The organism is Micromonospora zingiberis (assembly GCF_004331455.1).
GTDB lineage: Bacteria > Actinomycetota > Actinomycetes > Mycobacteriales > Micromonosporaceae > Micromonospora > Micromonospora zingiberis.
On the sequence record NZ_SJJR01000032.1, the window covers coordinates 1 to 40,392 of the forward strand.

Sequence of the window (40,392 nt, forward strand, 5' to 3'; positions counted from 1 at the left end):
GTTTGTCGTTTGGGTTGCCGGGGGTTTCGGCGGTGTCGACGGTGACGGGTGAGTTGGTGACGTCGGAGTGGTCGGATCCGGAGTATTGGGTGGGGCAGGTCCGTTCCACCGTCCGATTCCACGACGCCGCCCAGCGGCTCCTCGCCGACGACGTCACCACCCTCATCGAGGTCGGGCCTGACGCGATCCTCACCGGAATGCTCGCCGCCGACCTACCCGACGGCGTGGTCGCCCTGCCCACACTGCGCCGCGACCGCCCCGAACCGCAGGCCGCCGCCGAACTCTTCGGCCACCTGTACGCCTACGGCCAACCCGTCGACCCCGGCACGTACCCGCCGGTGGCCGCCGGCGCCCGCACCACCCTGCCCAGCTACCCGTTCCAACGCGAGCGGTACTGGCTCCTCCGCGGGACCACCACCACCGCCGCCGCACCGGAACCGAAGCCCACACCAGCACCGGTCATGGTGGACCTGACCGGCCTGGACGACGACACCCGCGCCGACCGGCTGCTCCACCTGGTCCGCAGCGAAGCCGCCACCGTCCTCGGCCTCGACGACCCCTCCCGGCTCGGCGCCGACCGCGCCTTCACCGATCTCGGCTTCGACTCGATGACCGCCGTGGAACTGCGTAACCGGCTCGGCACAGCCCTCGGCATCCCGCTGCCCGCCACCGCCGTATTCGACCACCCGACGCCACGATCGCTGACCGGGTTGCTACTCGACCAGTACGCCACCGCCGCACCCGCCGAAACTGACGAAACTGACGAAACCGACGACCTCGACCTACTGGCCGAGGTGGACCGGCTCGACGCCGCGCTGGCCCGCGGCACGCTGACCGCAGACCGGCGCACCGCCGTGCTGGCCCGACTCGGAGAAGTACTGGCCCGCCGGTCACCGACCGAACCCGGCACCGAACCGGATCTCCTGCACTCGGCCGACGCCGACGAACTGTTCGCGTTCATCGACGACCAGCTCGGCCGCGCCGCCCGGACCACCGGCGCCTGACCCACCCCCGGCCGCACCCACCCGACCCGAGGAGACGCCGTGTCCGACAAGGACCGCATGCTGGAATACCTGCAGTGGGTGACCGCCGAACTGAAACGGTCACGCGAACGCGTCGCCGAACTGGAGACCGGCACCCCCGAACCAGTCGCGGTGGTGGCCACCGCCTGCCGCTACCCGGGCAGCGCCGACACCCCCGAACAGCTGTGGCGACTGGTCGCCGACGGCGTCGATGCCATCACCCCATGGCCGGACGACCGCGGCTGGGATGTCGACCGGCTCTACCACCCAGACGGTCCACCCGGCACCTCGTACACCCGCCACGGCGGCTTCATCGACGCGGCCACCGACTTCGACGCAGAGTTCTTCGGCATCTCCGCCCGCGAAGCTCTCGGCATGGACCCCCAGCAGCGAGTGCTCCTGGAAACCACGTGGGAACTGTTCGAACGCGCCGGCCTGGACACCGGGCCGCTCCGTGGCAGCCGCACCGGCGTGTTCGTCGGCGTCGGCGAACAGTCCTACCTCGGCCTGGACGGCCCACCCGAACTCGACGGCTTCATGATGACCAGCCGGCTCAGCAGCATCGCCTCCGGCCGCATCGCCTACAGCTTCGGCCTCGAAGGACCCGTGCTGTCCGTCGACACCGCCTGCTCCTCATCCCTGGTCGCCCTGCACCTGGCCGCTCGCGCCCTGCGCGCCGGGGAGGCCGACCTCGCCGTCGCCGGCGGATGCACCGTCTACGGCCACCCCGGCGGGTTCGTCGACTTCTCCCGGCAGCGCGGCCTCGCCCGCGACGGCCGCTGCAAGTCCTTCGACGCCACCGCCGACGGCACCGGCTGGGCCGAAGGCACCGGCCTGCTGCTGCTGGAACGCCTGGCCGACGCCCGCCGCCACGGCCACCGCGTCCTCGCCGTACTCCGCGGCTCCGCCATCAACTCCGACGGCGCCTCCAACGGCCTCACCGCGCCCAGCGGCCCGGCGCAGCAACGCGTCATCCGGCAAGCCCTGGCCGACGCCCGGCTCACCCCAGCCGACATCGACGTCGTCGAGGCCCACGGCACCGGCACCCGGCTCGGTGATCCGATCGAAGCCCAGGCCCTGCTGGCCACCTACGGGCAGGACCGGGCCACCCCGGTTCTCCTCGGCTCGCTGAAGTCCAACATCGGCCACAGTGTCGCCGCCGCCGGAGCCGGCGGCGTGATCAAAATGATCGAGGCCATGCGCCACGGCACCGCCCCCCGCTCCCTGCACCTCGACACACCCAACCCGGCCGTCGACTGGACCCAGGGCAAGCTGGACCTGCTCACCGAGGCCCGCCCGTGGCCGGACACCGGACGCCCCCGCCGCGCCGCGGTGTCGTCCTTCGGGGTCAGCGGCACCAACGCCCACGTCATCCTCGAACACGTCCCCGAGCCACCGGAACCGGACACGCCCCGGCAGCCCGGCCCATACCCGTTCCTGCTCTCGGCCCGCACCGCAGACGCCCTGCGCGCCCAGGCCACCCGGCTACACGCGCACCTGAGCGCCCGGCCCGACGTCGAACCGGCCGACGCGGCGTACACCCTCGCCCTGCACCGCACCCCGCTGGAACACCGCGCGCACGTGGTCGCCGCCGACCGTACCGAGCTGCTCGACGGCCTCGCCGCGCTGGCCGCCGCACCGGACACCACCCCGACCGGCGAACCTGGGCGCCTCGCCGTGATCTTCTCCGGGCAGGGCGCCCAACGCCCCGGCATGGGCGCCGCCCTGCACACCCGCTTCCCCGCCTTCGCCGCTGCCCTCGACGAGGTCTGCGCCGCCTTCGACCCACACCTCGACGAGCCGCTCCGCGACGTTTTGTTCGCCGCCGACGGCACCGAGCGGGCCGGGAAGCTGGCGCACACCGGCTGGACCCAACCAGCGCTGTTCGCGTGGGAGGTGGCGCTGTTCCGGCTGGCCGAGTCCCTCGGCGTGCGCGTCGACCTGGTCGGCGGGCACTCCCTCGGCGAAATCACCGCCGCGCACGTCGCCGGGGTGTTCGATCTGACCGACGCAGTGACCCTCGTCGCCGCCCGCGCCCGACTGCTCCAGAGCCTTCCGTCCGGTGGCGCCATGGTCGCCGTCGCCGCTCCGGCGGACCAGGTGCGGACGCTGCTCGACGAGTACGGCGACGACGTGGTGATCGCGGCCGTCAACGCCCCCGCCGCGGTGACCCTCGCCGGCCAGGAACCCGCCGTGCTCGCGGTCGCGCAACGACTCTCCGCCCAAGGGATCGCCACCCACCGGCTCGCGGTCAGCCACGCGTTCCACTCGCCGCTGACCACCCCCGTCCTCGACCCGCTGCATCAGGTCGCCGCCAACCTCGCCTACCGGGAACCCGCTCTGCCGGTCGTGTCCAACGTGACCGGCGCCCTGGCCACCCCCGGCCTGCTGACCGACCCCGGCTACTGGGTACGGCAGGTCCGTGCCACAGTCCGCTTCCAGGACTGCGTACGCGCGCTGGCCGACGCCGGCGCCACCACATTCCTCGAAGCCGGCCCCGCGGCCGTACTCACCCCGGCGATCGCCGCCACCCTCACCGGCCACACCGGCGTGGTGGTGCCCGCACAAACCGGCCACGACCAGGTGGGCTCTCTGGCCGGCGCGCTGGCCACCCTGCACCGGCACGGTCACCACATCGACTGGCCGAAAGTGCTCGACGGCACCGGGGCACGGCCGGTGGACCTGCCCAGCTATCCATTCCAACGGCGCCGGTTCTGGGTGACCCCGCCCCCCGCCGACTCGGCCGCCCTCGGCCTCGCCCCCGCCGACCACCCGGTACTGGCCGGAACCGTCACCCTGCCAGACACCGGCGAGGTGGTCCTCACCGGCCGGTTCGCCCCGGCCACGCAACGCTGGCTGAACCGCCACCGGGTGGACGGCGCCGTACTGGTGCCACCGTCCGCCCTGGTGGAACTGGCCATCCGGGCCGGCGACGAGTGCACCCGGCCGGTGCTGCGCCGCCTCGACGTGACCGGACCGGTCAGCTGCCCCGACCGGGGCCTGCGCGTGCAGATCCGGGTCGGCGCGCCCACCGGGGACACCCGGCCGGTGACACTGCACGGCCGCCCGGACGGCGCCGACGTGCCGTGGACACTGCTCGCCACCGGCGACCTGGCCGCCGATGCTCTGCCCGCCGTCCCGGCGGCCGAGGGTGAGCCGGTGCCCGTGCGGCTGCCCGACGGCGAAGCGGCCGGCGGCTACGTCCTGCACCCCGAACTCCTGCACGCCGCGCTGGCCGCGACCGGTCACGACGGCGACGCGTACCACTGGCGCGACGTGGCCGTGCACCGCAGCGCCGCCACCACGGCCGGCGTACGCACCGTCGCCACCGACCCGGCCGGCAACGGCACCGCCCCCCGTGGCCTGCTGCTCACCACCGGCGACGGCGATCCGCTGGCCACCGTGGCCACCGTCCGCACCCGGCCGGTCGACGCCGACACGCTGTCCCACGCCCGGCACCGGCCGGGTGACGCCCTGTTCCGCATCACCTGGCAGCCGACCACCGTGCCGTCCGCCACCGGCCCCACTCCCTCCATCATCGACGGTCGCGCCGCCGGATCCGGCGACCTGGCCGCCGACCTGCACCGGCGTACCACCGCCCTGCTCAATGCCTTGCATCGCCACCTGGCCGCCCCGTCCGGTCCGCCGGCTGTGCTGCTCACCCGCGGCGCGACCGGCCCGGGCCCGGTCACCGACCCCGCCGCAGCAGCCCTGCACGGCCTGGCCCGCACCGCCATCACCGAACAGCCCGGCCGTCTCGTCATCGTCGACCTCGACGGCGACGAACCCGCCCCGGAACTGCTGACCGGCCTGGCCGCCACCGGTGAACCGGAGATCGCGCTACGGGCCGGAATCCCGTACGTGCCCCGCGTCGAACGGGTCACCACATCACCCGGACCCGGCCCTCGCCTCGGCGCCGGAACCGTGCTCGTCACCGGGCTCGGCACACTCGGCACCCTGGTAGCCAAACACCTCGCCACCCGGCACGGCGTCCGGAACCTGCTCGTGCTCAGCCGAAGCGGCCCGGACACCCCACCCGCCCGCCAGTTGATCGCCGATCTCGCCGCCGCGGGCGCCACCGCCCGGGTCGTCGCCTGCGACGTGGCCGACCGGGACGCGCTGCGCGACGCGCTGACCGCCGCACCGCCGATCAGCGCGGTCTTCCACACCGCCGGGACCATCGACGACGGCCTGATCGGCGACCTCGACCCGGACCGGCTGGCCCGGGTGCTGCGTCCCAAAGCCGACGCCGCCGCCCACCTGCACGAACTCACCCACCACCACGACCTGGCCGCGTTCGTGCTGTTCTCCTCGCTCGCCGCGACGATCGGCGGCGCCGGGCAGGGCAACTACGCGGCCGCGAACGCCTTCCTCGACGGGCTCGCCGCACACCGCCGCGCAACCGGCCTGCCGGCCACCTCGATCGCCTGGGGCCTCTGGGCCGGCCGCAGCGGCATCACCGGCGACCTCACCGACGCCGACCGGTCCCGCATCGCCCGCGCCGGCTATCAGCCGATCGACCCCGCCACCGGACTGGCCATGCTGGATACGGCGCTGCGGCAACCGGACCCGGTGCTGATCGGCGTACCGATCGACTTGGACGCCCTGCGCGCCCGCCCGGACACCGTGCCAGCCGTGCTGCGTACCCTGCTACCGCCCACGACCCGACGTGAGCCGGCCGACGCGCGCCAGTCCGCCGACAACCTCGCCGACCTGGCCGGGCTCACCGGCGACGAACGCCGCGACGCCCTCACCACCCTGGTCCGCACGGTCACCGCCGACGTGCTCGGCCGCACCGGGCCGGACAGCCTGCCCGCCGACCGGACCTTCACCGACCTCGGCATCGACTCGCTGCTCGCCGTCGAACTGCGCAACCGGCTGGCCCAACGCACCGACCTGGCCCTACCCGCCACCACCGTCTTCGACCATCCCACCCCGCAGGCCCTGGCCGACTACCTCGACACCAGCCTGCTCGACACCGGCCCGGATCAGCCGGCCGGCGTCGACCTGACCGCCGACGTCACGCTGCCCGACGACATCCGCCCGGCGCCCGGCCCCACTTCCCACGGCGCACCCCGGCACGTCCTGCTCACCGGCGCCACCGGGTTCGTGGGCGCGTTCCTGCTCCGTGAACTACTGGCCACGACCACCGCCACGGTGCACTGCCTGGTGCGGGCAAACGACCCGGACGACGCGTGGAAGCGGCTACGCGCGACCGCCCGCTGGTACCGCATCGAGGACCAGTTGGACCCCGGCCGGGTCGTACCCGTGGTGGGCGACCTCGCCGCCGACCGCCTCGGCCTCACCCCGGGCGTCTTCGACACGCTGGCCCGCGACATCGACGTGGTCTATCACGCCGGGGCGACGGTGAACTGGCTCCAGCCGTACGCCGCACTGCGCGCTCCGAACGTGGACGGCACCCGCGAGGTGCTGCGCCTGGCCGCCGCGCATCGCACCGTACCGGTCCACCACGTCTCCACCACCGGAGTGTTCGCCGGCACCGCCCCCGACGGCCACGGCCACGGCCCGCACGACCCGACCGGCCCGGCCGAACTGCTGCCCAGCGGCTACCTGCAGTCCAAGTGGGTGGCCGAGCAGATCATCGGGCTGGCCCGCGATCGCGGCCTGCCGGTCTCGGTGTACCGGGTGGACCTGGTGTCCGGCGACCGCCGCCACGGCGCCTGCCAGACCCGCGACTACCTGTGGCTGAGCATCAAGGGACTGATCCAGACCGGGCGGGTACCGGACCGCCTGGGTGGCAGCGTCGCCCTGGTGCCGGTCGACCACGTGGCCGCGTCGATCATCGCGCTGTCCGCCGACTCGGCGCGCATCGGTGGCACCTATCACCTCTACAACCGCGAGCGGGTCGCCTGGAGCGACATCCTGGACCGGCTCCGCGCCCACGGGCACCTGCTGCCCGTCACCAGTTGGGCCGAGTGGCACGCCGCGGTGCTCGCCGACCGGGACAACGCGCTCTACCCGCTGCTCGACGCGTTCGAGTTGATGGTCGCCGACACCGACGCCTTCTACCCGGTGATCGACACGTCCGACACCGACGTCGCGCTGGCCGCCGCGGGCCTGCCACCGGCCCCGGTCACCGCGGACGTACTCGACACCTACCTGCGATTCTTCACCGAGGTCGGGTATCTGCCACCGGCCCTCGCCACCAGCCCGGCGCGCTGACCCGGACCGGCGGGCCGGTCACCCCCAGCGGGGTGACCGGCCTTCATGGCATCGGGACCAGGCCCTGACCGATGGCCGTGGCCACCTCCGGCCGATGTTCGTCGAGGTAGAAGTGACCGCCGGAGAAGACGCGCAGGTCGAACCCGGCCGAGGTGTGTGCGGACCAGGCGCGCACTGCCGCGACGGAGGCCTGTGGGTCGGCGTCACCGGTGAGTGCGGTGATCGGACAGTCCACCGGCGGACGCGGATTCCACGCGTACGCGTCGATGGCCTGATAGTCGGCACGCATGACCCGCAGCAACTCGGCGCGGAGTTCGGCATCCTCCAGAAACAGGGGATGGGTGCCACCCGCCGCGCGTAGATCCGCCAGGATCCCGACGTCCGTGCGCGGCGGATCCGGACGGCACGGCGGCTGATCCGGGGCGCGTCGGCCCGAGACGAACAGCCGTTGCGGCAGCCGGGCGCCAGCCCCGGCGCGCCGCTGGGTGACCTCGTGTGCGATCACCGCACCCATGCTGTGCCCGAAGAACGCGTACGGCCCGGCGAGCCGGGCCCGCAGCACCGCGTCGGCCTCGTCGACCAGCTCCGCGATGGAGGTACGGCTGGGCTCGGCGCGCCGGTCCTGCCGGCCCGGGTACTGGACCGCCAACACCTCCACCTCCGGTGGCAGCGTCCGGGCCAGCGGCAGGAAGTAGTTGGCCGTCCCACCGGCGTGCGGGAAGCAGACCAGCTGGATCCGGTAGGCACTGCGGGCGGTGAGTGACCGTATCCACCGATCCGCCACTGCGGGGGTCCCGTGCACCGAACTCATCCCCCGACGTTACGCAGTCCGGCAGCCTGCCCGGTCACCGCACACTCTCGGCACGGTCACGGCCGACCCGACGGTCGGGCATCGCGGATCGGTGCGGCGCGCGGCCTCGGCTGGTCGCCTGGGTTTGTTTGTTTCGTTACGGCTGGAGCACCCCGGCAACAGAAGCCTAAAGCAACGGCAACCATCGATCGGCTACTTCTTCCTAGCCTTGGTGACGCACCGAATCCGGTGCATCACAAGGGTTTCCGCGCCTGGTGACAGAACCGCGCGGAGCGCGCCGGCCGCTGCCACGGCCGGCTCAGGAAGGAGCAGCCACGTGAGGCTCACCCACCTCGTCACCCGCCGCCGGCTCGGTACTTTGGGCGCCGCCACGCTCGCGGGTGCGCTACTCGCCACCGCCGGGGTCAACCCGGCGGCGGCGACGCCCACCGGCATCGTCCTCGGCGCTGACCTGCCGACCGCCGTCGCGGGTAGCTACATTGTCGTGCTCAAGGATGGTCAGCAACTCACCCGTTCCCGTGCCGAGGGCTTCACCGCCCGGCACGGTGGCGGCCAGGTCGACCGGGTCTACGGGCGGACGGTCAACGGCTACTCCGCCACGCTCACCGAACGGGCGGCCCGCCGGCTGGCCGCCGACCCGGCCGTCGCCTATGTCGAGCAGGACCAGCGGGTGCGGGCCCTGGCCACGCAGCCGAACCCGCCGTCCTGGGGACTCGACCGGATCGACCAGCGGAACCTGCCGCTGAACCAGTCGTTCACCTACGGGCCGAGCAACGGCGTGCGGATCTACGTGGTCGACACCGGGGTCCGGATCACCCACCGGGACTTCGGCGGCCGGGCGGTGCACGGCTATGACGCGGTCGACAACGACTTCAACACCGACGACGGCAACGGACACGGCACCTTCGTCGCGTCGGTCGCCGCCGGTAGCGCCTACGGGGTGGCCAAGAACGCCACCGTGGTCGGCGTACGGGTGCTCAACAACAGCGGCTCCGGCACCACTGCCGGCGTCATCGCCGGCGTCGACTGGGTGACCGCGAACGCGACGCGTCCGGCCGTGGCCAATCTGAGCCTGGGTGGTGGTGCCAGCGCCACCCTCGACGCCGCGGTCCGCCGATCGATCAACGCCGGCATCACCTACACCATCGCCGCCGGCAACTCGGGCGTCCCGGCCACCGGAACCTCGCCGGCCCGCGTCACCGAAGCACTGACCGTGGGCGCCACCGACCGCACCGACACCCGACCGACCTGGTCCAACTACGGCACCGCGCTGGACCTGTTCGCCCCGGGTGTGTCGATCACCGCCGGGTGGCGGACCAGCGACACCGCCACGTACACCGGCAGTGGCACCTCGTTCGCCGCTCCGCACGTGGCCGGCGCCGCCGCGATCTACCTGCGGAACAACCCCGCGGCGTCACCCGCAACCGTGAACGCGGCGATCATCTCGGCGGCGACCCCGAACGTGGTCGTCAACCCCGGAGCCGGATCACCGAACCGCCTGCTCTATATCGGCACCTTCGGGAGTTGATCGCAGAGCGACCGGCAGTACGACCGTCCGCGCCGACAACCGGCGCGGACGGTTCGCCGTTCGGCACGGGGCGGCTTGCGGTGCGGCAACCCATAAAGTCTATAGTTTCTGTAGGGAATGCTGCTGCGATCTCAGCGGCCAGCGGGTGACTCGACCCACGAACCGCGAGGAGGTGCCAATGAGCGACCGAATCCTGGTCACGAAGGACCGCTGGGTCGTCGCGCACGGAACCGCCGAGGACGTCGTCGAGACGCCTCGGCATCCGTACCCGCATCCGCCCCGTACCGCTGTGCCGTCGGGGTTGGCATGACGAACGTTGCCGTACTTTCCTCGGCCGAGGCCGTCACACTCGCCGCCGAGTTTGCCACCGCCTTCGCCCGGGACGCGGCCGACCGCGACGCGCGGCGCATCCTGCCGGTGGCCGAGGTCGACCGACTCAGCGGATCCGGGCTGCTGGCGATCACCGTCCCCGCCCGGCACGGCGGGGCCGACCTGCCGGTGGAGACCGTCGTGGAGGTGTTCCGGCTGCTGTCGACCGGCGATCCCAACATCGGTCAGATTCCGCAGAGCCACTTCGTCTACGTCAACCAGTTACGCCTGCGGGGCACCGAGGGCCAACAGAAGCTCCTCTTCGGCGAGGTGCTGACCGGTCGCCGGTTCGGCAACGCGCAGTCGGAGGCCAACACCCGACACGTACGCGACATCAAAACCACGCTGACCGCCGAAGCTCCCGGGCGGTGGCGGCTCAACGGCCGCAAGTTCTACGCCACCGGCGCCCTGCTGGCGCACCGGATACCGGTCCTCGCCCACCTCGGGCCGGACGGTCCACTGCACGTCGCGTGGGTGAGCCGGCACGCCGAGGGCGTCGAGGTCATCGACGACTGGAACGCGCTGGGCCAGCGCACCACCGCCAGCGGGTCCGTGGTGCTGCGGGACGTGGCGGTGCCCGACGACCTGATCACACCGTTCGCGCTCACCTTCGAGGAGCCGCAGACCTACGGCGCGTTCGCGCAGGTGCTGCACGCGGCGATCGACGCCGGCATCGCCCGGGCGGCACTGCACGACGCGGCGTGGTTCGTCCGGGAGAAGAGCCGACCCTATCCGGACGCGAACGTCGATCGGGCCGCCGACGATCCCCTCGTGGTACACGCCTTCGGGGAGGTCGAGCTGGCCGTGCGCGGGAGCGAGGCGCTGCTGGCCGAGGCGGCCCGGGCCATCGACCGGGCCAACGCCGACCTGACCGCGCAGTCCGCAGCGGCCGCGTCCCTCGCCGTCGCTGCGGCGCGGGCGGCCACCACGCACGCGGCCCTGGAGGCGAGTAGCCGGCTTTTCGAGGTGGCCGGCACCAGGTCCGCCAGCGCCACGCACCACCTCGACCGGCACTGGCGCAACGCGCGTACCCACACACTGCACGATCCCGCGGCATGGAAGCTCCAGCATCTCGGTCGCTGGGCCGTCGACGGCACCCCACCCCCCAACCACGGACAGGTGTGAGCTGATGACCGAACTCAAGTTCCATTGGTTCCTGCCGACCAACGGCGGCGACGGTCGGCAGATCGTCGGCGGCGGCCACGGCACCCCGGCCGACGTGGGCGGCCGGGCCGCCTCCGTCGCCTACCTCGGGCAGATCGCCCGCTCGGCCGAGCAGTTGGGCTTCGAGGCCGCCCTGACCCCCACCGGCGCGTGGTGCGAGGACGCCTGGATCACCACCGCGATGCTGAGCAGCGTATCTACCCGGCTGAAATTCCTCGTCGCGTTCCGGCCCGGCCTCACGTCGCCGTTCCTCGCCGCGCAGATGGCCGGCACCTTCCAGAACCTCTCCGGCGGCCGGCTGCTGCTCAACGTGGTCACCGGAGGCGAGAGCCACGAACAGCAGATGTACGGCGACTTCCTCGACAAGGACGCCCGCTACCAGCGCACCGGGGAGTTCCTTGAGATCGTCCGCACGCTGTGGTCGGGCAAGCCCGTCGACGTCCACGGCAGTCACTTCCAGCTCTCCGACGCGGTCCTGACCCAGATCCCCGACCCCGTGCCACGCATCTACTTCGGCGGATCGTCACCGGCGGCGCTGGACGTGGCGGCCCGGCACGTCGATGTCTACCTGACCTGGGGTGAACCACCGGCCGCCGTCGCCGAGAAGGTCCGCCGAGTGCGCGAGCTCGCCGAGCGGCAGGGCCGGACCCTCGCCTTCGGTCTGCGGGTGCACACCATCGCCCGGGACACCGAAGAGGAGGCCTGGGCGGAGGCCGACCGGCTGCTGTCCGGCATCTCCGAGCAGCAGATCCGCCAGGTTCAGGCGGGCCTGCGCCGCAGCGAGTCCGAGGGCCAGCGGCGGATGCTCGCCCTCAACGGCGGTACCAAGGACGGGCTGGAGATCCATCCCCACTTGTGGGCCGGTGTCGGGCTGGTGCGCGGCGGCGCCGGCACCGCGTTCGTCGGCAACCATCAGCAGGTCGCCGACCTTATCGAGCAGTACGTCGAGGTGGGGATCAGCGAGTTCGTGCTCTCCGGCTACCCGCATCTGGAGGAGGCGTACCAGTTCGGCGAGGGCGTGTTGCCCGAGCTGTCCCGCCGTGGCCTCTGGCAGCACCCCGCGCCCGTCCGGCAGTCGGCACCGGTCGTACCCTTCGGCGCGGCACCGGCCGCCGACAGGTCGGTGGCGCGGTGAGCGCCCGGGTCGCGGTCGTGGTCGGTAACCCGCGACCGGCCAGCCGCACCCTCACGGCGGCGACGTACGTCGCACGGCAGCTCGCCGGCCGCGAGCCGGATCTGACCGTCGATCTCGCCACCCTGGGCCCGGCCCTGCTGGACTGGGACGATCCGGGCGTGGCCGCGCTGGTGGCCGAGGTCGGTGCGGCCGACCTCGCCGTGGTGGCGAGCCCGACCTACAAGGGCACCTACACCGGGCTGCTCAAGCTCTTCCTCGACCGGTTCGCTGGCGGGAGCGGGCTGCGCGGGCTCGCCGTCCCGCTGCTGGTCGGCGCGGCACCGCAGCATCACCTGGCCGCGGAACTCACCCTGCGGCCGGTGCTCACCGAGATCGGCGCGACCGTCCCTGGTCGTGGCCTGTTCGTCATCGACCGCCAGCACGACGACCCTGCGGCCTACGCTGACTGGCTCGCGGCCACGCGCCCGGTCGTCGCGGCTTTCCTGAGGGCCCGGCAGGAGGCAGCCACGTGATCACGTCGCACGCCGGTCAGGACCTCGCCGGTCGCGCGAGAGGTCCGGCGCTGTTCAGTTTTCCCAACCCGGTAAACGAGGTGTCCGCCCGACTCGTCGCCGGTGGGGTGGTCATCCTGTGCACGGTGACGATCGTGCTGGACCAGCCCTGGCTAACCGCGCTGATCGCGTACGGGTTCGTCGCGCGGGTGCTCACCGGCCCCAAACTCAGCCCGCTTGGCCTGCTCGTCACGCGGGTGATCACACCACGGCTGCCGGTGCGGGCCAAACTCGTCGCCGGGCCACCCAAGCGGTTCGCGCAAGGGATCGGCGCGGTCCTGACCCTGACCGCCGCTGTGCTGGCGCTCGGGTTCGGGCAGCACCTGGCGGCATACCTCGTCCTCGGCGCGGTGATCGTGGCGGCGACGCTCGAATCCGTGTTCGCGTTCTGCGTGGGCTGCGCGATCTTCGCGGGGCTGATGCGAATCGGATGGATCCCCGAGGCGGTCTGCGCCGAATGCGACGACATCTGGAGCCGGTCGGCGGCGGGCCGGTAATGCGTACCGCCGCCGACGGCGGCTCAGCGGTTCGAGGTCGAGCTGCGGGTCGACCGTGCTCGTGCGGATGTTCCCTCGTCTCGGACAGCGTGTCCGATCTCGGCCCGCAGGGCGGCGTACTCGGGCAGGCCCCGCAGGTCGTCCGGGGTGATGCCGGTGCGCGGTAGGTGGATGGGCAGGTCCAGGACGATCCGGCCGGGGCGGGGGCTGAGCACCACGACCCGGCTGCCGAGGAAGACGGCCTCGTCCACGCTGTGTGTGACGAAGATCGAGGTGCGGCCGGTCGCGGTGCTGACTGAGCGCAGGTCTTCCTGGAGGCGCTCGCGGGTGAGTGCGTCGAGCGCGGCGAACGGTTCGTCGAGTAGCAGTAGTGGACGGTCGGCGGCGAGGGCCCGGGCGATGGAGACTCGCTGCTGCTGGCCGCCGGAGATCTGCCAGGTGCGGCGCTTCGCCACATCGTGTAGTCCGACCCGGTCGAGGAGCGCGTCGACGCCATCGGTGGGCTGCCCGGCGTACCGTAGGGCCAGCTCGATGTTGCCGCCGACGGTCTTCCATGGGAACAGCCGGGGCTGCTGGAAGACCAGGCCGGCGCCGCGCCCTGGGATCGGTGGCACACCGCCGGTCAGGACGGTGCCGGTGGTGGGCCGCTCGAACCCGGCGATCAGCCGCAGCAGTGTGCTCTTACCGCACCCGGACGCGCCGACCAGGACGAGGAACTCGCCCGGTGGCACCGTCAGGTCGATGGGACCGAGCGCGACGACGTCGCCGTAGCTGTGCTCGACGGCGGTGACGGCGATCGCCGGGGTGCCGCCGGATTCAGCCGAGGGCACCGGGTAGTCCTTCGGTGTAGATCGCGGCCTGCACGGTTGCCAGGTCCGGGACGGCGTCGATCTTCTGCTGGTCCTTGAGGAACTGCGCCGCGCTGACGAGGTTGTCGGCGAGCTTGCCCTTGGCCGTGGAGGTGCCGAGCCATTCGGGGCTGGCCAGGTCCGCGGGCCTGAGGAAGACACCCTGCGAGAGTTGCCGCTGCGCGTCCTCCGGGCTGAGGTTGAGTTCGGCGCCGACCGACTTCGCTGCCGCGGCAGGGTCGTCGTGGATCAGGTTCAGTGCCTGGGACTGAGCTTTGCGCCAGGCGTCCACTGCCGCCGGGTGCGCCTGGACGAAGGCCGTGGCGACGACGCCGAGGTCCAGAGTGGGCTTGCCGGCGGTGGCGAGCTCGCGACTGGTGACCAGCACGGTACCGGTCTTCCTGAGTTCGTCCAGCGACGGCAACCAGGAGTAGGCCGCGTCCAGGTCGCCCCGGGTCCAGGCGGCCAGGATGTCCTGAGGCTCCAGGTCGACGATGGTGACCTCTGATTCCTTGACGCCGGCACGATCCAGGGCGGCCAGCAGGCTGTAGTGGGCGGTGGAGGCGAAGGGAGTCGCGACCTTCTTGCCGCGCAGGCCGGTCACGTCGGTTACTCCGGAACCGTTGCGGGCGACCAGTGCCTCGTTGTCGCCGGCCACGTCGAGGACGAAGGCGACCTGATACGGAATGTTCAGTGGTGCGGAGAGCCCGCGAGCCACCGGGCTCGATCCGATCGCCGCGATGTCGACGCTACCGGCGACGAAGGCGGTGTTGATGCTCGCTCCGGAGTCGAACTTGGTCCAGGTGATCTGGTAGTCGGGTAGGGCGTCCTCCAGCAGTCCCTGGTTCTTCACGACGAGGTCGCCGCTCGGGAATGCCTGGTAGGCAATTCGGATGGTCTTGCGGGCCGGGTCGCCGCCGCTGGCGGCGCCGTCTCCGCAGGCGGTCAGCAGCAGGGCCACGGCCGCCAGCAGGCCGACAATCTTGCGCATGTGTTGTTCTCCTAGCTCTGGCCCCGCCACGGAATGAGCCGGTTTTCGGCGGTCCGTAGCAGGGCGTCGATGATGAGGCCGGACAGGCCAATGGCGAAGAGGCCGAGGATGACGACGTCGGTCTGGGAGTAGCGCTGGGCGTCGCGGACCATGCCGCCGATGCCGGGCACGCCGTTGATCGTCTCGGCGGCGACCACCGAGGAGTACGCCACCCCGACCGCGATCCGGATGCCGGTGAAGATCTCCGGCAGCGCGTTGGGTAGCACCACGTCACGGATCACTTGAGCACGACTGGCACCGAGCGCCCGCGCGGCCTCCACCAGACCGGTCGGCGCGGCGTAGACGGCTGCCGCGGTCGCGACCGCGACCGGCGGCAGCGCGGCGATGGAGAGCAACCAGAGCTTGGGCGTCTCGTCGATGCCGAACCAGATGATGAAGAGGCTGAAGTACGCAAGTGGCGGAAGGGCGCGGACGAAGGTGACGGCCGGTTCGATGACCACCCGGATCCAGCTGACGGTTCCCATCACCACACCGAGGAACACCCCACCGGCGACGCCGATCATGGATCCGATCAGGATGCGCCGCAGGCTGACGCCGAGATGCTCGATGAGCAGGTGTCCGCTGTAGCCGCGGATGCCGTCGTGGGTGGTCGAGGTCTGGACCAGTTGGTGCCACACCGCACCGGGCGTGGGGATGAAGGTCGGATTGCCGGTGGCCCGGGCGGCGACTTCCCAGAGCCCGTAGAGCACGACGAGGGCGAGTAGCCGGAGCAGGATCCGGCGGCGTCGTCCGCCACGAGGTGCCAGTGACCCTCGGGCGGCCGTCGACGCACCAATCGAGGTTTCCGCAGCGGGTGGTGCGGGGACTGTGGTGGTCACCCACTTTTCCTATAGTACAAGTAGGTAATGGGCAAGCGGAGATCGAAGGGCGGGACAGCGACAGGTGGCAGCGGGGTGGCCGCCGACTGCTTGCCCGATCGATGCCCTGCGACAGGCGGAGACACGTTTGCCCGGTGCACACGGAGCGGGTGCCGGGGCCAGGTGGTGGCGCCTTGTTCCGCTGGCAGGCATCCGCATCGTCCTGGAAAACGAACCAATCACCGCCAACATCGTCGATCGTCAACCATTGCGTCGGAGATCCGTGATGATTCGGCGAGCGGGGTGGTCTATCGGCCGAGGCTAGCGGGGCCCCGTGCCAACTTTTCCCGTCGAGTGGTCCACAGCTGTTGTCCGGTCGGGGCTCTGATCCACTTATGGCGGACGCTGAGATCACCTGTACCCCGCAATGATCCATCATGGACCCGGCACCGAGTTGCGAGACGTCGCTTTGCCTCGGCCGCATTTCGAAGATCTTGTGGCGAGGCGCACATCAGCGATGTTCCTCGTCGGCTCACCTCCCGGATGTGCGCTGGTAGATGCTGCTGTCCATGTCGCAAGGTCGGGTACTGGTCGCCTTTGCGGGTCTGGCCGCCGGGTCGCGGGGCACACCGGATTCGCCTCGCGTTGTAATCTCCATTTCAGACGCTTCCACGCCGGCATTTGGCCAACGTCGGGGAGGTGGCGCTCCGGACGCATCCGGGATTGATTCGTGCGTTCATCCATTGTCGTCTGTCGTGGTTCGGACAGATCGCCCGGGCGTACGCACAGATCGTAAGTCCTAGGGCTCATTGGGCGTGCTTGACGACCTGAGCCACCGTCGAGCATGCGATGTGCCGATGTCCGTAAAAGACAAACGGGGAGGAAGACTGTGCGTGAATCCGGCGGGCGAAAGCTCGCGACAGTACTGATGTTGACGGGTGCCCTCGCCATTCCGGGCGGGCTCCCGGCCCAGGCCGCTGCGGCGGCTCTGGTTTGTCCGACGCCGGCCACCCTGCTGGCCGGTCTGCGGGCCGATCCGCTCACCGACGAGGCGGCCGGGAATCCGGCCGTGCTGGAGAGCGTGAGCTGTGCCCTGCCCTGGGCCACCGCGGTCGTGCCCGCGGAAGGCGAGTACGACGCGTCGTTCGTGCTGTTCCGCTACGAGGATGTGGCGCAGCGGTGGAAGCCGCTCAACGTCGGTTCGGGTGGGGTCTGCGACGAGTCGATGCCGGCCGAGATTGCGGCCCAGCTCGACGGATGCCAGCTGAACGACCCCGGCGACGAGCTGCCCGACGACGATCCGGTTGACGAGACCGAGGAAGCCCCGGCGAGCCAGGCACCCCAGGGCTCCGACGGTGGCGCCGTATCCGCGTTGGCGGCCTCCGCGATCGGCGGGCCGATCACGCGAGCCGAGATCATGCAACGCGCCCAGGGTTGGGTGGACCATCAGCCCGGCCCGTACAGCCAGCGGGCGTTCTCCTGGGACCCCCCGCACACCCGCAAGTACCGGCGTGACTGCTCAGGACTCGTGGGCATGGCCTGGCATCTGAATGCCGACCCCAGCACGCGGACGCTGCACCAGTTCTCCAACCAGATCAACAAGGCGGACCTGCAGCCGGGCGACATCCTCAACATCGCCGCGAAGCACGTCGTCCTCTTCAAGAGCTGGAAGACCGACCGTCGGCACTTCACCTACTACACCTTCGGGTCGACGCCGGTGAAGATCCGGACGGCGGCGATCGACACCGGGACCATCGACAGCCACCGGGCCACCAGCTACGTGGCGCGGCGATACACGAAGATCGCGCAGCCCGCCACGCCGCCTGCCCCGCCGAAGCCAGTTGGGCGCGACGCCCCGACCGTCGCATACGACCAGGGTGACGGCACGATGCGGATGTACCGCTGGCTGTCCGGTGGCAGTTCCTTCAACCGCACCACCGACTACGACTCCGGTTCCTTCCGGCTCACTGCGGTCGGCGACCGGATGGCCTCCGGTGACGTGGACGGTGATGGCAAGGACGACATCGTGATGGCCTACCAGCACTCCGACGGCACCTTCTCCTTCTATGTCTGGCGCAACGGCAACTCCGCTGCCCGTGTCTGGTACACCAGCGGGTCGTTCAACCTCAACAACGTCGCCGGCCGCCTCGTCCTCGGCGACTTCAACGGCGACCGCAAGGCCGAACCGGCGGTGGCCTACGACCAGGGCGACGGCACGATGCGGGTCTACCGCTGGCTGTCCGACGGCAATTCGTTCAACCGCACCAGTGACTACGACTCCGGAGCCTTCCGGCTCAGCGCTGTCGGCGACCGCATGGCCGCAGGAGATGTGAACGGTGATGGCAAGGACGACATCGTGATGGCCTACCAGCACTCCGACGGCACCTTCTCCTTCTATGTCTGGCGCAACGGCAACTCCGCTGCCAGCGTCTGGTACACCAGCGGGTCGTTCGGCCTCAGCCGGGTCGGCGGTCGCCTCGTACTGGGCGATTTCAACGGCGACCGCAAGGCCGAACCGGCGGTGGCCTACGACCAGGGCGACGGCACGATGCGGGTCTACCGCTGGCTGTCCGACGGCAGCTCCTTCAACCGCACCAGCGACTACGACTCCGGAGCCTTCCGGCTCAGCGCTGTCGGCGACCGCATGGCCGCAGGCGACGTGGACGGTGATGGCAAGGACGACATCGTGATGGCCTACCAGCACGCCGACGGCACCTTCTCGTACTACGTCTGGCGCAACGGCAACTTCGCCGCCCGTGTCTGGTACACCAGCGGGTCGTTCAACCTCAACAACGTCGCCGGCCGCCTCGTACTCGGCAACTGGTAGACACAGGCCCGGGCATGCCCACGGTACGGCCTCCGCAACGCTAGCGGAGGCCGTACCGCTGTCCGACTGCTGTTTAGCGCAGGACGCTGACGATGTTGCCGCCGGCCTGGATGTTGGGGGCCTGGAACGAGTAGACGGCAGCGTTCCATGGCTCGGGATAAGGACCTGCCGGGGGGATCGGCTTCGGGATGCGCAACTGCCACGCCAGGCTGTTGCCGCACCAGTCGCCGTGCAGGTGGTCGCCGTGGACGGTGGTGGCGATCGGCTTTCCGGGGATGGCGACGCCGGCTGCGGTGGCCGGGGTCGGTTCGTGCCAGGTTCCGGCGGCGTTGGAGGTGGCCCGGACGGCACCGTCGTGGCCGGCGAACACGACGACGGTCGGGCCACCCGGAAACTGAGCTGCGGCGAGGTGTGCCCCGGCCGGTGCTGCCCCGGTGCCGGCGACGGCGACCGGTTGCCACGGGTCGGGCAGCGGGCCGCCGGTCATCCTCACCTGCCAGATCCGTCCGTCGAGACCGGTGACGAACCCGGCTAGGGCGGAGACCACGGCGACCCCGCCACCGGGTGTGGCGAAGTTCGGCGGGCTGGCCAGGGCGGTCGTCCAGGTGCCGGCGCTGTTTCGATGGACCACGCGCAGTGCGCCGTCGGTGCCGACGAACGCTACGCCGGTGGTGGTTGCGGGGATGGCGGCGACGACCGCGCCGCGTGGGGCGATGCCGGCGACGGTGATCGGCTGCGGCACAGATGGCGCGCTGCTCAGGTATGACCTGTTGACGATGGCGCCGTTGTGGCCGACGAAGAAGACGTCCGAGCCCGCAGCGGCTATTGGGGTCCCGGGCGGGGCGATGCCGGAAGGACCGTCGAAGGTGGTGGCGGGACCAGCGCCGAGCGGCATGGTCCGCGACACGACGAGACCGGCGTTCAGGCCGATCGTGAACGCGGTGCTGGTGCCGGATTGGGACCGGATGATGGCGATACCGCCCCCGGGCGGCCCGACCGGTTCACTGTGAACGATGGCTGGCGCGCGGCCGGTGGACTTGTAGAGGCGGTAGTTCGTGCCGATCGTGAACGCGTCGACCTGGTCGTCGGCGTACGCCGGTGGGGTGGCTATCGGCGCGACCGTGAGGATCAGCGCGGCGCCCATCGCGACTGCGGCGCGCCGGTATCCGGCGCGGATCTGAATCATGCGTGCCCCCTTCGGGTGGTGGAACCGGTGGGGACAGAATCGCCGCACGGCCGTCAATCTCATAGGGTGTTTACCCCACGCTTTTCACCACAAGCCGCTATCTGACGGATTCATGTGAACGTCAGTCGGCCTGTCGGAACTCGTGGGGAATTACGTCGTCGTGGTGTTTGTTCTCTCGGGATTCCCATTCGTCCCGGATAGTGCGCCGACAGGAGTCGGTAGTGTGGGGTTCTGCGCGGATGCCCGGGAGACGCGCGCTGGGGCTGCTCACGATGAGCCGGGCCGCCTATTCTGTTGCTGATGAACGTCCGACAGCGCAAGAAGCTCACTGCCCGCCTGATGGCGTCGTTGTTGCATGACGATCTTCTGGCCGTACGTGCGTTGTTGCGGGCGGGGGCGGATCCGAACGCGGCGGACCGGGAGGGCACCAGGCCCCTCTATCTGGCCGCGGTTCAGGACCTGCGTGCGGCGGTGCGGATTCTCCTGGCCGCCGGTGCGGACCCGAACGTCGAGAGCGGTCGCGGTCAGGAGGGGACACCCTTGACGGCAGCCGCGGCGTGGGGGAACGCCGATGTCGTCCGCGAACTGCTTGTCCAGGGCGCCGATCCGAACCTACGTGAGGACCACGGCAGCGGGCTGTCGCCCCTCGAATGGGCCGTCCGGAACGGTCACTCCGAAACGGCGGCGCTACTCAAAGCCGCAGAGACCAGATGAGCTACGAGGGCACTGCGAAACCCAGGTGATCGCACGTCCCGGGGGCCGGGTGCTCTGGTGGCTCGCTTCTCGCGTTTCGAGAACAGTTTGGACGCCGCTGGCGGGCGTCGGGCACAGTCGGACTGTGGCAGACTCCATCACCGTACGTCATCGCACCATGGACGAAATCATGGAAGGGCTGCACCTCGTGCGGCGCTCCCCGCAGGGTGTCGGCACCCTCGCGTTGGCCGTACGCCGGCCGGCCGTCGACGCCCGGGAGGTGCTCTCCCGGGCCGAACTGGACCCTGACGCCGGGCTGATCGGCGACAGTTGGAGTCAACGGCCCAGCTCACGAACTCCCGACCGGTCACCGCACCCCGACATGCAGCTGAACGTCATCAACTCCCGGTTCGTCGAACTGATCGCAGGTGCCGATCGTGACGCCTGGGCGCTCGCCGGGGACCAGCTCTACTTCGATCTCGATCTGAGCGTCGACGCCCTGCCAGCCGGTTCACGCCTGGCGATCGGAGAGCGGGCCGTCATCGAAGTGACCGCCGAGCCACACAATGGCTGTGCCAAATTCGCCGCCCGGTTCGGACGCGATGCCCACAAGACGGTCTGGAGCGACGAGGGGCAGCGGCTGCGACTGCGGGGCCTCAACGCCCGGGTGCTCGTGGGCGGAACGATCAAGGCAGGCGACACGGTACGGCAACTGCCCACCGACGTCGGCCAAGCCTGACACGCACGTCTCGGCACGGCCGAATAGCTGATCAAGCGAGCATCCGATCAGGAGGCTTCGCCGGAGGTCGGGCGGCACGTCGCGCTACCCTCCCGAGGGTGACGCGTTACCTTGTCGTGCCCGGCCGAGGAGTTCCCTCCCCCGACCACTGGTCGCGCAGTTGGGTAAGGGACCACCCGGAGTACCAGTGGGCGCCGGAACCGCCCGGGCCACCGTACGTCGCCGCCGAACGGGTCGCCGCGCTGCACGCCGCGATAAGTGCCGACAGTGAGCCGGCGATTCTCGTGGCGCACAGCGCGGGATGCCTGACCGTCGCCGTCTGGGCCAGCCAACACGTTGGTCCCGTTCAGGCCGCCCTGCTGGTCACGTCGCCGTACGTGGATCCGGATTGGACGCCCGCTCCGCACGAGACCGTCGATGTCTTCATCGGCCACGTGCCCCGCGAGCCACTGCCCTTCCGTTCGATCGTGGTCGCCAGTCACAACGACCCGCATGCCACGTTCGCGCAGTGCGAGGCGTACGCGCGAGACTGGGGCTCGGAACTGTTCGACGCGGGCGCGGTCGGGCACCTAGACTCCAAGACCGGGTTCGGCCCGTGGCCCGACGGTGAACGCCTAGTTCGTTCATTGGCCCAGCGGCCTCCCGCGTCCACGAATGCCTAGTCTGGGGCGATGCGACCCTTCGGTGAGCCATCGCGGGCCACGGGCCGACGTTGCTCGCGGGTCTGTCGAAGCATGTTGATCTGAAGCTGGTGAGCCGGGTGGAACTCGGCTCGGGGGCAGTGGCGATGCGGTACGAGCCGAGACGGTAGCCAGCAGGCCGGTAGCCCGAGTCGGCCGCCTCAAGGGCGGGTGGTTCCGGGCCGGCGGGTCACCACGTACGGTGCGGGGATGCGAGTCGTACCCGGGTGGGCGCTGGTCTCCGCGGTGGCGGCGCCGATCCTCCTGATCGGTGGCTGGACCCTCGGCGCGGCCCGTCAGCCCGGCGGGTTCGACCAGGTCACGGGGACGATCAGCGCGCTGGCCGCGATCGGCGCGACCGACCGATGGATCATGACGCTCGGCCTGGCCGGCCTCGGGCTGTGCCACTGCGTGACCGCCGCCGGGCTGCGGCCGCTCGCGCCCGCCGGCCGGACGATGCTCGCCGTCGGCGGGTTGGGCACCCTGGCGGTGGCGGCGTTCCCGCTGCCGGCCGGCGGTGAGGGCTCGGTGCCACACACGCTCGCCGCAGCGGTGGCCTTCGGTGCGCTGGCGCTCTGGCCGGCTCTCGCGCCGCCGCCCGCCGAGCCGACGACGGGGCATCCACGTCGGCGGGCACCCTGGGTGGCGCTGACAGTCGGGTTGCTGCTGCCGGTGGCGTGGTTCGTGGTCGAGATGGCCGCCGGAGGCGAGCGGGTCGGCCTGGCCGAGCGGGTCGCGGCTGGCGCAGAGGCCCTTACGCCCCTGCTGGTGGTTGCCGGGCTGCGCCGAGAGGGCCGGCCCGCCGCCGAGGCCGGCGCGCCGACGGGCTGACCGCCGCGCACCTGACACCACTGGCGAACATCGGGCCGATGTGCGGAAAGTCGTGCCCCGGACAAGGGGTCGCTTCGAACTCAGCCGGCGACGGGGTCAACCAGGCCGGATCCCCTCACTATCGCGGCTGATGGGTGGGTGGTTCCGGCAACTCCTGCTGCCAGGTTGGGGTACGACTGCTGGGTGCGGGAGGTGCTGTCCCGCGGACGGGTGGGCCATGTTGCCGCGGGATCCGGCGAGGTTGCTGCACAAGGGTGAGGCTTCGCAGCGAGCGTCGTTTCTGGAGCTCTTCTTCGACCTGGTGTTCGTGTTCGCGTTGACCCGGGTGGTGGCCCGCGCGGCGGAGGATCTCACTGGCCGGGCCGCCATCGATCAGCCGGCGGCCGTGCTGGTCGGCGCGACCAAGGTCCTGTTCCTCCTGCTCGCCCTCTGGTCGGTCTGGCATGGCACTGCCTGGACCACCAGCCGCTACGACCCCTACCAGCCGATGGTGCAGGCCACTGTCCTGATCGCGCTGGTTGCCGGCATGGTCATGGGGGTAGCCATTCCACGCGCCTTCAGCATCAATGCCGAAGCGTTCGTTGCCGGCTACCTGGTCGCACAACTCGGGAGATCGTTGCTGCTCGCCATCGCGCTGCGTGGCCACGTACAGCAGCGGCTCGAGGTGAGGATGCTGATCACGTACGCGGCAACGGCTGTGCTGTGGATACTCGGACTCATTTTCGCCTGGGTCGGCACCCGACTACTGTTCTGGCTTCCGGCCCTCGTCATCGAGTATCTGGCCAATCGATTCGGTTGGCCGGTGCCCGGTCTCGGCCGTTCCGCTCCGCACACCTGGTCTATCGCCGGTGAGCATCTGGCGGAGCGCTACCAGCAGTTCTTTCTCGTGGCCCTCGGCGAGGCCATTCTTGTTACGGGCCTGACCTACGCCGCAGGCGGTCGGAGCCCGGCGTCGACGTTCGCCTTCGCCCTCACCCTGACCATCTCGATCGTGATCTGGCGGATCTACTTCTACCGCGCGGGTCAGATCTTCGCCGACGCCCTCGCGAGGAGTCGCCGACCAGCTCACATCGGTACCTCGGCGGCCGACTCGCACCTGCTGATCATCATCGGCGTGATCACCACCGCGATCGGCTTCGAACTGGCGATCACCCACCCCACAGAACACGCGCCACTGCCCTGGCTCGCGGTGATCCTCGGCGGTCCGGCGCTGTTCATGGTGGGCCGCTCCCGATTCGAGTACGAAGTGTTCAACCGGGTCTCCCCGTCGCGACTCGTCGCCATCGGGCTCCTCCTGGTACTCGTACCCGCCCTGCTGCGGACACCGACCCTGGTCGCCCTGGCCGCGTCCGCCACCGTCCTGACCGGCGTCGCGCTCGCCGACGCGCGACGCGCCTGGGGCAAGCCACCCGAACCACCAGCACCACCGATCTGAATCCCACCAGAGCGTCGATCCGCACCCGCCTGGCGAGCCAAATCCGGCGGGCAGGATCACCCCTCGCGGGTGCCGCGATGGTGCCGTACCCCGGCCGCAGCAGGGGCCCGGCCGGGGATCGGGTTCAGCGCTGCGCTGGGCGAAGGCGCAGGGTGACGACCTGGAACGGTCCCAGAGCGAGATCCACCCCATTGCCCTCGACCGAGACGGGGGCGAGCGCGCCGATCTCGGCGTTGTCCCGTTCGAGCAGGTCACAGACCCGCACCTCGGCGAGATCGAACGACGCGGTGAGGCGGGTGCGGGCACGGCCGCCGAGCGCCTCGTAGAGCCGGACGACCACGTCGCCGGATCGGTCGTCGGCCAGCTTCACGGCCTCCACCACCACGGCGGGGTCGGTCACCTCGATCAGCGGAGCGACCGGTCGGGCGCCCAGGTGTCGGCGGATCGGCAGGTTCGCCCGGTAGCCCTCGCGTACCGCGTCGACGATCTCTGCGCCGCAGACCAGCGCGTACCCGAATCGGTGCGAGCCCTGGTCGGTGTTCGGGTCGGGGTAGCGGGGACCGCGCAGCAGGGAGAGCCGTACCGTGGTCGGCTGCGCCCCCAACGTGTCACCGGGTGGTTGGCGGGTCACGTCGTGGCCGTACGTGCCGTCGTTGACCAGTGCCACGCCGTATCCGGGCTCGCCGACGTGCAGCCACCGGTGGGCGCAGATCTCGAATCTGGCCGCGTCCCATGATGTGTTCGTGTGGGTTGGTCGCTGCACGTGGCCGAACTGGATTTCCGCGCTGGACTGCGCGGCCTGGACGTCGATCGGGAAGGCGACCTTGAGCAGAGTGTCCCGTTCGTGCCAGTCCACCTCGGTGGTGAACCGCAGCACGCGTTCGCCGGCCGCGAGCGACACGGTCTGGACGTACGCGGAGTTGCCGTCGTCGCGGGTCACCCGGACCCGGGCCTGTCGGGGGTCGTCCGCCTCGACCACGATCTTGGTGACCTCGGTCAGGTCGCGGCGCCGGTGGCGATAGAAGTCCTCGATGTCCCACGCGTCGAACTTGTTGGGCGTGTCCGGGTGCAGTTGCAGGACGTTGGCGGCGGTGCCGGGCCGAAGCACGTCGCGGTCGGCGACCAGGTCGCGGATCGCGGACACCGTCCCGTCGGGGCCGAGTTGCACCCGGAGCAGGCCGTTCTCCAGCACGGTGCCATCGGCTGCGGACCGTACCGACACCTGCGGGGCGTCGCTGTCGGGGCCCGCGCAGACCCCGAGCGCCGGTACGCCGGCCCACTCGTGTGGTGCGGCGTTCGCGGTCAACGGCGTCGACCCGGGGCCGGTCAGCGCGGTCAGCGCCGAGTCGATCAACCCTTCCAGCCGGTCCGCCAGCCTCGCGTACGTCTGCCGCGCCTCGCGGTGCACCCAGGCGATCGAACTGCCGGGCAGGATGTCGTGGAACTGGAGCAGCAGCGTCTCCTGCCAGATGGCGTCGAGTTCGGCGTACGGATAGGAATGGCCGGCCCGCAGCGCCGCGACGGTCGACCACAACTCGGCCTCCCGTAGCAGGTGCTCGGTGCGCCGGTTGCCGCGTTTCATCGCCGACTGGCTGGTGTACGTGCCCCGGTGGTGTTCGAGGTACATCTCGCCGCTCCACACCGGGGCGTCCGGGTATTCCCGCTGCGCCTCGGCGAAGAACTCGGCAGGGGGGCGGATGACGACCCTGGGCGAACCTTCGAGGTCGGCCACGCGCCGGGCCGTTTCGAGCATCTCCCTGGTCGGGCCGCCCCCGCCGTTGCCGTAGCCGAACGGCAGCAGCGACACGGTGGACCGCCCGTGCTCGGCGAAGTTGCGCACCCCGTACGCCAGATCCTTCCCGGACAGCTCTGAGCTGTAGGTCTCGGCGGGTGGGAAGTGGGTGAAGACCCGGCTCCCGTCGATGCCCTCCCACCAGAAGGTGTGGTGCGGGAAGCGGTTGGTCTGGTTCCACGACATCTTCTGGCTGAGGAACCAGCGGAACCCGGCCAACCGGGCGAGTTGAGGCAGCGCCGCCGAGTAGCCGAACGAGTCGGGGAGCCAGACCTCCCGGGGCTCGATGCCGAACTCGGCGGCGAAGAACCGCTTGCCCTGGGTGAACTGGCGCACCATCGCCTCGCCGCCCGGCATGTTGGTGTCGGACTCCACCCACATGCCGCCGACCGGGAGGAACTGTCCGGTGGCCACCTTCTCCGCGACGCGGCGGTACACCTTCGGATGGTGCTCCTTCAGCCATGCGTACTGCTGGGCGGAGGAGCAGGCGAAGACCAGTTCCGGGTACTCGTCGGCGAGCGCCACGACGTTGGAGAAGGTCCGAGAGCCTTTGCGGATGGTCTCGCGTACCGGCCAGAGCCAGGCCGAGTCGATGTGGGCGTGCCCGACAGCGGTGATCCGGTGGGCGCTGGGCACGGCGGGCGAGGCCAGTACGCCGGCCACGCAGGCGCGGGCGGCGGCGGCCCCGCCGGAGACGTCGGCGACGGCGAGTCCGTCGAGCATCAGTTCCAGGGCTCGGCGGATCTCGTGGTGCCGGGGGTCCGTGTCGGGCAGTTCCAGCGCCAGCTGGTGCAACACCTGTACGTCCAGGACGAGCGCGTGCACCTGCTCGTCCAGCACCGCGAGTTCCGCCCGGTCCAGCCGATAGAGCGGGCGGTCGGGCAGCGTCTCAGGGTCGCCGAGCGGGGAGACGGTGCCGTCGAACCGGGGGTTGGCGGCCGCCTCGACGTACACCTCGACCCGCTCGCCACCGGCGGCGGGCCGGGCGATCGGCACGTACGCCGTCCGTGGCTCGATGCCCTTGATCGGCGTGCCGTCGGCCGTGTACGCGAGGCCCTCGGAGCGGAATCCCGGCCCGGCCCGCTCGAAGCCGAGATCGACGAGGAGTTCGACCCGACCGCCGCGCATCCGCGCCGGCACCTCTGCGGTGAACCGGAACCACGTGGTGCTCCAGGCCCGCCCCCATGGTTGGCCCACCGCGAAGGGCCGGTACGCCATCGCGAGCCCCTCGCTCGCCGGCACCGGCTCGCCGGGCACGTGCGCCGCCTCGACACGTACGGGTTCGGCGTCGCGGTACAGCGCCGGGATGAGCCGTTCGTGGAGCGCGCGTTCGATCCGTTCGGTCAGGCTGGACAACGACCGGTGCATCCGGAACTCCGGGGGGTGGGGATTCGGTGGGGGTGGGAGCGCCACCATATCCGCGCGTCACGCTACGTTGCCATTCCGAGGCGCTCGGAAATGGATTTCCTGCCGCGTCGCTCGCCGATCCGGTGGCCTTTGCGGCCCGTATTTCTGGTATCAGTCCCAGCGGGCGATTCCCCGCGTAATCGCTCTCGGCGGAAACGGATTCGAGTCGCAGTCGCAGCAATGCCGGTACGAACGTGCAGGCGTCGGCGTCGACCAGCCCGCGCGGCGCCGCGGAGGCTGCGGCCCCGGCGCAGCGGCTAGCCTACGCTCATGGCGAGCACCGAACTGGACGAGTTGATCGTTGCCGACGCCGAGGCGCTGCGCGGGTGGATGTCGGCCAACCACGCCACGTCGCCCGGCGTCTGGCTCGCCCTGACCAAGAAGGGCGGCACAGTCACCACGCTGACCTGGCAGCAGGCGGTCGACGAGGCCCTCTGCTTCGGCTGGATCGACGGGCAGGCCCGTAAACGGGATCTGGAGAGCTCCTGGATCCGGTTCACCCCGCGCCGGCCCCGCAGTTCCTGGTCACAACGCAACGTCGCCCACGTGGCCCGGCTGGAGGAGCAGGGGCGGATGCTGCCCGCGGGTCGTGCCGCGGTGGAAGCCGCGAAGGCGGACGGGCGGTGGGACGCCGCCTACGCCCCGCCGTCGGAAGCCGAGGTGCCGGCCGACCTGCTCGCCGCCATCGCCGCCGACCCCGCCGCCCAGGCCATGTTCGACGTCCTCACCAAAACCAACCGGTTCGCGCTCATCCACCGCATCAATGCCGTCAAACGGGCGCAGACCCGCGAGCGGAAGATCGGCGAGTTCGTGGCCATGCTGGCCCGTCAGGAGACGGTCTACCCGCAGAAGGCCAAGCCGACGAACTCCTCGTAATCCGCCCCCACGGCCTCGCCGGGGATGCCCATAAAATGTGACGGTGATCAACTTTCGCTATCACATCGTCTCGCTCGCTGCGGTGTTCGTCGCCTTGGCGGTCGGTGCGGTATTCGGCACCGCCGCAGCAAACGGCGTTGCTACCGACGTCCTCAGCGACTCGATCAGTGCGGCCCACAAGACGAACGATCAGCTTCGTCAGACGACCGAGGACCTGCAGGTGGAGGCGAGCCGCAAGGACGACTACATCAACGACACGGCACCCGCCGTGCTCGGCGGGACGCTGGACAACCGCCGGATCGTGGTGCTGACGACGCCGTCCGGACGCGACCACGCCCAGGGCGTGATCGACAAGCTCCGGGTGGCCGGCGCCGCGGTAACCGGACCCGTCGACGTCCGGGAGGCGTTCTTCGACCCGAGGAACAACCTGGGTCTGCTTGAGCTGGCCCGGGGCAGTGCCGCGTCGAGCGCTCTCCCGGGTAACAGCAATGGCGCCGAGACCGCCAGCGCACTGCTCGCCGCGGTGCTGCTCGCAGCGCCGTCCGACGTCGACGCCTCGGCGGTGGTTTCCGCCTACGCCAGGGCCGGATACCTCACCGCACCTGAGCGACTCGACGGTCCCGCGGACGGGGCGGTCCTGGTGACCGGGGCGCCCTACGTGACTCAAGAGCCGACGAAGCGAAACGCCGCGATCGTGACCATGGCCGCGCAGTTCGCCATGGTCGGTTCCACCGTGGTGGCCGGCACCGGTGCCGGTGACGGCAGCGCGCTGGGGACGGTGCGCGGGGACGAGGCACTCACCGCGAGGATCTCGACGACCGACGGGGTGGCCGGCGCACAAGGTCAGGTGGTGACCGCGCTCGCGCTGGTCGAGCGGATCACCGCCAATCGAGGAGGTCATTACGGCACGGCCGACGGCGCCGACGCACTGACGCCACGGCGGCCGTGACACCGGGGCCGGACCGGTGCGGGGCCAGGTTGGTCGGCATCGCCACCAGGTGCGGTAAAGCGCCGGTCAGCCCCGAGTTTCAGCTACGGCAACCGCCGGTCGCAGTGGCGGCAACCTTCATGTCGCAGGGTCGCTGCCGTGACGTACACATTGAACGCCGCCATGACGGTGGGCGCCGTCGTCGCCGCGCTGCTCGCCCCGCCCCACGCCGGCGCCGCCCCCACACCGCACGCGGTCGTGACCACCGACAACGAAACCCCGGTCCTGTACGACGACGAGGCTGGTGGGAACGCCTCCGGTGACGACCCGGCGATCTGGGTCCACCCGGCGGACTCCCGACAGTCGATCGTGATCGTGACCGCCAAGGAGGGCGGTCTCCGCGTCTACGACATGGGCTCGCGCTTCGTCATCGACCCGGCCGGCGCGGCGGCGCGGATCCCGCTGACCGAGGTCACCGCAGCGGACCAGAGGTTCCTGTTCAACCCCGACCGGCCGGCCGTCGACGAGGAGCACACGGCCTACGGCCTCGCCGTCTGGCAGCCGCGGCCCGGCGAGACGTACGCCGTCGTCACCCAGGAGGGCGCGACGACGATCGCCACCGTGCGCATCGTCGAGGTCGGCGGCAAGCTCGGCTACACGAACGTCCAGCAGCTCGCCATGCCGAGCAGCTTCCGGCTGCCCGACGGGACGACCTGGGTGCCCTGCGCGGAGCCCGGCGTGTTGCCGCAGCTCGAAGGAGTCGCCGTGGACCAGGCATCGGGCGTGCTCTACGCCGCGCAGGAGGACGTCGGCCTGTGGCGGCTACCGCTACCGCTCGGACCGCGCAGCCGGCCGACGCTCATCGACCGGGTCACGGACTTCGGTGTCCACGATGTCTACGACAGCGAGACCGAGGAATGCCAGCCGGTCGATCCGAATGCCAAGGGCTACGGCGGAAACCTGCTCACGGCCGATGTCGAAGGCGTCGACATCTACTACGGGCGTGGCGCGACCGGGTATGTGCTCGTGTCGAGCCAGGGCGACGACAGTTTCGCCGTCTACGAGCGTCAGGGCGCGAACCGGGCGCGGGGGAGCTTCCGGATCAAGGGCGTCGGCGGCGCCGACGACATCAACGGCTCCGACGGGCTCGCCGTGACCAACCGTCCCGTCGGTGACTACCGGCAGGGCCTGCTCGTCACGCACGACGAACCCGAAACCGGGCCCGACGTGGACGACGAGCGCGACGCCACGAACTTCTCCTACGTCTCCTGGGGCGACATCGCCGACGCCATGTCCCTGACCGTGGACACCCGTGCCGGCAACGACCCGCGTTTGCGCTGACCCGCCCGATCCCCGTGACCGGCCTGCTCACACACGATGAGCGGGCCGGTCACCGGTGCGTTGTCGGGCGTGCGCGGCCGTGGCGAGGGCGAGGACCAGAGCGAGCTGCCTAGCGCACCCACCGGATCACGGTGATCAGCCCGACCACCGCCAACGCGGCGATGCTCAGTCCGATTGCCGCTGCCAGCAGACAGGGAAAACCATTGCGCCAGAAGCCGGAGATCTCGGGTCGAGGTCCGGCGTCGGTCCACGCCACCCGGGCGGGGCCTTCCTGGCCGGCCCGTTCGATCAGCCGGGTCAGCCGATCTTTCGCCGCCGGCCCGAGGTTGTCGGCCGTGTCAGCTTTGACTTCGAGCATCAGCAGACGGGCCCAGGCCGCAGGGCGCGCCCGCTCGAATGCGGCGATCTCCTCCGGGGCGGCGTCCTCGGTGAGAAAGCCCCACCGCCCGGCCTCCACCATGTTGCCCACCTGCCGATACAGCGCCGCGCGCCGCGCACGTAGGTCCAGGTCGTCGGGGTAGGCGGCAGTCAGGCTTGCCAAGCGCTGCATCGCCGGGTGGTAGTGCCCGCGTCGCAGATCGGCCGCTACCTTCGCCAGCACCTGTTCCTTCGCCATGGCGATGATCGTCCACGGCCGGCGGCGGGGGAGACAGCGAATTCCGGAGCCCAGGCCGGGCGGGGACGTTGGCCGTCGATCCTTGTGGGCTTCAGTCCCGCAGGTACCCGGTCAGCCGGTCGGCGAGTTGCTGTGGGTGGCTGAACGCCACCGAGTGGCAACCGTCGATCTCATCCGGTACGACGCCGAGCCGGTCGGCGGCCACTCGGCGCTGGAAGTCCGCCAGGAAGAGTCGGTCCTCGCGGGCGATGAGCACCTTCGTCGGCACGTCCGGCCAGGCGTCCAGCGGCCACGGCTCGTTCCACTCCGCGCTGACCTGCTCCCGGCTGTGCGCCGCCGCCGCCGCGACGATCTCGGCCGGCACCCCGGTGTAGAACTGCTGTTCCTCGGTGAGCCCCTCCGTGCCGCGGTAGCCGGTGTTGCCCCACCAGTCCCCGGGCCGCTCACCGGGCCTCGGGATCATCGGAGTGAGCAGCACGAGCAGCCGCACGGGCAGCTTGTCGGCGACCAGCGGCGCGGTGAACGCCCCGTACGACTGGCCGACCACCACAAGATCACTCCGGTCGCCGATCGCGTCGACCACCGTTTCACAGAACTCGGCGAACCCGGCCGAGCTGTCCCCGATCGGCAGCTCCGGCAGCACCACGTCGTGGCCCCGGCTGACCAGCTCAGGGGCCAGCAGATGCCAGTCCCAGGCGCTGCCCCCGCCGCCGTGGACCAGAACGAAAGTCGCCATGCCTCGAAGCCTCACACAGGGGTACGACAGCAGCTTCCTTCGCCACCCCATCGTCGGCACCCTGCCCGTGGGGGCGCGATGCTGGTGCTCGCTGTCCCCGGCGGCGCAGCGCACGTCAGCGATGCCCACTATCGTTCTGGCGTGCACATCCGTTTCGACGTCCCCGCCGATCCCGCCTATCCAGGCCGGGTGGCCGCTGCGCTCAGTAGTGATCGGCTGCGTAAGTACCGATATGTCGGCGTGGTGTTGGTGGCGGTCGGGGTGATCGGTTTCGCCGTCTCGCGGGGGTCCGCCTGGGGTGAGCTGGCCCTGTCGCTGTGGATGGCGATGGTCGTGGGTGGTCTGCTGGCGTTGCTGTACTGGCCGTGGGTGCGGTTGCGGGCCCGGCGCCGCTCCAGTGGCTACGCCGTGGACGGCAGCTACGACATCACCGAGGACAACATCATGATGCGCAGCGGCACGGAATCCGGCGGCATCGCCTGGGACGGGGTGGCCAAGGTGCGGGACACCCCTGAGTTCTGGATCGTGTACGTCGGCCGGATGCCGGCAACGGTTATTCCGCGCCGGTTGATGTCCGCCGAGGACGCCGAGACGTTGCGCGTCTACCTGACCGAACGTGGGCTGCTTCAGTCTCGGTGAACCCAGCCACCCCGGGGCGCCGCGGGATCACACGAGGAGACCTCCGGTCGCCCGGATGTTCTGACCGGTGATCCACTGCGCGTCGGGGCTGGCAAGGAAGGCGACCACGGCCGCGATGTCGTCGGGCTGGCCGAGGCGTTGCAACGCGGTGAGGGCGGCGGTCTGGGCCAGGGCTTCCGGGGGATTGACGGCATGCAGCAGGTCGGTCTCGGTCGCGCCGGGCGAGACCGTGTTGACAGTGATGCCCCGGCCACCGAACTCCCGGGCGGCGACCGCCGTGAACTGTTCGAGCGCGGCCTTGCTGGCGCAATAGAGGGCGTGGCCGGGCGCCGGCACCACCGTGTTGAGGGTGGAGATGTTGATGATGCGGCCGTTGTCACGCAGTATCGGCGCTGCCTGGCGGATGGCCAGCACGGGAAATTTGGTGTTGACCGTCAATACGCGGTCGAACTCGTCCTCGGTGATGTCCGCGATCGGCGTTCGGGGATTGATGGCGGCGTTGTTGACGAGAATGTCCAAGCCGCTGCGAACCGGTTGGAACATCGCCGAGATGCTACTGACCTTTTCCTGGTCGGCGCGGACGGCGATGGTGCCGGTGAGTTCGCGGACGAGGTCGTCGGCTGCCGCCTGGTTGTCCTTGTAGGTGAACACGACAGTTGCGCCTTCATCGACGAGCCGATGCACGATAGCCCGGCCGATCCCCCGCGAACCGCCGGTCACCAGCGCTGTCTTCCCGGTGAGCCTCATGCTGGGACGCTATCCCGCAGCGGGTGCCCGGCATAGATGGCAATGCGCGCCGCTCGTTCCGTGGCTAACCCGCCGACACGGCTCATGATCTTGTGAGGTGATCAGGCGGTCCGGGTGCCCGCGTGATCATTTCTGGCGGGCCGTCTTCGGGCCGGTCGGTGCGGCTTCCGCCGATCGGCGTCTCTCGTCACCGCGTTTTTGGAATCGTCGGTGGTGCTGGCAGCGTGGGCGAGGCGGAGGCAACGTGGGACGGTCGGGGCACGACCCGGAACGGGACGCGGGGTCGCCGACCTTCAGCCCGTCCGCCGAACTGCCGCCGCTGTCGCCGGAGGATCTGGCAATGCTGGGCCGGCTCGGCGGGCGGTGGCAGGTCAGTGAAGCGGTACGGGCGCTGCCGGTGGACCCGCAGGCGGGGGAGTTGCGCGGGGCCGGCGGCGCGGGTCGGGCCGCCATGCTGTTCCAGCCGGACGAGACCGGTCAGCTCACCGCCACCCCGATCGCCGAACGGCAGGACACCGCCGAGGGGAGGGCGGTCGGTGGACTGCGCAGGCTGCTGCTCGGGCGGCCGCTGAGCAGCGCGTCGATTCTGCGCGAGCGGATGCCGAAGTCCATCGCGCTGCCGGTGCTCGCCTCCGACCTGCTCTCCTCGGTGGCGTACGGGCCGGAGGCGATGCTGGCCGTGCTGGTCCTCGCCGGCAGCGGCGCTCTCGGGCTGTCGTTGCCGATCGCGGCGGCCCTGGTGGTGCTGATGGTCGCCGTGGGTACGTCGTACCGGCAGACCGTCTACGCCTATCCGCATGGCGCCGGGTCGTACCTGGTGGCCAGCGACAGCCTGGGGCCGCGCGCGGGGCTGGCGGCAGCGGCCGGGCTGATCCTCGACTACGTGCTCACGGTTTCGGTCTCGGTGTCGGCCGGCGTCGCCGCGATCACCTCGGCACTGCCCGCCCTCGCCCCGTTCAGCGTGCCGGTGGCGCTGGCGGTCATCGGTGTGCTGCTGATCGGTAACCTGCGCGGGATCCGGGTGGCCGGCAACGTCTTCGCCGCGCCCACGTACCTCTTCCTCGCCGCCATCCTCGGGCTGATCGCCGCCGGGTTCGTCCGGGCCGCGGCCGGCGGTTTCACCGTCGTCGCGCCACCGCCGACGCCGGCGCTGGAAGGGCTCAGCCTGCTGGTCGTGCTGCGGGCCTTCGCCTCCGGCGCGACCTCGATGACCGGCATCGAGGCGGTGTCCAACGCGGTACCGGTCTTCCGTCCCACCGAGTGGCGCAACGCCCGTACGGTGCTCACCTGGATGGTCGGCATCCTGATCGTGCTCTTCGCCGGACTGACCCTGCTGATCCACCTCAACGGCCTGGTGCCCCGTGCCGACCAGACCCTGCTGTCCCAACTCGCCCGGCTGACCTTCCCGGCCGGTCCCTGGTACGCGATCATCCAGGCCGCCACGGCGCTCGTGCTGCTCCTCGCGGCGAACACCGCCTTCAACGACCTGCCACGCCTGCTGTACTTCATGGCCCGGGACGGCTACGTGCCCCGCCGCTTCCTGCACCTGGGCGACCGGCTGGCACTGAGCAACGGACTGATCGCCCTGGCGGTCGCCGCCGCGGTGATCCTCGTCGCGTTCGGTGGCCGGACACATTCCCTGATTCCGCTCTACGCGGTCGGCGTCTTCCTCGCCTTCACCCTGTCCCAGACCGGCATGGTCAACCACTGGCGACACCACCGCAGCCCGGGTTGGCGGCGACGCGCCACCATCAACGGCCTCGGCGCGGCGCTGTCGGCCGTGGTGCTGGTGACCGCCGCGGTCACGAAGTTCGCCGCCGGTGCCTGGGTGGTGGTCCTCGCCATCCCACTGTTGATCTACGTGTTCCGCCGGGTACGCCGCCACTACGACCACGTCCAGCAGGCCCTCGGCCTGCACGCCGAGACCGGCACACATCCCGGCGGCGGGGTGGAACCGGCCGAGGACGAGCCGCCCGCCGTCGTCCCGCAGCAGGTACGGCACCTCTTCCTCGTGCCGGTGGCCCGGCTCAACCAGGCGGCACTGCGGACTCTCGCCTACGTCGGTTCGCTCGGCCAACCGGCGCTGGCGCTGCACGTCAGTCCCGAGCGGGTGGAGGCCGATCGGTTCCGCGCGCAGTGGGCCACCTGGGGCGACCACATCCCGCTGGAGACGATCCTGTCGCCGCACCGGGTGATCATCCCGCCGCTCGCCGGGTACGTCAGCGCGCTGCGCCTGAGCCACCCCGACCTGACCCTCACCGTCGTCGTACCCGACGTGGTGGTCGACCACCCCTGGCAGCGGTTGCTGCACTACCGCACCGAACAGCGGTTGCGTCGGGCGCTGCGCCGGCACCCCGGCATCGTCGTCACCAGCATGCCCACCCATCTGACCCGCTGAGCGGCACCACTGCGTACCACCTGGTCAGTCCCCGGGCAGCAGCCCGGCCAGGAGGTCCGCGACGGGTGCCTGACGGGCCGACGCGTAGGCCGTTCCCGCCCAGAGGTTGAGCGCCTCGGCATCGCCGCGCCGCGCCGCGGCGGCCCGGATCGGGACGGTCAGATGGTGTACCGCCGGGTAGCCGACGGGCGCCACGTCCGAATAGGCGTCGGTGAAGCGGTTGCGCAGAGCCCGGGCCGGCTGCCCGGTGAAGGCACGGGTCACGACCGTCCGTCGGGGTGCACCGGAGAGCATCGCCTCGCGCTGGACGGTGCGGGTGCCGGCCTCCTCGGCGAGCAGGAAGGCACTGCCACACACGACGCCCACTGCCCCGGCCGCGAGCAGCCCCGCGACGTCGGCCGCGCCGCCGGTGCCGCCGGCCGCGAACACCGGAACGTCGGCGACCCACCGTACGGCGGCGAGGGTCTGCGCGGCGCTCGTGTCGCCCCGGTAGCCGGCCGGTCGGGTGGTGGCTGCGTGCCCGCCGGCCGCGCCGCCCTGGGCGATCAGCGCGTCCGGCCCGACGGCCAGGGCACGGCGGGCCTCCTGCGCCGAGGTCACCGTCACGAGCACCCGCGAGCCGGCGGCGCGCAGCGCGTCGACCACCACCCGATCCGGTACGCCGAAGGTGAAGCTGACCAGCGGCACGCGGTACCGCACGGCGAGTTCCACCTTCTCGGCGAAGTGATCATCGTCGTCGAGCCGTAGCGCGGGAAGATCCACCTCGTACCGGTCGGCCTCCGGTTGCAGCAGCCGCCGGTAGCGGTGCACCGACTCCACGTCGGCCGGGGGCGGCGTCGGCACGAAGAGATTCAACCCGTACGCGACCCCCGCCCGCTCGACCACGCGCAACTCGTCCTCGACCGCCTCCGGTGTCTGGTAGCCGGCGGCGAGGAAGCCGAGGGCCCCGGCGTGGCCGGCGCCGACGACCAACGCCGGAGTCGACGGTCCGCCCGCCATCGGGGCGACCACGACGGGCCGGATCAGGTCACGCATGGGTCGACCCTACGACGCCACCGCGCTCGCAGCCGGCCGACGAGACCACGCCGTGACACCGGCCTCCCGGCCCCGGGGCCGATGCCCCGGACTCGTCCCAGCGGAGCAGCCGGGGTTGCTCCGCTGGGCGGATGTCGGCCCGCCGACCGGCCCATATCCTGGCCGGATGACGGTCTTGGGCTGGTTGCGCGGGCAGGCGCGGGCCCGTCCGCTCCTGGCTGACCTGGCCTTCGCGCTCGCCGTACTCGCGCTCATCCTGCCCTCGTTGCCGGCCCCCGGTCTCCTGCGGGTCGGCTGCCTGGTGGTGTCCTGCACCGCCATCGCGGTACGCCGGCGCCGCCCGTTGCCGGCGCTCGCGCTGGCCACGGCGGCGGCCACGGTCGACCAGGCGTTGGGACGCAGCGACGCGACGCTGGCGGCTGCGCCCGATCGTGATGACCGCCCTGGCGACGATCTTCGCGCTGCTGCCGATGGCACTGGGCATCGGCGCCCACGGCGGGTTCATCTCGCAGCCGTTGGCCATCGTGGTCATCGGCGGGCTCACCAGCTCGACTCTGCTGACCCTGGTCCTGGTGCCGACGCTCTACACGATGGTGGAGTCGCGGCGGCGCCGGCACCTCGCCACCGTCAGCTCGTAGCCTCGACGCCTGGGCGTCAACGTCGAACTCCGCACCGAACGCCTGGGTGGACCCGGCGGCGGAGCCCTGACCAGCGGCGCCGCAGTTGGCGGCGGTGCGACGTGCCGGAGCGCGTGGCTGTGGTGGTCGTCCACAGCCACGCGCCCCGCTCGCTGCGGTGCCTCAGTGGGTCAGTACGACGGTGGAGATGCTGCGCGGGCCGACGTTGACGCTGACCTGGCCGCCGTTCACGCCGACCGACTGGCTGGCCGCGTTGGCGTTCTGCGAGGTGAGGTAGTGCTCCGCACGGGTGACGTTCTGCGGTGCCTGGATCACGGCACTGTTCACCGCGCTGGTCGAGCGGTTCAGGATCACCAGCGTGGTCTTCCCGCCACCGGTGTAGGCGGTCACCTCCAGCGGCGTCGCCTTGGAACTCTTCGTCAGGGCGACTCGCTGGTAGCCGGGGCGGACGTACTTGGCGTACTGCGAGAACGCGTATCCGCGCTTGAGCGGAGCACCTGCGGTGGTGCCGAAGGCCGCCTCGCCGTCGCCGATGAAGGAGTAGTAACGCTTGCCGTACCACCAGACGTAGGCGGTCCAGTTCGATTCCATCGACCTGTGCACGGTGCGCATGATGTCGTCGAGCGTCTCGTTCCAGACTGCCTGGTTGCTGGGGTTGCCCCAGATGTTGGAGCCGTTGCCGTCGGCCGCGTGCAGGTTCCACTCGGTCATCCATACCGGCTTGTTGTGCTGGTCAGCCAGGGGGTAGGACCGTAGCCGACCGGACGCCTCGGTGCCGTACAGGTGGCCGCCGATGTAGCCGATGTTGTTCCGGGCGGTCGTGTCGTTCAGGGTCGGGTCGGTGTAGCTGTAGTTCAGGTTCACCGCCTCGGCGACCATCAGCCGGGTGTTCTGCACCCGCGTGCCGTGGTCGCGGACGAAGTTGCGCAGCTCGGTGCCGTTCCAGTCCATCGAGTCGTAGTCCGGGTGCCAGTCCGGCTCGTTCTGCACCGAGGTCACATCGACCGTCACGCCCTGGTTGCGCATGTACTGGACGTAGCTGTTCAGATGGTTCGCGTAGTCGGCGTAGCGGTCGGTGCGCAGCTTGCCGCCGTTGTTCCGGCTGTTGTTCGTCTTCCACGCGGCCGGCGCCGTCCATGGCGAGGCGAGGATCTTCACACCCGATCCGGCGGACTTCGCCGTGCGCAGGGCGTTGACCTGGGTCGACCATTCGCCGGAGACCGGTGAGATGCCGGTACGCACGATCGACAGGCCCAACTGGTTGGCACCCAGCCCGACCAGGGTTTGCGTCTCGGCCGTCGACCAGGTGCCGCCCCAGATCGGGGTGGCGGCTCCGAACCCGTCGACCGTCTGGTACCTGGTGGCGCTGTTGACCGTGATGTCCGCCGGCCCGGTCGGCGGCGGGTTGGTCGGCGGCGGGTTGGTGGGCGGCGGGGTGGTGGGTGCCACGCCACCGGTGCACGTCACGCCGTTGAGGGCGAAGCTGGTGGGGGCCGGGTTGCTGCTCGTCCAGGATCCGTTGAAGCCGAACGAGGTCGAGCCGTTGGTCGGGATGGCGCCGTTGTAGCTGACGTTCCTGGCGGTGACGGCGGCGCCGCTCTGGGTCACCGTCGCGTTCCACGCCTCGGCGACGCGCTGGCCGGCGCTGTAGGACCAGGTCAGCGTCCAACTGGTGACCGGGTCACCGAGATTGGTGATCCGGACGTCGGCGCCGAAGCCGCCCTGCCACTGTGACGACACCGCGTAGTTCACCGAGCAGCCTGCCGCTGCCGCGCCGGCCGGCAGTGCCACCGCGACTGCGGCCGACGCCAGGAGCATGGCACCGGCCGACACCCGAGCGGCGTTGATTCTGAGTCTTCTGTTGATCTGTCCCATCGCTGTGTGCCCTTCAGGAGTGGTGGTGTGGTGGGTGAGCCGTTATCGATCGGACAATGGGAGCGCTCCCATTAAATGTTCGGCGAGCCGACGAGCGTCAATGCTGTGGTCGGTCGCCGCTGGAGGTGGGGGTCCAGGGTCGTGCGTGGTGGGTGCGGTGGCCCGGCTTGGCGGCGTCGTCGTCCGAGTCGGCCGCCTGGGAGCGTTCACTTGCTGGCTTGACCTGCCCGGCAGGCATCAGCTCCGGTCGCCTGGCCGGCGGGTGGTGAGCCGTGGCCGTCGGGCCTGGGGCGCGTCGAGACGGTGACCACCGCCGATCTGTGGTTGAGAGTGTGGGAGCGCTCCCGTAATATACCTGACGCAGCTGTTAACGTTAACCTAACAACGACGATCGCCAATGTGTGGTTTTCGCCCCGCCGGGAGGGTGCTTCATGTCTAGATCCAGGTCTACCAATGCCGTCCTGGCGTCGGCCGGCGTCGCGTTACTGGCGTCGGCGGCGTTCGTCGTGGCCGTGCCGGCCAGCGCTGCTGCTGCGGGCTGTTCGGTGAACTACAGCGTGCCGTCGCAGTGGCAGGGCGGCTTCAGTGCCAACGTGTCGATCACGAACCTGGGCGATCCGCTGACCAGTTGGACGTTGACGTGGTCGTTCGGTGCCGGGCAGACCGTCACCCAGGCATGGAACACGACATTGACCCAGAGTGGTGCCGCCGTCACCGCCAGAAATGTCAGCTACAACGGCAGCATCCCGACCAACGGCTCGACCTCGTTCGGCTTCAACGGATCCTGGACGAGCAGCAACCCGGCCCCCACCAGCTTCGCCCTCAACGGCGTGACGTGCACCGGTGGCGTGGCGCCGACTCCCACCCCGACCACCCCCGCGCCGACGACACCGCCGCCGGGTGGGTGCAGTTTGCCGTCGTCGTATCGGTGGTCGTCGTCGGGTGTGTTGGCGACGCCGGGGTCGGGGTGGGTGTCGTTGAAGGACTTCACGCATGCGCCGTACAACGGTCGGCATC

31 protein-coding genes and 1 pseudogene are annotated in these 40,392 nt (G+C 70.7%); 21 read left to right on the top strand and 11 right to left on the bottom strand.

The features are described from left to right. Nucleotides 1-1,004: phosphopantetheine-binding protein (locus E0H26_RS27620; RefSeq protein WP_240742421.1), on the top strand; the 1,004-nt coding region annotated here is incomplete at its 5' end. A gap of 39 nt (nt 1,005-1,043) precedes the next feature. Next, the gene (locus E0H26_RS27625) at nt 1,044-7,205 is read left to right on the top strand and encodes a type I polyketide synthase (RefSeq protein ID WP_206025406.1); all 6,162 of its coding nucleotides are present in this window, start codon (nt 1,044-1,046) and stop codon (nt 7,203-7,205) included. Between the two features lie 43 nt (nt 7,206-7,248). Here the strand turns inward: E0H26_RS27625 and E0H26_RS27630 are convergent, their stop codons facing one another. Then, nucleotides 7,249-8,016, bottom strand: a complete 768-nt coding sequence (locus E0H26_RS27630) for a thioesterase II family protein (RefSeq protein WP_131309157.1) — start codon at nt 8,014-8,016, stop codon at nt 7,249-7,251. A gap of 316 nt (nt 8,017-8,332) precedes the next feature. Between E0H26_RS27630 and E0H26_RS27635 the strand changes: the two genes are divergently transcribed. From E0H26_RS27635 to E0H26_RS27655, 6 genes are all read left to right on the top strand, one after another. Beyond that, nucleotides 8,333-9,544 carry a S8 family peptidase gene (locus E0H26_RS27635; protein WP_240742422.1) on the top strand — a complete coding sequence of 404 codons (1,212 nt, stop codon included), beginning with the start codon at nt 8,333-8,335 and terminating at the stop codon, nt 9,542-9,544. Between the two features lie 178 nt (nt 9,545-9,722). Beyond that, nucleotides 9,723-9,854 (top strand): hypothetical protein, encoded by a 132-nt coding sequence (locus E0H26_RS30380; RefSeq protein ID WP_276320423.1) that lies wholly within the window; start codon nt 9,723-9,725, stop codon nt 9,852-9,854. Next, nucleotides 9,851-11,038, top strand: coding sequence for an SfnB family sulfur acquisition oxidoreductase (locus tag E0H26_RS27640; RefSeq protein ID WP_131309160.1), 1,188 nt, complete (start codon nt 9,851-9,853; stop codon nt 11,036-11,038). The genes E0H26_RS30380 and E0H26_RS27640 overlap by 4 nt, the downstream gene beginning before the upstream one ends. A 4-nt stretch (nt 11,039-11,042) precedes the next feature. After that, the gene (locus E0H26_RS27645) at nt 11,043-12,212 is read left to right on the top strand and encodes an LLM class flavin-dependent oxidoreductase (protein ID WP_131309162.1); all 1,170 of its coding nucleotides are present in this window, start codon (nt 11,043-11,045) and stop codon (nt 12,210-12,212) included. Beyond that, nucleotides 12,209-12,724 carry an NADPH-dependent FMN reductase gene (locus E0H26_RS27650; RefSeq protein ID WP_131309165.1) on the top strand — a complete coding sequence of 172 codons (516 nt, stop codon included), beginning with the start codon at nt 12,209-12,211 and terminating at the stop codon, nt 12,722-12,724. Before E0H26_RS27645 ends, E0H26_RS27650 begins: the two co-directional genes overlap by 4 nt. After that, nucleotides 12,721-13,260 (top strand): DUF4395 domain-containing protein, encoded by a 540-nt coding sequence (locus E0H26_RS27655; RefSeq protein ID WP_206025408.1) that lies wholly within the window; start codon nt 12,721-12,723, stop codon nt 13,258-13,260. Before E0H26_RS27650 ends, E0H26_RS27655 begins: the two co-directional genes overlap by 4 nt. Nucleotides 13,261-13,283: 23 nt before the next feature. Here the strand turns inward: E0H26_RS27655 and E0H26_RS27660 are convergent, their stop codons facing one another. The 3 genes from E0H26_RS27660 to E0H26_RS27670 are packed head-to-tail and all read right to left on the bottom strand — an operon-like array spanning nt 13,284 to nt 15,977. Beyond that, entirely contained in the window at nt 13,284-14,090 is an 807-nt protein-coding gene (locus E0H26_RS27660) for an ABC transporter ATP-binding protein (RefSeq protein WP_131309168.1), read from the bottom strand. After that, complete coding sequence (locus E0H26_RS27665) at nt 14,077-15,099, bottom strand: taurine ABC transporter substrate-binding protein (RefSeq protein WP_131309170.1); 1,023 nt, start codon at nt 15,097-15,099, stop codon at nt 14,077-14,079. Before E0H26_RS27665 ends, E0H26_RS27660 begins: the two co-directional genes overlap by 14 nt. Nucleotides 15,100-15,110: 11 nt before the next feature. After that, nucleotides 15,111-15,977 (bottom strand): ABC transporter permease, encoded by an 867-nt coding sequence (locus E0H26_RS27670; RefSeq protein ID WP_131309173.1) that lies wholly within the window; start codon nt 15,975-15,977, stop codon nt 15,111-15,113. A 907-nt stretch (nt 15,978-16,884) separates the two neighbouring features. Here E0H26_RS27670 and E0H26_RS27675 point away from each other — a divergent pair. Beyond that, on the top strand, nt 16,885-18,783 hold the full coding sequence (locus E0H26_RS27675) for an FG-GAP repeat domain-containing protein (RefSeq protein WP_165522006.1): 1,899 nt from the start codon (nt 16,885-16,887) through the stop codon (nt 18,781-18,783). Between the two features lie 73 nt (nt 18,784-18,856). On the opposite strand, the gene E0H26_RS27680 is transcribed toward E0H26_RS27675, so the two are convergent. Continuing rightward, nucleotides 18,857-19,969: a hypothetical protein gene (locus E0H26_RS27680; protein ID WP_131309179.1), complete on the bottom strand. Its 1,113-nt coding sequence runs from the start codon at nt 19,967-19,969 to the stop codon at nt 18,857-18,859. A gap of 300 nt (nt 19,970-20,269) precedes the next feature. Between E0H26_RS27680 and E0H26_RS27685 the strand changes: the two genes are divergently transcribed. The 5 genes from E0H26_RS27685 to E0H26_RS27710 all read left to right on the top strand — a co-directional run bounded on the left by E0H26_RS27685 (nt 20,270) and on the right by E0H26_RS27710 (nt 24,347). After that, nucleotides 20,270-20,683, top strand: coding sequence for an ankyrin repeat domain-containing protein (locus E0H26_RS27685; RefSeq protein ID WP_131309181.1), 414 nt, complete (start codon nt 20,270-20,272; stop codon nt 20,681-20,683). A gap of 124 nt (nt 20,684-20,807) precedes the next feature. Further along, nucleotides 20,808-21,401: an MOSC domain-containing protein gene (locus E0H26_RS27690; RefSeq protein ID WP_131309184.1), complete on the top strand. Its 594-nt coding sequence runs from the start codon at nt 20,808-20,810 to the stop codon at nt 21,399-21,401. A gap of 98 nt (nt 21,402-21,499) precedes the next feature. Continuing rightward, complete coding sequence (locus tag E0H26_RS27695) at nt 21,500-22,063, top strand: RBBP9/YdeN family alpha/beta hydrolase (RefSeq protein WP_165522007.1); 564 nt, start codon at nt 21,500-21,502, stop codon at nt 22,061-22,063. Between the two features lie 228 nt (nt 22,064-22,291). Then, entirely contained in the window at nt 22,292-22,912 is a 621-nt protein-coding gene (locus tag E0H26_RS27705; protein ID WP_131309190.1) for a DUF998 domain-containing protein, read from the top strand. Between the two features lie 217 nt (nt 22,913-23,129). Beyond that, nucleotides 23,130-24,347: a low temperature requirement protein A gene (locus tag E0H26_RS27710; protein ID WP_131309193.1), complete on the top strand. Its 1,218-nt coding sequence runs from the start codon at nt 23,130-23,132 to the stop codon at nt 24,345-24,347. 124 nt (nt 24,348-24,471) lie between these two features. Here E0H26_RS27710 and E0H26_RS27715 read toward each other — a convergent pair whose 3' ends face one another. Beyond that, nucleotides 24,472-27,507: an alpha-mannosidase gene (locus E0H26_RS27715; RefSeq protein ID WP_131309196.1), complete on the bottom strand. Its 3,036-nt coding sequence runs from the start codon at nt 27,505-27,507 to the stop codon at nt 24,472-24,474. Between the two features lie 309 nt (nt 27,508-27,816). Here E0H26_RS27715 and E0H26_RS27720 point away from each other — a divergent pair, with 309 nt between their 5' ends. From E0H26_RS27720 to E0H26_RS27730, 3 genes are all read left to right on the top strand, one after another. After that, the gene (locus tag E0H26_RS27720) at nt 27,817-28,422 is read left to right on the top strand and encodes a YdeI/OmpD-associated family protein (protein ID WP_131309199.1); all 606 of its coding nucleotides are present in this window, start codon (nt 27,817-27,819) and stop codon (nt 28,420-28,422) included. Between the two features lie 43 nt (nt 28,423-28,465). Then, a complete protein-coding gene (locus tag E0H26_RS27725; protein ID WP_165522008.1) occupies nt 28,466-29,371 on the top strand; it encodes a copper transporter in 906 nt (301 codons plus the stop codon). 138 nt (nt 29,372-29,509) lie between these two features. Further along, complete coding sequence (locus E0H26_RS27730; protein ID WP_206025410.1) at nt 29,510-30,691, top strand: phytase; 1,182 nt, start codon at nt 29,510-29,512, stop codon at nt 30,689-30,691. Between the two features lie 109 nt (nt 30,692-30,800). Here E0H26_RS27730 and E0H26_RS27735 read toward each other — a convergent pair whose 3' ends face one another. Together E0H26_RS27735 and E0H26_RS27740 are read right to left on the bottom strand one after the other, a co-directional pair. Next, nucleotides 30,801-31,307, bottom strand: a complete 507-nt coding sequence (locus E0H26_RS27735; RefSeq protein WP_131309205.1) for a DUF6584 family protein — start codon at nt 31,305-31,307, stop codon at nt 30,801-30,803. Between the two features lie 91 nt (nt 31,308-31,398). After that, on the bottom strand, nt 31,399-32,043 hold the full coding sequence (locus E0H26_RS27740) for an alpha/beta fold hydrolase (protein ID WP_131309208.1): 645 nt from the start codon (nt 32,041-32,043) through the stop codon (nt 31,399-31,401). 141 nt (nt 32,044-32,184) lie between these two features. Here E0H26_RS27740 and E0H26_RS27745 point away from each other — a divergent pair, with 141 nt between their 5' ends. Then, complete coding sequence (locus E0H26_RS27745) at nt 32,185-32,682, top strand: YcxB family protein (protein WP_131309211.1); 498 nt, start codon at nt 32,185-32,187, stop codon at nt 32,680-32,682. A gap of 27 nt (nt 32,683-32,709) precedes the next feature. Here E0H26_RS27745 and E0H26_RS27750 read toward each other — a convergent pair whose 3' ends face one another. Beyond that, nucleotides 32,710-33,429 (bottom strand): SDR family oxidoreductase, encoded by a 720-nt coding sequence (locus tag E0H26_RS27750; protein WP_131309214.1) that lies wholly within the window; start codon nt 33,427-33,429, stop codon nt 32,710-32,712. A gap of 244 nt (nt 33,430-33,673) precedes the next feature. Between E0H26_RS27750 and E0H26_RS27755 the strand changes: the two genes are divergently transcribed. Beyond that, nucleotides 33,674-35,827, top strand: a complete 2,154-nt coding sequence (locus E0H26_RS27755; RefSeq protein WP_240742423.1) for an APC family permease — start codon at nt 33,674-33,676, stop codon at nt 35,825-35,827. Between the two features lie 24 nt (nt 35,828-35,851). Here E0H26_RS27755 and E0H26_RS27760 read toward each other — a convergent pair whose 3' ends face one another. Continuing rightward, on the bottom strand, nt 35,852-36,862 hold the full coding sequence (locus E0H26_RS27760; RefSeq protein WP_131309218.1) for a nitronate monooxygenase: 1,011 nt from the start codon (nt 36,860-36,862) through the stop codon (nt 35,852-35,854). A gap of 410 nt (nt 36,863-37,272) precedes the next feature. Between E0H26_RS27760 and E0H26_RS27765 the strand changes: the two are divergent. Then, nucleotides 37,273-37,461, top strand: a pseudogene (locus E0H26_RS27765) (efflux RND transporter permease subunit); the annotation flags it as partial. Between the two features lie 201 nt (nt 37,462-37,662). Here the strand turns inward: E0H26_RS27765 and E0H26_RS27770 are convergent. After that, nucleotides 37,663-39,375 carry a cellulose binding domain-containing protein gene (locus E0H26_RS27770; protein ID WP_131309220.1) on the bottom strand — a complete coding sequence of 571 codons (1,713 nt, stop codon included), beginning with the start codon at nt 39,373-39,375 and terminating at the stop codon, nt 37,663-37,665. 431 nt (nt 39,376-39,806) lie between these two features. Here E0H26_RS27770 and E0H26_RS27775 point away from each other — a divergent pair. Further along, on the top strand, nt 39,807-40,392 hold a 586-nt coding region (locus tag E0H26_RS27775), incomplete at its 3' end, for a cellulose-binding domain-containing protein (protein ID WP_206025412.1).

Excerpts from the sequence above, each read along its gene's own strand:
- E0H26_RS27630 (WP_131309157.1), bottom strand. The coding sequence starts at position 8,016 with ATGAGTTCGGTGCACGGGACCCCCGCAGTGGCGGATCGGTGGATACGG.
- E0H26_RS30380 (WP_276320423.1), top strand. The coding sequence starts at position 9,723 with ATGAGCGACCGAATCCTGGTCACGAAGGACCGCTGGGTCGTCGCGCAC.
- E0H26_RS27640 (WP_131309160.1), top strand. The coding sequence starts at position 9,851 with ATGACGAACGTTGCCGTACTTTCCTCGGCCGAGGCCGTCACACTCGCC.
- E0H26_RS27645 (WP_131309162.1), top strand. The coding sequence starts at position 11,043 with ATGACCGAACTCAAGTTCCATTGGTTCCTGCCGACCAACGGCGGCGAC.
- E0H26_RS27665 (WP_131309170.1), bottom strand. The coding sequence starts at position 15,099 with ATGCGCAAGATTGTCGGCCTGCTGGCGGCCGTGGCCCTGCTGCTGACC.
- E0H26_RS27675 (WP_165522006.1), top strand. The coding sequence starts at position 16,885 with ATGTTGACGGGTGCCCTCGCCATTCCGGGCGGGCTCCCGGCCCAGGCC.
- E0H26_RS27680 (WP_131309179.1), bottom strand. The coding sequence starts at position 19,969 with ATGATTCAGATCCGCGCCGGATACCGGCGCGCCGCAGTCGCGATGGGC.
- E0H26_RS27685 (WP_131309181.1), top strand. The coding sequence starts at position 20,270 with ATGAACGTCCGACAGCGCAAGAAGCTCACTGCCCGCCTGATGGCGTCG.
- E0H26_RS27705 (WP_131309190.1), top strand. The coding sequence starts at position 22,292 with ATGCGAGTCGTACCCGGGTGGGCGCTGGTCTCCGCGGTGGCGGCGCCG.
- E0H26_RS27710 (WP_131309193.1), top strand. The coding sequence starts at position 23,130 with ATGTTGCCGCGGGATCCGGCGAGGTTGCTGCACAAGGGTGAGGCTTCG.
- E0H26_RS27715 (WP_131309196.1), bottom strand. The coding sequence starts at position 27,507 with ATGCACCGGTCGTTGTCCAGCCTGACCGAACGGATCGAACGCGCGCTC.
- E0H26_RS27720 (WP_131309199.1), top strand. The coding sequence starts at position 27,817 with ATGGCGAGCACCGAACTGGACGAGTTGATCGTTGCCGACGCCGAGGCG.
- E0H26_RS27735 (WP_131309205.1), bottom strand. The coding sequence starts at position 31,307 with ATGGCGAAGGAACAGGTGCTGGCGAAGGTAGCGGCCGATCTGCGACGC.
- E0H26_RS27740 (WP_131309208.1), bottom strand. The coding sequence starts at position 32,043 with ATGGCGACTTTCGTTCTGGTCCACGGCGGCGGGGGCAGCGCCTGGGAC.
- E0H26_RS27750 (WP_131309214.1), bottom strand. The coding sequence starts at position 33,429 with ATGAGGCTCACCGGGAAGACAGCGCTGGTGACCGGCGGTTCGCGGGGG.
- E0H26_RS27760 (WP_131309218.1), bottom strand. The coding sequence starts at position 36,862 with ATGCGTGACCTGATCCGGCCCGTCGTGGTCGCCCCGATGGCGGGCGGA.
- E0H26_RS27770 (WP_131309220.1), bottom strand. The coding sequence starts at position 39,375 with ATGGGACAGATCAACAGAAGACTCAGAATCAACGCCGCTCGGGTGTCG.